This window comes from Streptomyces sp. NPDC093252 (assembly GCF_040683675.1).
Lineage (GTDB): Bacteria > Actinomycetota > Actinomycetes > Streptomycetales > Streptomycetaceae > Streptomyces.
This window is the reverse complement of record NZ_JBFBEM010000009.1, coordinates 324,909-382,579: the sequence shown is the minus strand read 5'-3', so window position 1 is coordinate 382,579 and position 57,671 is coordinate 324,909. Positions and strand designations below refer to the sequence as shown.

Sequence of the window (57,671 nt, the reverse complement as noted above, 5' to 3'; positions counted from 1 at the left end):
TTCGACTCCTGCGGCGGCGACTGCGGCCCCTGCGCGGAGGGCACCCCCTCCTACTGCGACGAGTTCATGGTCCGCAATCTGTCCGGCGCCCGTACGGACGGTACGACCGGTGCCCTGGACGCGCGGGGCGCGCCGGTCGGGGCCCGCTGGTTCGGGCAGTCGTCCTTCGCCACCCACGCGCTGGCCACCGAGCACAACGTCGTCGTGGTGGACCCCGAGCTGCCCCTCGAACTCCTCGGCCCCCTCGGCTGCGGTCTCCAGACCGGCGCCGGAGCGGTCCTCACCTCCCTTCCGGTCCGGGCGGGCGAGTCGTTCGCCGTGTTCGGGACGGGAGCCGTCGGGCTCGCGGCGGTCATGGCCGCCAGGGTCGCCGGGGCCTCCGACATCGTCGCCGTCGATCTGCACCCCGGCCGCCGCGTCCTGGCCGCCGAACTGGGCGCCACCCGCGTACTGGACGGCGCCGATCCCGAGCTGGCCGCCGCGCTCGGCCGGGTCCACCACTGCCTCGACACCACCGGCGTCACCTCGGTCATGGCCACGGCGGTCGCGGCGCTGCACACCGGCGGAAGCTGCGGTCTGGTCGCCGCGGGCGGCGGCGATCTCGTACTGCGCCCGGAGGCGCTGGTCGGGCGCAGCGTCCGGTTCATCCTCGAAGGCGACGCGATTCCCCGGCGGTTCATCCCCCGCCTGATCGCGCTCTGGCAGCAGGACCGCTTCCCCTTCGACCGGCTGATCCGCACCTACCCGCTCACCGACATCGCCGCCGCCGAACGCGCCACCACCGACGGCTCCACCGTCAAGCCCGTCCTGATCCCCTAGGAGGAACGATGCACCGCATACCCCAGATGACCGTCGGCGGCTCGGCGCTCCCCACCACCGCCGCCTTCGACGTCATCGACCCCGCCACCGGCGAACCCTTCGCCCAGGCCCCCGACTGCACCCCCGACCAGCTCGACCGGGCGATGACCGCCGCCGCCGAGGCGTTCCGCACCTGGCGGCGCGACGACGACGCCCGGCGCGACTGCCTGCGCAAGGCGGCCGACGCGCTGGAGGGCGCCGTCGACACCCTCGCCCCGCTCCTCACCGCCGAGCAGGGCAAGCCGCTCAAGGACGCCCGCGAGGAGGTCGGCAACTCCGTCGCCTGGCTGCGCTACTACGCCGATCTCGACCTGCCCCGCGAGATCGTCCAGGACGACGAGCGGGGCTACGCCGAGGTACTCCACCGCCCGCTGGGCGTGGTCGCCGCCATCACCCCCTGGAACTACCCCCTCATCCTCGCGATGTGGAAGATCGCCCCGGCGCTGCGGGCCGGGAACACGATGGTGCTCAAGCCCTCCCCCCACACCCCGCTCGCCACCCTCGCCCTGGGCGAGCTGTTCCAGCAGGTGCTGCCGCCCGGTGTCCTGAACGTCGTCAGCGGCCGTGACCCGCTCGGCGCCCTCATGACCGCCCACCCCGTCCCCCGCAAGATCAGCTTCACCGGCTCCACGGCCACCGGCAGACAGGTCGCCAGGTCCGCCGCCGACGACATCAAGCGCCTCACCCTCGAACTCGGCGGCAACGACCCCGCCGTCGTCCTCGACGACGCCGACCCCCAGGAGATCGCCGACCTCCTCTTCTGGGGCGCCTTCACCAACAACGGCCAGCTCTGCCTGGCCGTCAAGCGCGTCTACGCCCCCGAGAGCCTCTACGACGACCTGGTCGAGGCCCTCGCCGAGCGCGCCCGCACGGTCCGCGTCGACACCGGCACCGCCGAGGGTGCCCTGCTCGGCCCCCTCAACAACCGCGCCCAGTTCGACCGGGTGTCCGAGCTGGTCGCCGACGCCCTCCACCACGGCGCCACCGCCGCCGCCGGCGGGGCCCCGCTCGACCGGCCCGGCTACTTCTACGCCCCCACCATCCTCTCCGGCCTCTCCGACGGCACCCGTATCGTCGACGAGGAGCAGTTCGGCCCCGCCCTGCCCGTCATCGCCTACCGCGACCTCGACGACGCCGTCGAACGGGCCAACTCCGGCGACCACGGCCTCACCGCCTCCGTCTGGTCCCCCGACCTGGACCGCGCCGCCGAGGTCGCCACGCGACTGGACGCCGGGCAGGTCGCCGTCAACGTCCACGGCCTCGGCGTCCGCCCCGACCTCCCCTTCGGCGGCCACAAGCAGAGCGGTCTCGGCGTCGAGAACGGCACCTGGGGCCTGCACGGCTACACCGACCTCCAGGTCCTCACACGCCTCGCGAAGTCATAGGGGATCCGGCCCCCCGGGGGGGGGGTCTTGACAGGCCGCCGCCCTCGCTGGATTACTGGGGACCATATCTCTCACCGAACGTTCGGTCGGCATGCATCCCGGTATACATCCCGATATACGTCCCGGTGTACGTCCCGGTAGGCGGCGACCACCCGCCCGTGAAGGCGACGGAGGAGGCGGCCATGGACGACGACGACGAACGTTTCGAGCGGCTCGCCTCCGAAGCATTCGCCCCGCTCCGCATCCGCCCCGACCGCCGGCTCCCGGCCCCGCCCGGGGCCCGCGGCACCCTGCGCAGCGCCCGGCCGGGCAAAGTGCTCGTCACCCGGATCACCGGCGGACCGTGCACCGTCCGGCGGCCACCGTCCCTGATCGGCTCCGGCGACCCCGAACTGGTCAAGGTGGCGCTGTACGGGACCGGGCGGGCCGGGGTCGAGCAGGACGGCCGCCAGTGTCTGACCGCCCCCGGCGACCTCGTCGTCTACGAGACCGTACGCCCCTACGAGCTGCGCTTCTGGGATCCGTTCGACCTCGTCGTGCTCGCCATCCCGCGCTCGCTGCTCGGCCCGCACACCGATCCCCTGCCCTCGCGCACCGCCTCCGCCGTGCCCACCGACGGCGGCGGACGGCGACTGGCCGCCGCGCTGCTGCGGGACACCGCGAGCGACCTCGACGCCTGCGCGGGCGGCGGCGGCCCGCATCTCGCCGACGCCCTGGTCTCCGTGGTCCTCTCCGCCCTCGCCGAACAGCGGCCCGCCGCCCGCCCGGCGGAGGATCTCGCCGACCGGATCCTCACCCACTGCCTGGGCCGGCTCTCCGACCCGGGGCTGACACCGGAGTCCGTGGCCCGCGCCCACCACATCTCGGTGCGCTATCTGCACAAGCTGCTCCAGCGGCGCGGCATCTCCTTCGCCGCCTGGGTCAGGAGCCGCAGGCTGGAGCGGATCCGCCGGGATCTGGCGGACCCCGCCCTCGCGGACCGCGGGGTCCCGGTGATCGCCGCCGGATGGGGCGTCCTGGACGCCACCCACCTCAGCCGCGCCCTGCGCGCCGCGTACGGGCAGAGCGCGGCCGAGATCCGGCGGGAGGCACAGCGCCCCTGAGGGGGTGGGTCAGGGCCGGGTGGTGTCGGGGTCGTAGGCGGGGTCGGCCAGCATCGTGTGGAGCTGGCGGCGCCGGACGCCCATGTTCCCGCCGTCGAAGAGGGGATAGGCGAGGGTGTCCTGGAGGATGCCCGCCAGCGGGTTCTCATGGGTGTAGCTCTCCATGCCGACCACCCGCATCAGATCGGTCACCACCCGCACCGCCGTCTCCGAGCCGAACACCTTGGCGTGCAGGGCGAGTTCGGCGGCGGCGGGACTGCCGGAGTCCAGGGCGTGGCAGGCCCGCCAGGACAGCGACCGCACCGCCTCCATCGCCGACTTGGCGTCCGCCAGCGCGTATCCGACGGCCTGGTGGTCGATGATCGGCACCGCCCCGGCCCGCCGCTCCCGCCGGGCGAAGGCGAGGGCGTACGCGAAGGCCGCGCGCATCCTGGCCAGCGCGAACACCCCCACCAGCGCGGCCGTGGGGAGGAAACTCCCCGCCACGATCGCCCGCCCCGAGCCCGGGGCGCCCAGCAGATGGCGTGCGGGCACCCGGACGTCCCGCAGGGTGATCTCGGGGGTCTGGTGGGCGCGGTGGCCGAGCAGATCGAGGCTGGCGTCCAGGGTGAGGCCGGGGACCGGGCCGGGGACCAGGATGACGGACAGTGCCTCGTCCGGCGGCGCGGACGGACTCGTACGGCAGACCACGGCGAGCAGGTCGGGGCCCTCGCCGTGCCAGCCGCCCGCGCTGGACACCCACCGCTTGCGGCCGTTGATGACCCACTCGCCGCGCGCCTCGTCCAGGACGGCGGTGGTGCGGACGCCGTCGGCGGGGGCGGGGGCGTCGTAGTTGGCGCTGCCGCCGGGCTCGCTGAAGGCGAACGCGGCGAGCGGGGCTCCGGTGGGGTCGAGGAAGCGGCCGAAGTGCTCCGCCAACTGCTCCGGGGTGCCGGCGGCCATCAGCGGGGTCAGTCCGAGGGTGACCGCGAAGAGGGTCAGTGACACATTGGCGTCGACCGCGATGAACTCCTCCGCGACCAGGGCGAAGTCCACCATGCCCCGGCTCTCCCCGCCGAGCGGCTCGGGCAGGATCCGGCGCAGCCAGCCCTCGGCGACGGCCTGCTCGTAGATCGGCCGAGTGGCCCGCCAGCGCTCCTCGGGATCGCTCAACGCGTGGGTGGCGGGGCCGACGCCGGTCAGCCACCGCTGGGCGAAGTCCCGTGCCTCGGTGCGGAGTTCCCGCTGCTCGGGCGTGAGGGTGAAATCTATGGCCATGGGACGCGCGCTCCTCGCTGCTGCCGGTGCCGGTGCTGCCGCTGATATCGCTGGTATCGGTGGTGGGCCGTGATCAGAGGTGTCAGAAGTGTCAGAAGTGTCAGAGGTGGCTGGTCCAGATGCTCTTGGTCTCGGTGTACGCCTCGATGGCCTCCCAGCCCATCTCGCGGCCGATGCCCGAGGACTTGGTGCCGCCCCAGGCCGCCGCCGCGTCGAGCCCCTGCATCATGTTGATCCAGACCGTGCCCGCCTTGATCTGCCGGGCGAGCCGGTTGGCGGTGCCGATGTCCCGTGACCAGACGGCCGCGGCGAGCCCGTACTCCGAGTCGTTCGCCAGGCCCGCCAGCTCCTCCGGGTCGTCGTACGGCAGGACGGCGAGGACCGGGCCGAAGATCTCCTCGCGGGCGATCCGCATGTCCTGGCCGACGCCCGCGAAGACGGTCGGCGCGTAGAAGAAGCCGCCGGGGGGTGTGGTGTCGGGTCGGTGGCCGCCGGTGAGGAGTTCGGCGCCCTCGTCCCGGCCGACGGCGACATAGCGGGCGGTCTGCTCGACCTGCTCGGCCGAGACCAGCGGGCCGAGCTGGGTCGCCGGGTCCAGCCCGGCGCCGAGCCGCAGCGACGCCGCCGCCCCGGCCAGCTTCTCGGCGAACTCGTCGTGCCGCGCCCGGTCCACGTAGAAGCGGGTGTACGCGGCGCAGACCTGACCGGAGTTGAGGAGCCCGCCCAGCAGGTTGCCCCGCACGGCGGCGTCGAGGTCGGCGTCGGCGGCGATCACGCTGGGCGCCTTGCCGCCCAGCTCCAGCGAGACCTTCTTCAGCGCCCGGCCGCACTCGGCGCCGATCTCCCGTCCGACGGCGGTGGACCCGGTGAAGGAGATCTTCTTGACGAGGGGGTGCCGGACCAGGGCCCTGCCCGTCTCCGGTCCGCCGGTCACCACGTTCACCACCCCGGCCGGGACCCCGGCCCGCTCGATCAGCTCGGCCAGCTTCAGGGTGGACAGCGGGGTCTGCTCGGCGGGCTTGATGACCACGGTGTTGCCGGTGGCGAGGGCGGGGGCCAGCTTCCACACCAGGATCATCAGCGGGAAGTTCCACGGGGTGATCAGCCCGCAGACGCCGAGCGGCTCGCGGACGGTCCGGTGATCGGCGTCGGGGATCGAGAGCGGGGACGAGACCCCCGTGATCTTGGTGACCCAGCCGGCGTAGTAGCGGAAGTGCTCGATCGCGTTCGGCACCGAGAACCCGGCGCTGACGCCGAGCGGCTGCCCCTGGTCGAGGGTCTCCAGCCGGGCCAGTTCCCCGGCGTGCTCCTCCAGCAGATCGGCCACCTTCAGCAGCAGCCGCGCCCTGGCCGCGGGCAGCAGCCCGGCCCAGTCGGGCGAGGCGAACGCCGCCGCGGCGGCCCGCACCGCGGCGTCCACGTCCGTGGCGGACGCGTCCGGGAGGTCGGCGAGGACCTCGCCGGTCGCGGGGTCGAGGGTGGGGAAGGTGGTGGTCGTGGTGCCGGTGGTCCAGTCGCCGCCGATGAGCATCTCGGCGCGGATGCCTGCGGTGACGGTGGGCGCGGGGGCGGGGGTGCGCATGGCTGGTCGTCCTCCGGGGGTGCGTGGGCGGGCGGGAGCGGTGGCGGAAATCTAGGCGGGGGAGGGGCGCGGGAGGTCACCACTGGGCGCACGGGGAGTCGCCATCGCGCGCACCTTCGGGGCCGCCCGGTCACCTGGGGAGTCGTCATCGCGCGCACCCCCGGGCCCGCCCCGCCACCCGGTGAGCCCTTCGGCCCCACCCCGTCACCCGGCGCGACCCTCGGCCCCGCCCACTCCCCCGGGGAGCGCCGGATAGTCGGTGTAGCCCTCCGCGCCGCCGCCGTAGAACCCGGTCGGCCGGACCTCGTTCAGCGGTGCCCCGGCGCGGCAGCGGGTGACCAGGTCGGGGTTGGCGAGGAAGTCCCGGCCGAAGGAGACCAGGTCGGCGCCGTGCGCGAGGGCGTGCGCGGCGGCCCGCGGCCTGTCCCGGCCGCAGGACAGCGGGGTGACCACGAGGGCCGACGGCCACAACTCCCGCAGTGCGCCGTCCAGTTCGGTCCCGGTCGGGCTGTGGTGGAGGTACGCGAGCCCCAGCGGCGCGAGCGCGCGGGCCAGGGTCGTGTAGGTGCCGTACGGGTCGCTCTCGGTGAGGTCGCCGAAGGGGTTGGACGGCGAGATCCGCACCCCCACCCGGTGCGGGCCGACCGTCGCGGCGACGGCCCGGGCGACCTCGACGGTGAGCCGGACGCGGCCCTCGGTGTCACCGCCCCAGCGGTCGGTGCGGAGATTGGCGTTCCCGGCGAGGAACTGGTGCAGCAGATAGCCGTTGGCCGCGTGGATCTCGACGCCGTCCGTCCCGGCGGCCACCGCCCGGCCCGCCGCCCGCGCGAAGGCGTCGATCAGGGCGTGGAGGGCCGGTTCGGTGAGCGCGTCCGGGGTGACGGCCGGTACCCGCCCGCCGGGGGTGTGGACGAGGGTACGGGCGGCGGCGACGGCCGAGGGGGCGACGGGGCGGACGCCCCCGGGGAGGAAGGCGGGGTGGGCCAGTCGGCCCGCGTGCATGAGCTGGAGGAAGATCCGCCCGCCCGCGCCGTGCACGGCGTCCGCGATCCGCGCCCACCCCTCCTGGTGGGCGTCGGTGAACAGACCGGGCGCGGCCGGGCCGAGGGCACCGCCGGGGACGGGGTGGGTGCCCTCGGCGACGATCAGTCCGGCCGTGGCGCGCTGGGCGTAGTGGGCGGCCATCAGCGCGCTCGGGGTGCCGTCGGGGTGCGCGCGGGCCCTGCTCATCGGGGCCATGACCATCCGGTTGGGCAGGGTGAGCGCGCCGAGCCGGACCGGTTCGAAGAGGGCGCCGGGCGCGCTCACCGGGCGCTCCCCGCACCCCCGGTGGTGCCCCACGCGCGGGCCAGCAGCTCGTACGACCGCAGCCGGGCGTCGAAGTCCCATGCCTCGCTGAGGATCATCAGCTCGTCGGCGCCGGTCCGGGCGGCGAGGTCCGCGAGCCCGCGCCGGACGGTCTCCGGCGTCCCGACATGGGACTCGGCGAGCATGGCGCCGACGATCCCCGCCTCCTGCGGCGTCCACAGGCTGTGGATGTCGTCGACCGGCGGCCGGAACTCCATACCGCCCCGCAGATGGGTCAGGAACTTCTGCTGCAACGAGGAGAAGATCCGCACCGCCTCGCGCTCGCTCTCCGCGACGACCGCGTTGGCCGCGACCATCGCGTACGGCCTCGCCAGCACGGCCGACGGCCGGAACGCGGACCGGTACAGCGCCAGGGCGGCGCGGAGCTGGTCGGGCGCGAAGTGCGAGGCGAAGACGAACGGCAGTCCCTCACGGGCGGCGAGCGCCGCGCCGAAGGTGCTGGAGCCGAGGACGTACACGGGTACGCCGGACCCCTCCCCCGGAATGGCCCGCACCCGGCGGGCGGGGGAGCCGGAACCGGGCGCGAGATAGCCCCGCACCTCCGCGACCTGCCCGGGAAAGTCACCCCCCGCGCCCTGCTCGCGGCGCAGCGCCCGCGCGGTCCAGGGGTCGGCGCCGGGGGCCCGGCCGAGACCGAGGTCGATCCGGCCGGGGTGGTAGGCGGCGAGCGTCCCGAACTGCTCGGCGACGACGTAGGGGGCGTGGTTGGGAAGCATGACGCCCCCCGCGCCGACCGTGATCCGCTCGGTGGCGGCGGCGACCTGCCCGATGATGACCGAGGTCGCGGAGCTGGCCATGGCGGGGGTGTTGTGGTGCTCGGAGATCCAGAAGCGCCGGTAGCCGTACGACTCGGCGGCACGGGCGAGCGCGACGGTGTTCTCCAGCGCCTCGGCGGGCGAGTGTCCGGCCCGGACGGGGGCGAGATCGAGGACGGAGAGGGGGATGGGGTGCGTGCGATCGGGGGTGCGGCTCATATCTTCCTGCTCCTGGCTCCTGGTCTTGGCTCCTGGCTCTGGTCCTGGCTGCTGGCCTGGCTGCTGGCTCCTGGCTCTCCTCGCTCTCCTGGTCACTGGCTCACGTCGAGCACGGCCTTGCCGCCGAGGCGGCCGTCGCGTACGGCGGCGAGGATGTCCCCGGTGGTCCGGGGGTCGTCCCAGTCGCCGCGTGCGGCGAGGTGCGGGCGGAGCCGTCCCGCGGCCACCTCGGACGCCAGCCAGGTGAGATCGCGGTCGACGCCGTCGCCGGACAGCTCGAAGAAGGTGACGATCGAACGGCGGTGGCGGGCCGGGTCGGCCAGCAGGGCACCGGGCGGAAACTGGGCCGGGGAGCCGGAGGCGGCGCCGGTCAGGACGAGGGTGCCGCCCTCGCCCAGTCGGTCGAAGGACGCGGCGAGGCCGGGACCGCCGACCTGGTCGAGCACCCCGTCGACCGGCACGGTGATCTCCTCGGCCCCGGTGACGACCTCGGCGGCGCCGAGGGCCCGCAGTGCGTCGCCCGCCCCGGGGTTCCGGGCCGCCGCGATCACCTGCGCGCCCGCACGGACGGCGAGCTGGACGGCGTACCGTCCGACCGCGCCCGTCGCCCCGGTGATCAGCACCCGGCGTCCGAGGACCGGGCCGAGGGCGCGCAGCGCGCGCAGGGCGGTCCCGGCGGAGACGGGGAGGGTGCTCATCGCGCCGAGGTCGGCGCCCTCGGGGACGGTGCCGATGAGGGCGGTGTCGACGGCCCGCAGTTCGGCCCAGCCGTCGGCGAGACCGAGGGTGGTGACGGGGGTGCCGGCCGGTGGCCCGGAGCCGTTGGCGGCGGCCCGTTCGACGATCCCGGCGGCGTCCCAGCCGATCACCGCCCCGTCCGGGGCGCCGGGCAGGACGTAGCGGAACTCGGCCGGGTTGGGCGAGATCGCGGTGACCCGGACGAGGGCCTGATGGGGGGCGGGTACGGGGTCGGGGGCGGTGCCGAGCCGCAGGGGGAGGAGGGAGGACGGGAGGGAGTGGTCGACGACGAGGGCGCGCATGGGAGGTGGGTTCCTTGCTCTGTGGGGGCCCGCCGGTCGGTCGGCTGTACGGGGCGCGGCCGGCCGACCGGCGGGCCCGGACGGGTGGGGTGGGTCAGATCTGCGGGGCGGGGTGCGGCGGGGAGACGTCGAAGGACGAGTGCGCGCCGCCGAGGGCCCGGGACTCCGGCAGCCAGGAGGAGATGATCAGGCCCGTGCGGTCCATGAGCCGCTCGGTGCCCAGCGCGGCGGGCAGGAGGCGGCCGAAGGGGGCGAGCCGCTCCAGGCGCTCCAGGCCGAGGGAGACGGCGGCGGCCGGGTCGGCGGCATCGGCGTCGGCGGCCTTCTCGGCGACGGTGAGGATGCCGATCTGCCGCTCGTCAGGCTGGAACATCAGCCAGACGCTCGACAGGCCCTGCCGCTCGGCCTCGTCGCGGACCGCGGGCCACACCCGCGCGAGCAGGGCCTCCACGTCGTCGCCGGAGGCGGAGGCGAAGGAGTAGCGCTCGAAGCGGTTGATGTGGTGGGCGGTGGCCATCGGCTTGAAGTCGTGGGCGCCGGTGACCCGCCAGTAGTGCTTGTCCACACCCGGGAAGCGGGACCAGAACTTCACACCGGGCTCGGGGAACAGCTCCTCGTTGGTGAAGTGGTCGTAGTCGAGGACGTTCTCCCAGGTGTCGAAGAGATAGCGCCCGCCGATGTACTTGACGCCGGTGGCCGGGTCGAAGCGCAGCGGCGTGTACTTGTGCCGCATGCCGGGGCGGATGTCCATGTTCGGGCGCTCGCGCTCCAGCATGTCGACGAGGTCCTGGGTGGAGTAGCGGTCGTCCAGGGGGAAGTCGGAGGTGAAGGCGGCCTCCGCCTTGATCGGGCCGGTCTCGTAACCGCGGATGTCCATGGTGATTCCTCTGGTAGGGCAGGGGGCGGCCCGCTAAACGGACCGCTCGGTCATGTTCTAGAACGTAACACACAACATGACCGTGCGGTCCGCTTAGGTAGAGTGGGGGTATGACGAGAGCCGACGCCGTGCGCAACAGACGCCTGCTGATGGACGCCGCGACCGCCGAATTCGCCGAGAACGGCATGGACGCGTCGATCACGCGTATCGCGGCGCGCGCCGGGGTCGCCAAGGGGACCGTCTTCCGGCACTTCGACACCAAGGAGCAACTGCTCTCCGAGATCTTCAGCGACCGCCTGGAGGAACTGGTCGCCGCCGGGGAACGCCTCGCCGACGCCGCCGACCCGGGGGCCGCCCTGCTGGAGTTCATGGAGATCGGTACGGAGATCCAGGCCCGCGACCGCTCCTTCTGCCAGGCCGCCGCCGCCCTCTCCCGCTCCGAGCCCGGCGTCCGGACCTCGCGCGAGCGCCTCGCCGACGTGGCCGAGACCCTCGCCGCCCGTGCCCGGCGGGCGGGTGCGATCCGGGACGATGTCACGGGCCTGGACATCGTGCTCCTGCTGAGCGCGGCGTCCCAGGCGGTGCTGAGCCTGGGCCGGGAGATGCCGGACCTGTGGCGCCGCTATCTGGCCCTCATCTTCGACGGCCTCACCCCGAGGACCGCCACCCCCCTGCCCGAACCGGCCCCGACGTGGGAGCAGTTCACGGGGTGAGGGGCGGGCCGTCCGGCCGGGCCCGCGCCCCCGGGGAGTCCGCTGAGCCCATGGGCAGCCGCTTGCGGTTCTCCAGGCGCTCCGGGCCCCCGGAATAGTCCCCGCCGCACCCCGCGTTGCCCCGGTCATGACGACGAACCCGCCCCGCCCCGAGGTGCTGCGCTACACCGCGTTCTCCGGCACCCCCGGCGGCGGCAACCCGGCGGGCGTCGTCCTGGACGCCACCGGCCTCGGCGACGCCGACATGCTGGCCGTCGCCGCGGGTCTCGGATACTCGGAGTCCGCCTTTTTGACCGCGCCTCCGGCGGGGTGAGGGCCTGTCGTTTGGATCATCCGGGCGATGAGGCTCGGTGCCCCTCCTGCCGACGCGCCTGGATGATCCAAACGACAGGCCCTAGGGCGGCGCGGAGGGGCGGGCGTACCGCATCCGGTACTTCAGCCCGCGGGCCGAGGTCCCCTTCTGCGGGCACGCGACCATCGCCACCGCCATCGCCCTCGCCGAGCGCACCGGCCCCGGGAGCCTGGTGTTCGCGACCCGCGCCGGTACGGTGCCGGTCGAGGTGACCGAGGAGAACGGGACCCTCCGGGCCACGCTCACCAGCGTCGCACCGCGTATCGAGGAGATCGCCGCCCCCGACCTCGCGGAGGCGCTCGCCGCGCTGGACTGGCCGGCCGCCGATCTCGACCCCGCCCTCCCGCCCCGGATCGCGTTCGCCGGTGCCCGCCATCTCGTGCTCGCCGCGGCCACCCGCGCCCGTCTCGCGGATCTCGCCTACGACTTCACCCGCCTCGAAGCGCTGATGCACCGACTCGACCTGACCACGCTCCAGTTGGTGTGGCGGGAGTCGGCCACCGTCTTCCGGGTCCGCGATTCCTTCCCCGTCGGCGGGGTCGTCGAGGATCCGGCGACGGGTGCGGCGGCTGCCGCGTTCGGGGCGTACGCCCGTGAACTGGGCCTGGTCCCCGAGGAGACCGTCCTCACCCTGCACCAGGGCGAGGACCTGGGCCGCCCCGGCACGCTCACGGTGACCCTGCGCGCGGGGGACTCGCGGGTGCGGGTCAGCGGCACGGGAGCCAGGATCCCGGCCACCGACTGACCCACCCCGCACCCTTCAACCCCTTCAGCGAGCCCCGCTGCTTTCAGCACTCTCAACACCTTGAGCGCGTCCCGCTGCTTTCACCACTTTCAACATTTTCAACATCCACCACCGAAACCGGCTTCCGCTCGCCCGACTTGCTCATGGCCACGGCCCGACGCCGCCGCCGAGGGTGCGATTCGAGCCGCACCGCCCCCTGCGGGGTCCGCGTCGATGCCGCCCCGGCGAACCGCCCCGCGCGAGCCACCCCTCACCCCCCCACCCCCACCCCGATCGGCCCAACTGCCCTCCGACCAGGGCGTTCTCCCCCACACCCCCGGCCGCAGCCGCCCCCGCAACCCACCACCCCCCGGCCGACCCCGCCCCCACGATCCTGTGAAGAAACTATGAATCCGATCCTGCGTGGCTGAGAATGCGCTCCCTGTCGTGATACTAGGGCGCCACCGGGTCACTTGGTGGCGTAGTGGAACGAACAGGGAGGAATGGCATGGGCAGAGAGACGGAAGGCGGGGCCGCATGGGCGGGGCCCGGACGGCGGACAGTCGTGTGGGCCGGGGTCGGGGTGGGCACCGCTGCGGCGGTCGGGGCGGGGCGGGACGCCGAGGCGGCGACGGCGCAGGGCGGGGGGAGTGACGGGGTGAAGGTGATCCCGGTGCCGCAGCAGGCGCCGGTGGTCGAGGGGGTGGTGCGGGTGGACGGCGTCGGGCTCGGCTACTGGGACACCGGCGGCAAGGGGGAGCCCGTGGTGCTGATGCACCCGGCGAGCGGGAGCCGGGAGAGCTGGCCGTATCAGCAGCCGGTGCTGGCGCGGGCCGGATACCGGGTGATCGGCTACTCGCGGCGCGGCTACCACGGCTCCGAGACCGGTGACCCCGCCCAGGGCGGGACCGGCGCGGCCGACCTGCACCAACTCGTCCGGACCCTCGGGCTCGGACGGTTCCACATCGCCGGAGTCGCCGGGGGCGGCGGGGTCGCCCTGGACTACGCCCTGCTCCACCCCGGCCGGATCCGCTCCCTCACCATCGCGGGCAGCTCCACCGGAGTGGCGGAACCCGCGTACCGGGCCCTGCTGGACCGCCTGGAGCACAGCGGCTGGGACGGCCTGCCCGAGGAGTTCCGGGAACTGGGGCCCGCGTACCGGGCCGCCGACCCCGAGGGCGGGGCCCGCTGGCGGGAGATCCATCTCCGCGCGGTCGCCAACCGGGTCCGCCAGGAGTACGAACTCACCCCCGACTGGGCCGCGTTGGAGTCCCTCAACCTGCCCGTCCTGCTGTTCTGGGGCGACGCCGACCTCTACTCCCCGCCCCCGGTCCAGCGGGTGCTGGCCTCCCACTTCCGCCGGGCCCGCACGGTGGTGGCCGACGAGTGCGGACACAATCCGCAATGGGAACGGTCCGATCTCTTCAACTCCGCGCTGCTGCGTTTCCTCCGCCAGAACGCGCGATGACGCGAGCCGACGACCAGGTGAGACCGCACTCCCTCCCCCCCCATGACGACCGGGTGAGACCGCACTGCCTCCCTCCCCCCTATGAGGAGACCGGCCCGCGCACATTCCGCACGAAGAGCGGTACCGCGAGCAGCAGCAGAAGGGCTTCGACGGCGAGGCTGACCAGGCCGAGGGGCTCCGTCCAGTTGCCGATGTCGTCGCGGTAGTCGGGCAGTCCGGGGCCTCTGGAGAGGAGGTAGCCCAGGAGGGGGCCGACGGCGACCCCGATCGCCAGCAGCCAGCCCGGCCGCGCGAGGCCGAGGAGCAGCAGCAGGGCCGCGACCAGGGCGGCGATCTCCAGTACGTGGTAGGCGACGCCGATGTAGGAGGGGTCGCGTGTCGCGGTGATGCCGCCCTGGTCGATGACATGGATGACGGCCACCGCCAGGCACAGCACCGCTCCCGCCCACCGGGCCGCCCGGTGGGACTGCCGACGGGACTCCCGGCGCGCCGTGGCATTCCCTGCCATGTCGAAGCCACCTTCACCCTTCACCCGTCCACAACGGCGGACACCCCTCCCCCTCCGCCCCGGGTCTCACGATCACCCGGCGAGGGTCCGGTGTCGCGCCGGAGGGGGCGGACGAGTGACGAGGCAGGCTCACCCGTCGGCGTCGGCCACGCGGACAACCCGCCCGGTCTCTCCCCCCCCCGCCTACATCGCGGCGGACAGGGTCACCGCCGTGGCGACGGCCAGTACGGCGAGGGCGACGGGGGCCAGGGCGTTGCCCCGGAGCGCGGGGTCGGCGTAGTCACCCGCCCTGGCGTGGAACCCGATCGCCCCGAGCATGACGAGGGCGAATCCGGCCGCGGCGGCGATGCCCAGGGGCTGCCAGAACAGCCCGGCGACCAGGCCCCCGGCGGCGGCGACCTCGGCCGCTCCGACGAACCGGACCAGTCCGGCGCTGAGCCCCATGTGGGACTGGAGGGCGGCGGGAACATCCCCCTTGAGCAGGGCCTTCGGCCCGCCCGCGGCGGCGGACGCCAGGGCCAGGATCACGCTGAGCGTGGCAGCGGCGATGTACACGAGAGGTGTCCTTCCGAAGTGTTCGGTGCGTCCCGCGCGTGCGCCGGCCGACCCTTCACCCGTATTGGTTGATGATTCAACAGAAGACGTTAGATCCGTCTGGTTGATGTGTCAACAAGGGGCTCGCGGCGGGTAAGCTGTGGCTATATGGTTGATGTATCAACTAAAAGGAGTGGTCGCCATGCAGCTCGGCATCTTCACCGTCGGTGATGTCGCCGTCGACCCGCACACCGGCCGTGCGCCCACCGAGCACGAGCGGATCAAGGCGCTGGTGACGATCGCCCGGAAGGCGGAGGAGGTCGGACTCGACGTCTTCGCCACCGGCGAGCACCACAACCGCCCCTTCGTGCCCTCGTCGCCGACCACGCTGCTGGGCTGGATCGCCGCCCGCACCGAACGCATCATCCTGTCCACGTCGACGACGCTGATCACCACCAATGACCCGGTGAAGATCGCCGAGGACTACGCGATGCTCCAGCACCTGGCCGACGGGCGGGTGGACCTGATGCTGGGGCGCGGGAACACCGGGCCGGTCTATCCGTGGTTCGGGCAGGACATCCGGGAGGGCATCAACCTCGCCGTCGAGAACTACGCCCTGCTGCGGCGGCTGTGGCGCGAGGACGTCGTCGACTGGGAGGGGAAGTTCCGTACACCTCTCCAGGGCTTCACCTCGACACCGCGTCCGCTGGACGGGGTGGCGCCGTTCGTCTGGCACGGGTCGATCCGGTCGCCGGAGATCGCCGAGCAGGCCGCCTACTACGGAGACGGCTTCTTCCACAACAACATCCTCTGGCCCCCCGAGCACACCCGGCGGATGGTCGAGCTGTACCGCCGCCGCTACGCGCACTACGGGCACGGGACGCCCGAGCAGGCGATCGTCGGGCTCGGCGGGCATGTCTTCATGCGGAGGACGTCGCAGGACGCGGTCCGGGAGTACCGCCCGTACTTCGACAACTCGCCCGTGATGGGCGGCGGGCCGTCCCTGGAGGAGTACATGGCGGCGACCCCGCTCACCGTCGGCACCCCGCAGCAGGTCATCGAGAAGACGCTGGCCTTCCGGGAGTACGCGGGCGACTACCAGCGTCAGCTCTTCAGCGTGGACTCCTCGGGCGTGCCGCTGAAGACCGTCCTGGAGCAGCTCGACCTGCTCGGGGAGGAGGTCGTCCCGGTGCTGCGCGCGGAGTTCGCCCGCACCCGCCCGCCGGAGATGCCCGACGCGCCGACCCACAGCTCCCTGCTCGCCACCCGGCACGACCGGCCCTAGGCATCGGGCGCGGCCCCTCAGTCCGGCAGCTTCTCCAGGTGGTCGAGGACGCGCCGCGAGATATGGGCGACCGAGGCGAGTTCCTCGGGGGTGAGGGCGTCGATGAAGTAGCGGCGTACCGCGTCGACATGCCGGGGCGCCGCCTCGGCGATGGCGGCGCGCCCCGCCGCGGTGATGACCGTCAGCGCGCCGCGCCCGTCCTCCGGGCACTCCTCCCGGGCCACCAGCCCCCGCTTCACCATCCGGGTGATCTGGTGGGACATCCGGCTCTTCTCCCACTCGACGGCCCTGACCAGATCCATGAACCGCAGCCTGCCGTCCGGTACATCGGTCAGCTCGACGAGCACCGTGTAGTCGGCGGCCGACAGACTGGACTCGGCCTGCACCTGCCGGGCGAGCCGGCCGACCAGCTTCTCCTGCATACGGATGAACTGGCGCCAGGCGGCGTATTCCTTCTGGTCGAGCCAGTGCGGGGTGCTGTCCATGGCGCCAGGGTACGCCGGGGTTGATGTGTCACCTTCGTGGGATGTTCCGGGGGTGGCCGATGCCGCGGCACATCACCGGCACCAGCACCGCCCCGTGCCCCGGCCTCAGGCGCCCGGCTGCGCCCAGGTGTCGAGGCGGCGCCGCAAGTGCCGGCGTTCGGTGTCATTGCGGGCTGTCCGGATCGCCCCGTGCATCAGCCGGCGGGCCTCGGCGGTCCGGCCGAGGGCGGCGGTGAGTTCGGCGCGCAGGGCGAGCAGGCGGCGAGCCTGCCGACGGCGAGCCGGTCGCGGCGCAGCCGGTCGAGGACCTTGCGGCGGGCGGTGGTGTGCAGCCAGGCGCCGGGCCGGGCGGGGATCCCGTCGCGGGGCCAGGTCTCGAAGGCCGCCGCGAACGCCTCGGCGGCGGCGTCCTCGGCCCGGTCGAGATCCCCGGTCCACCGGGCCAGGGTGGCCACCAGCGCCGGCCACTCCTTTCGGTAGACCTCTTCGACGGCGGTCCCGACCGGGCCGGAGACCGGGTTCAGCCCAGCTCGGTCAGGGGATGGACCTCGACCGAGCCGAAGTCGGCGGCCGGGCAGTCGGCCGCGTACTTCAGCACGCCGTCCAGGTCGGGCGTCTCGACGATCCAGAACCCGCCGAAGGACTCGGTCAGCTCGGCATGGGGGCCGTCGGTGAGCAGGACCTCACCCTGCCGGTTGCGTACGGTGGTCGCGGTGTCGGCGGGCTGGAGCTGCTCCGCGCCCCGCAGCACCCCGGAATCGGCCAGTGCCCGGGTGAAGGACACGAACCGCTCCATCGTCGCCCGGACCGCCTCCGGCGCCATCCCCGCCAGGGTGGAATCGTCGACGTGGGACATGAGGATGTAGCGCATGACATCACCTTTCGGCTGCGGCGGCCGTTCCGCCTCTCACCGGGTCGACGCGCACGCCGGTGGGATTTCGACAGGGTAGGGCAGGTGATTTTCCGCGGCGGGCGGGGCGGGCGCGGCGGGCGGGGCGGGGGGATGTCCCTGGTGGTCCGCGGGGCTGCGCGGTGGCGTGCGCGGCCCTGGCCCGGTGTCCTGCTTCCCTTCCCGCGCGAGGCGTCGTCCCGCACCGCGCCCGGCCCGTCGTTCATCCGGACGGCGGCGGCCCGGACGCCGCGCGGCCCCCCGCCGCCCGGACGGCGTCGGCCACGGTCGGGTGGATGCGGTCCGGGCCGAGGGCGCGGCCGAGGGCGTGCGCGTCCACATGTCCGGCGGTGGTGGTGTGCACGCGGGCGAGCCGCAGGGCGATGTCCCGCTGGGCGAGTTCGGTGCGCAGGTCGTCGAGGGTGTCCAGGACGGGGACGCCGAGGCGGTAGCTGGCGACGAGGCTGAGGACGACGGTGTGCGGACGCGGCTCGGTGCGGCGGACCTGGTCGCGCACGGCGTCCTTGAGGCGCTCGGCGTTGCCGAAGAAGAGCTGGCCGTCGGGCCGGACGACGAGCACCCCGGGTGTGGTGACCGCGTCGGGCTGGTCCTCGACGCTCCCCCAGGTGGACGTGGCCGGGAGATGACCGAGGACGGCGATGCGCGGCCGGGAGGAGTAGGCGATGAAGAGGATCAGCGACAGCGCGGCGGCGAGGAGCAGCCCCGGCAGCAGATCGAAGACCAGGACACCGACGAGCGCCGTCACCGCGATGGCGAGGCCCGCCCGGTCGAGCCGCCAGTAGCGGCGCAGCTCGCCGACGCGGAGGAACCCCCGTACGGCGACGACGACGATGGCGCCCAGGACGGCCTCGGGCAGGTCGGTGAAGACGGGGGTCAGAAAGGCCCCGGTGACGAGGATGAGCGCGGCGGCGATCACCGAGACCAACTGGCTGGTCCCGCCGGAGGCTTCGGCCGCCGCGGTGCGGGACGCGCTGCCGGAGACGGCGAAACCCTTGAACAGGCCCGCCGCGAGGTTGGCGGCGCCGGTGGCGGCCATCTCCCGGTTCGCGTCGACGGTGTCGCCGTGGTCGCGGGCGAAGCGCCCGGCGATGGAGTAGCTCTCCGCGAAGACGACGAGGGCGAGGCCGAACGCCCCCGCCGTCAGGGCGAGCCAGTCACTCGCGGGCAGCTCCGGCCAGCCCGGGACCGGCACGGCGGCGGGGATCTCGCCGACCGTGTCGACGCCGTGGCGGTCGAGGGCGAAGGCGGCGGACACGGCGGTGCCCGCGGCCAGCACCAGCAGCGCGGCGGGCAGCCGGGGCAGCCACCGCTCCAGCGCGAGGAGCGCGACCAGCGCGGCGGCGCCGACGGCGATCGTCGCGGCGCTCCAGTCACCCGCGTGCGCGAGCAGATGCCACAGCCGGGCGAAGAAGTCCCCGTCCCCGCCGGGGATCCCGAGGATCTTGGCGGCCTGCCGGACGATGATGGTCAGCGCCATCCCGAACAGGAAACCCACGAGGGCGGGTTCGGCGAGGAACGCGGCCAGGAACCCCAGCCGGGCGACGCCCGCCACCACCAGTACCCCGCCGGTGAGCATCGCCAGCGCCGCCGACAGGGCGACGGCCCGCCCCGGGTCCGACGACACCTCGGCCACGGTCGCCGCCGACAGCACCGCGGCGGCGGAGGTGGCGCCGACGATCAGGAACCGCGAGGTGCCGAGCAGCGCGTAGGCGAGCAGGGCGACCGGCGCCGCGTAGAAGGCGTTCTGCGGCGGCACTCCGGCGATCTGCGCGTACGCCACGCACTCGGGCACGATCAGCGCCCAGGCGGTCAGCGCCCCGACGGTGTCCTTGCCGGGCCGCCGGGGCCGGTGGCCGGGCAGCCAGGACCACGATGAGCGGGGTCGGCCACCTCCTGATGGGCCATCAGAAATCACACTCAACCATGACAGAGAGACCCCCTCCGACGGCCTGCGGGCGGCACCGCGACACGTTCCGTCCATCAGGTCAGGTGAAGAAGGTCTCGTCGGCCCCGTTCCCGGCGACCGCCGACCCGATCACCCAGCCCTGCTCGGCGACCGTCGGCACGATCACCGGCCCCTGCTCGGGGACCGCCGGTCCGATCACCCGTCCCTGCTCGGGGACCGCCGAACCGATCACCCGTCCCTGAGGGCGGCCTCCGCACGCTCCCCACCGGGCGGGCACAGCCCCACCAGAACCAGCGCGGCGTCATCGTCGGCGGCACCGTGGCTGAACGCCGCCACCGCCCGCCCGATCCCGTCCAGCGCGGCGGTGGGATGGCTGCCGTCCAGGAGGTGGGCGTGGTCGGCGAGGGGAAAGAACCGTCCCTCGGCGTCGCGGGCCTCGACGGTGCCGTCGGTGTACAGCAGCATCCGGTCGCCCTGCCGCAGATGGACCGTACGGCGTCCGGGCCGGTGGTCCCGGGTCAGATCACCGAGGCCCATCGGGACCCCGGGCAGCGCGGACTCGATGAAGACGGTCCGCCGGTCCGCGGTGCGGAGCAGCGGGGGAAGGTGCCCGAAGTTCAGGATCCGGGCCTCGCCGTCGTATCCGCACTCCGCGAGGACCACCGTGACGAAGCGCTCGTTCGCCCGGTCGCGGCCCAGGGCCAGCTCCATGCGCTCCGCGACCCGGCCGAGGCTCTCCACATAGGGCGCCGCCTCGCGGAACGCCGCCAGCACGCGCGAGGCGGCCCAGGCGGCCTCCAGACCCTTGCCCTGCACATCGCCGACGGCGATCCGGACCCCGGTCGGCATGGTCACCACACCGTAGAAGTCGCCCCCCATCGGCACGACCCGGCCCGCGGTCGTGTACGAGGCGGCCAGCTCCAGACTGCCGATCCGGGTGGGCACCGGCTCGAACGCCACCTGCCGCGCCACCAGCGCGACCGGCGCCAGCTCCGCCAGCTCCCGCCGGGCACGCGCCCGGTCCCGTTCCAGCCGCTGCCGCAGCACCGCGCCGTACGCCGCCGCCAGCGTCACACTCACCACGGTGACATAGGCGACCACGGAGCGCGACGCACCCGTCACCCCTCCCAGCCCCGCCGTCGCGAGACAGACCCCCAGCGCGACGGCGCCCACCCACAGCACCCGACGAGGCCGGTCGTTCGCCGCCGCCAGGGCCGGGGCGATGGAGTAGGCGGCCAGGAAGTTCAGCACCGGACCGAGCCCGAGATCGACGGCCACCACGACCACGAGCCCCACGTACGGGTACACCGCCACCAGCCGTCGCATGGTCGGCGACACAGCCATACCGGCCTCCACGGGGCCCGCGAACAACCCTGGTCGAGCCGCTCCCGGCGGAGCGGGGAACGGGGTGAACACTCCCGACCCACCCATGGTGGCACCTGGACGGCGTCCCGGTCGGCGGACCACCGGCGACCGGGCCCGAACGGCGACCGGGCCCGAACGGCGACCGAGCTTGAGCGGCGGGGCGGCGGGGGCGGCGCCCGTACGGTACTGGCTGCGGCCCGGTCCGCTCAGCGGCCGTCGGCGCCCCCACCCCCACCCTCGCCCCGGTCCCCACCCCGGCCCCCACCCTCGCCCCGGTCCCCGCCCCCGTGCGCCCGGTCGTAGCGGCTGCGGCTGTCACGGACGTAGTCCTGGTGTTCGAGCACCCAGCCGATGAGCTGGGCGAGCTGGAGATGCAGCGACATGCCGACGGCGGACAGGGCGTAGTCGACGCGGGGCGGTGTGGAGGGGGTGACGGTCCGCACCACCAGGCCGTCCCGCTCCAGCTTGCGCAGGCTGAGCGTGAGCATCCGGTCGGAGGTGTCCGGCAGCAGCCGGGTGAGTTCCGCGTAGCGCCGGGGGCCGTCGCTGAGCACACCGAGGATCAGGACGCCCCACTTGTCGTTCACCCGGGCGAGGATGTCGCGCATCCAGGCGTTGATCTGCTCCGGCCCCCTGGAGAGAACCTGCTCCGGGCCTCCGGAGGAAACCTGTTTCGGGCCCGGGGAAGGAGTCCGGTCCCGGCCCCCGGAGGGAACATCGATGTTCGTTCCCCACATTGAAGTGCCTTCTTCCGGCATGGGAGCACACCCTTCAGACTCATCACTACGGCGGCTGACACCGTGGTCCCGTCACCAGGTGACCTGGTGAACTGGTGAACTGCTGACCACGTGACCTGGTGACCACGTGGCCGAGGGCCCCGCGGGACCGGAGGCGTCCGGCTGCCGGCGCTTCGTTCCGACGCGTCTCCCGCCGTGTGGCGCCGCCCCGGGACCATCCGCACATCAATGACGCAACGCTACCCACGGAGGAGCCGTGCAGAGCAACACGTCCACAGGTCTGCTGACGCAGCTCGCGCTCGACCCGAAGGCGCAGGACCTCCTCTTCCGCGAAGCCCGCACCCCCAACACCTTCACCGACGAGCCGGTGACCGACGCCCGGCTGGAGGCGATCCACGACCTGCTGCGATTCGCCCCCACCTCGATGAACCAGCAGCCGCTGCGGATGGTGGTCCTGCGCTCGCCCGGGGCCAGGGAACGGCTGCTCGCGCACATGGACGGCAGGAACCGGGAGAAGACGGCCGCCGCGCCCACTGTACTGATCCTGGCGGCCGACCTGCGCTTCGACGAACTGCTGCCCGCGCTGTTCCCGCACGCCCCGAACGCGCGCGAGGTGTTCGCCGAGCCGGTGGGGCGCAGGGAGTCGGCGCGGTTCAACGCGACACTCCAGATCGGCTACTTCATCCTGGCCGCGCGGGCCGCGGGCCTGTCGGTCGGGCCGATGCTGGGATTCGACGCCGCCGGGGTCGACCGCGCGTTCTTCCCCGACGGCCGGGACGAGTCGCTGCTGGTGGTGAATCTGGGGCAGCCGGGCCCCGACGCGTTCTTCCCCCGGCTGCCGCGGCTCACGTTCGAGCAGTTCACGACCTTTGTCTGACCGATCCGCGGGGAGTCACCGTGATCCGTGATGAGTTGTACGAGCGCGGTCTTCGGATGCGGCGGAGCATGTTCGGCCCGCCGGGTGCCGACGACCAGATCGCGTCGGCCACCGAGTTCACCGAGAAGCTCCAGGACATCGTGACCAGGTACTGCTACGGGGACGTCTGGTCCCGGGACGGTCTGGGGCCGCGGGACCGCAGCCTGGTCACCCTGGCGTTCCTGGTCGCCCTGGGCCGCCCGCACGAACTGGAGTTCCATCTCGAAGGCGCGCGGGCCAACGGCGTGACCACCGAGGAGATCCGTGAACTCCTCATCCAGGCCACGCTCTACTGCGGGCTCCCGGCCGCGGTCGACGGCTTCCGCGTGGCCGGACGCGTCCTCCAGAACGACACCTGACCCGCCCCGACGCCCCCGCCGTCCCCCTCCCCCCCCCACCTCTTCACACCTCCTCACACCTCCCGACACCTCCCCGCAACAGGGCATCCCTCACCCTCCCCGGTTCACCTCCATGCAAAGGAGCATGTCGTGGCGACCCTCTCCACCCCCTCGACCCCCTCAACCCCCTCGACCGCCTCAACCCCCACAGCCCCCGCAAAGCTCTCGCACGTCGTCCTCCAGACCAACCGCCTCCCGCAGATGCGGGACTGGTACTGCGACGTACTCGGCGCGCATCCCGCCTACGACAACGGACGGCTCGCCTTCCTCGCGTACGACGACGAGCACCACCGCGTGGGGATCATCTCCCTGGACGACTACGCCGAGCGCGACACCCCCGTTGTCGGCCTCCAGCACTTCTCCTTCACCTACGACACCCTGGAAGTGCTGCTGGCCACCTACGAACGGCTCAAGGCCGACGGGATCCGGCCCGTGTGGACGGTCAACCATGGGCCGACGGTCTCCTTCTACTACGCGGACCCGGACGGCAATCACGTCGAACTCCAGGTCGATGTCTTCGCGACCACCGAGGAGACCGACGCCTATATGAACAGCGCGGCCTACCAGACGAACCCGCGCGGCGTCGACATCGACCCCGAGGACCTGCTCGCCCGGCTGCGGGCCGGCGAGTCCGTGGCGTCGCTGACCGCACGGGGGAACTGAACGATGGGGGCCGCGGACGCGGACATCGAGGTGCCCGTCCTCGTCATCGGCGCGGGCCCGGCCGGAATGTCCACCGCGCTCGTGCTGGGGCGGCTGGGCACCCGCTGCCTCCTGGCCGAGCGCCGCGCCGAGGTGGGAACGCTGCCGCGGGCCACCGGCGTCCGGGTGCGCACCATGGAACTCTTCCGCGCCTGGGGCATCCACGAGGAGATCGCCGGGCGTGCCGTCCCCGTCCGGGACGGCGGCGAGTTCACCTGGGTGAGCACCGTCGCCGGGGAGCGGTTCGGCACCACCAGCCTCGCCCGTCTGGAGGATCCCGCGGCCCGCCGTGCCGCCACCCCGATGGAGGTCCTGTTCTGCCCGCAGGACCGGGTCGAGCCGGTGCTGCTGGCGGAACTGCGCACCAGCCCCCCTGTCGACGTCCGGTTCTCCAGCGAGGTCACCTCGCTGCGGGACGACGGCGACGGGGTCCTCGCGGTCGTCGAGAACCGGGTCACCGGGGCGGTGACCCGCGTCCGCGCCCGATACGTGGTCGCCGCGGACGGTGCCGCGAGTCCCACCCGGGCCGCGCTCGGGATCGGGCTGGAGGGCCACGACGCGCGCGCCGAGTTCGTCAACATCGACTTCCGCGCCGATCTGCGCCCCTACGTCGGGGACCGCCCCTCGGTTCTGTACTGGGTCCTGAACAGCCGGGCGAGCGGCACCCTGGCCGCCCGCGACGGCCGGCACCGCTGGTACTTCGGTGTCCTGGCGGGCGGGGCCACCCCGGCCGACCCCGCCGACCCGGAGAGCTGCCTGAGGATCGTGCGCGACGCGATCGGGGTGCCCGGTCTGCCGGTGGAGATCGAGGGGGCCCGCCGCTGGCGGATGGACGCGAAGGTGGCGTCGTCATGGCGGTCGGGGAACGTGTTCCTGGTGGGGGACGCGGCGCACCGCTTCCCGCCGACCGGCGGCTTCGGCCTCAACTCCAGCATCCAGGACGGCCACAACCTGGCCTGGAAGCTGCACTGGGTGCACTCCGGCTGGGCGGGCGAGGGGCTGCTGAATTCGTACGAGGCCGAGCGCCGCCCGATCGCCGAGTTCAACGCGGCGCAGTCGTGGCGGAACATGGACCTGATGGCGGCGACGGGCTTCACCCCGGACGTCCATGACTTCGCGGCCCAACTGGAGGCGGAGGCGGAGACCGGAGCCGGGCAGCAGCCCCTGCGTGAGCGCATCCGCCGGGGAATCCCGTTGCAGGCGCCCCAGTTCCACGCGCTCGGCCAGGACATCGGCTTCGGCTACGGCGACGGCTCCTCGGCGGTCGTCGCGGACGGCACGGCCGTCCCCCTGGGCCGGGATCCCGAGTTCGAGCCGTCGGGCGCTCCGGGGCGGCGCGTCCCGCACCATGTGCTCCGGCGGGGCGGGAGCGAGGTGTCCACCCTCGATCTGGTCGAGGGCCGCCTCACCCTGTTCGCCGCCCGGGACGCCGGAGCCTGGACGGTGGCGGCCCGGGCCGCCGCCCGCTCCCGGCAACTGCCGCTGCACACCCAGCGCGTGGCCCCCACCCCCGACGCCGACCTGTACGACCCCACCGGCGACTGGGAGCACCACGCCGGGGTCGGCGGCACGGGCGCGGTCCTCGTCAGGCCCGACGGACATGTGGCCTGGCGGACCTCGACGCCCGCCGGACCACACGCCGAAGCCGAACTGGGTGACGTACTCGACACGATCCTGAGCCGCCGCCCCCGCTGACCGGCCCCGCCCCGGCCGCCGTACCACCCCACCCCACTCCACTCCCCCCACTCCCCCCCACTCCCTCACCCCATCCCCGCACACGACGAGGTGATCGCCCATGAGACTGGTCAGTTTCGGCGCCCCCGGGTCCGAGCAGCCGGGTGTGCTGCGCGACGACGGGCGCGTCAGCCCGCTCGGCCCGCTGCTGCCCGGCGCACCCGCCCTGCCGGGGCCGTCCGGCATGAACGAGATCCTGGCGCACCTGCCCGCACTGCGGGACCCGATCGAGGCACTCGCCGCGGGGCCCGACCCGGCGGCCGTCCCCGTCGAAGCGGTGCGGCTCGGCCCCCCGGTGCCCGCGCCCGGCGCGATCGTCGCGGTCGGCGCGAACTACCGGGCGCACATCGAGGAGATCACCGGATCCGCGGACAACCTCCCCTCCCTCCCGGTGCTCTTCATCAAACCGGCGACCTCGCTCGGCGGGCCGAACGATCCGGTCGTCCGGCCCGCCGAGTCCGCCGAGCTGGACTACGAGTGCGAGCTGGCCGTCGTGATCGGCCGCGGCGGACGCCGTATCGAGGCGTCGGACGCGCTCGGCCATGTCGCCGGATACATGATCGCGAACGATGTCTCCGCCCGGGACGTGATGCTCCGCGACATCGCCAGGGGCCCCGCCTTCTTCCAGGTCGCCCGGGGTAAGGGGTACGACACCTTCTGCCCGACCGGCCCCTGGCTGCTGACCGCGGACGAGGTGCCCGACCCGCAGGCACTGACCCTGCGGACCTGGGTCAACGGCGCCCCGCGGCAGCACGGCACGAGCGCCGACATGGTGTTCGGCGTCGCCGAGATCATCGCCTCGGTCAGTGAGTTCATGACGCTCCGCCCCGGCGATGTGATCCTCACCGGCACCCCGGCCGGGGTGGGCATCAGCCAGAACCCGCCCGCCTATCTGGAACCCGGTGACGTCCTGCGGCTCACCGTCACCGGGCTCGGCACGATGGAGACGAAGATCGCCTCCGATGCCTGACCCCTCCCCTCCGCGGACCGTTCTGCCCGACGCCACCACCAGGACAGGAGACGCACATGAACACCGCCGTTCCGACCGAGGGCCCCGACGCGCCCGGCGCCCCCGTCCCCGCGCCCGAGAGCGCCGAGGTCCCCGTCCTCGTCATCGGCGCGGGCCCGGCCGGGCTCGCCCTGGCACTGCAACTCGGCCGGCTGGGCACCCGATGCCTCCTGGTCGAGCGGCGGCCCGCCGTGGGGACGCACCCCCGCGCGATCGGCTTCCGCATCCGCACCATGGAGCTGTTCCGGACCTGGGGGATCAGTGACCTGATCCGCCCCGACTGCATCCCCTCCCCGGACGGCGGCCACCTGGCCTGGGCCCACTCACTCGCCGGGAAGGAGTACGGCAGGCTGACCATGGACGCCGTACGGGACTGGCCGGCCCACCGCAGCGCCACCCCCGCGCACGAGGCGTTCATCTGCCAGGGCGAGGTCGAACCGGTCCTGCTCGACGCGCTCAAGCGGTACCCCGGCGTCGAGACCCGGCTGTCCACCGAGGTCCTCGGCCTCGACCAGGGTCCCGCCGGAGTCACCGCCACGCTCCGCGACCGCACCACCGGCGAGGTCACCCGGTTACGGGCGGCACACGTGGCCGCCTGCGACGGCGCCGGCAGCCCCACCCGCACCGCCCTGGGCATCCCCCTCGACGGACCCGACGCGCGGGCGGCGTTCGTCAACGTCGAGTTCACCGCGGACCTCGCCGACACCGTGGGCGACACCCCCGCCGTGGTCACCTGGATTCTCAACCCGAGGGCCAGCGGCACCCTGCTCACCCAGGACAAGCACTTCAACCGGTGGCTCTTCAGCGCCTTCCACCAGCCGGGACTGCCCGATCCCGCCGACCGCGCCGCCTTCGCCCCGCTGATCCGGGAAGCCGTCGGCATCCCCGGTCTCGCGCTGGAGGTCGTCCATGCCCAGGAGTGGCGGATGGACGCGAAGGTGGCGTCGTCATGGCGGTCGGGGAACGTGTTCCTGGTGGGGGACGCGGCGCACCGCTTCCCGCCGACCGGCGGCTTCGGCCTCAACTCCAGCATCCAGGACAGCCACAACCTGGCCTGGAAACTGCACGCCGTGCACGCGGGCTGGGCCGGCGACGGCCTCCTGGACACCTACGAGGCCGAGCGCCGCCCGATCGCCGAGTTCAACGCGGCCCAGTCGTGGCGGAACATGGACCTGATGGCGGCGACGGGCTTCACCCCGGACGTCCACGACTTCGCGGCCCAACTGGAGGCGGAGGCGGAGCCCGGGGCCGGGGGCGGGGCCGCGACCGAGCCCGGGGCCGACCCCGACCTCGGCCCCGACCACCGCCCCCTCCCCGACCACCGCCCCCTCCACGACCAGGTCCGCCGAGGCATCGACCTCCAGGGCCCGCATCTCAACCCCCTGGGCCAGGACATCGGTTTCGGCTACAACGCGGGTGCGCTGGTCCGTTCCCCCGGGGACCCCGACCACCTCCCCGCACTCGACTTCCGGCCGTCCGCCGCACCCGGCCGCCGCGCCCCCCACTACCTGCTCCACGGCGATGACGGCGAGGTGTCCACCCTCGACCTCTTCGAGGAGGTCCCCGTCCTGCTCTGCGCGGAGCGCGCGGCCCGCTGGGCGGACGCGGCCCGCGCGGCGGCGGGTGCCGCCGGAGTCCCCCTGCGAACCGTGCGCATCGGCCCCGGCGGCGAGCTGCGGGACCCCTCGGGCGCCTGGACCGAGGTCGCGGAGGTGGGCGAGGAGGGCGCGCTCCTCGTCCGGCCCGACGGCCATGTCGCCTGGCGCACGACGGCACCGGCGGGCCGTGACGCCGCCACCGTCCTCACCGGCGTACTGACCCGGGTCCTGGCGCTCGGCCACCCCTGACCCACCCGCGTCGGCGACGCCACGCTCCTCACCGACAAGCCCCTGCCGCCCTGGACGGACGGCAGGGGCTCTCGGCTGTCAGCGCGAGGAGGACTGCTCCGCAGCCCCGCCACCGCCGCCCCCCTGGACGGACTCGAGGACGTGGGACAGTGCCCGCGCCAGCTCAGCCGCCGGGTCGGCGGGGAGCAGCGCCCAGCGGGCGAGTACATGACCGTCGGGACGGATCAGGACCGCCCCGCCCGGGGAGAGCTCGTAGAGCGACTGCCAGTGTCCCGGTTCCACGGCGTCGGTGAACCCGCCCGGCAGCCCCTCGGCACCGCCGATCCCGTGAACCCGCACATCGAGCGCGGAGACCGCGTCGGCCGCGGCCCGCTCCCACCCACCCGGGTCACCGGCGACCAGGAGCGACCAGCACCCCGTCACCAGCTCGACGGTGGACGTGGCGGCCCGGTCGGTCTCACCCCCGGACCGCAGCCGGGCGTGGGGCGCGCGGGCGCCCGGACGGGCCGACGGCCGGTACTCCGTGATGGTGGACACCGGCACCGGCGAGCCGTCGTCGTGCACGGCCCCGTCCCGGTAGATGTGGCCGAACTGCTGCCCCAGGGAATGGAACTGCTCGCGCAGCCCCGCCACGTTCCGCGCGATCTCGTCGCGCAGCGCCGTGCCCTCCGGGGCGCCGAGCAGGGCGAGGGTCTGCGGGCTGTTGAGGAAGGCGTCGGCCTTGATCTGCTCCTCGGCGTTGGCGGTGCACTGGATCGCGTTGAACTCGGCGACCGGGCGGCGCTCCGCCTCGTAGCTGTCGAGCAGCGCGTCCCCGGCGAGGCCGCGCAGGACGAGATCGAGTTTCCAGGCCAGGTTGTGGCTGTCCTGGATGCCGCTGTTCATCCCGAACCCGCCGGTGGGCGGGAAGCGGTGGGCGGCGTCCCCGACGAGGAACAGCGGCCCGGACCGGAACCGCTCGGCCACACCCATGTCCATCTTCCAGGTCATCCGGGTCCGCTGGTCGACATCGAGCCCGGGATCGCCGACCGCGGCCCGGATCAGGGCGAGGCAGCGCTCCTCGTCGTAGTCGTCGAGGGTCTCGCCGGGGTCCAGATCGGTCGAGTAGACCCAGCGGGCGCGCGGGTCGAGGGGGATGAGCACGCCCTGGGTGGCGGGGTTGTGGACGAACCACAGGATGTGCGGGCGGTCCCGGGTGTACGGCGTCAGATCGGCGTGGAAGTACACATTGATCCGGCGCCCCAGCGGCACCGAGCGCTCCATCGCCACCCCCGCCAGCCGGCGCAGCGGACTGGAGGCGCCGTCCGCGGCGACGGCGTACCGGGCCCGCAGCGGCGAGACCGTGCCGTCCGGGCCGCGCACCGCCACCTCCGCGAGGGTCCGTCCGTTCTTCTCGACGGCCCGGTAGCCGACGACCTCGTGCCCGTACTCGACGGTCGTGCCGGTGGCCTCCAGGGCGTCGCGCAGCGCCTGCTCCACATGATCCTGCGGGCAACTGCACAGGGTCTCCGGCGAGTACCGCTCGGCGGTGTCGCGGTCGATGTAGTCGATCTGCGCGAACTCCTCGGCGCGGGCCTCGGTGACCCAGGCGAAGGAGCGCGCGAGGTCGAGCGGCAGCCCGGCGCGGCGTACCGCGTCGGCGATGCCCCAGGAACGGAAGAGTTCCATGGTGCGGCCGTTCACCACATGCGCCCGCGGCTGGTACACCGGACCGGGCTGCCGCTCCAGAATCCGCACCGCGGCACCGGACCGGGCGAGTTGGAGCGCGGTCGCCAGGCCGACGGGCCCGGCTCCCACGACGATGACATCGGGACGACGACTGATCTGTTCGGACATGCCGTTTCCTCCTACCAGAGCAAATGGAACTGCTGTAACTGCTGGAACTGTTGGAACTTTTCAGGTGATTCCGGACCGGCGGAACCGGCCCGTGGGGTCGTAGGCGTCCCGGACCGCGCGCACTCTCGGCAGGTCGACGGCGACCGGCTGACCGCCCGACGCGAACGCCGGGACCGCGCCGCCGCCGCCCAGGCGCCGGCCGGGGTCGGTGGACGAGAGCCAGTCCAGGACGGGTGGGGCGTGGCCGTCCTCCGGCCACATCCCCATCAGGTTGACGAGGAAGCGGGCCGTGCGTCCGGGGGCGGCCGAGGGCAGCGGTGGTGTGGCCACCGCCCCGCCGAGCAGCCCGACCTCGACCATCGACAGCCCGGCGGGCAGGCCGTCGGCGGCCTCCACCAGCGCTTCGATCGCGGGGCCGGTGAGGTCCCCGAGCCATCCGGAGCGGGTCCGCACCCCGAACCGGCGGTGCGGGAAGGCGGGGTGGGCCCGGGACGGCGGTATGCGGGCGCGGTCCTGGTGCAGTGCTCCCGCCAGGGCGCCCAGGGGCGCGAGGGCGTCGCCGCCGGGCCGGGTGGACACCGCGGACACCACGACGCCGACGCGGTCCCGGTACCGCCGCGGGATCGCGGGGTGGCGGGGGAGGGTCCGGGCCATCACGACCACCGTCACCTCCGGCGCGAGTCCCGGCCCCCACGCGCTCAGGAACTCCAGCACCGCCCGGAACCCGCTGAGCGGATAGACGCAGCGCAGGCTGTCCAGCACGGGCACCGGCCAGGTCCGCAGGGTCACCCCGGTGACGGCGCCGAAGCCGCCGCCACCGCCGCGCAGCGCCCACATCAGCTCCGGATGCCCGCCGTCGTCGGCCTCCAGGACCCGGCCGTCGGCGGTGACGACGGTCGCGGCGAGCAGGGCGTCGCAGGTGTATCCCAGCGCTCGCGCGGTGAGCCCGACCCCGCCGAGCAGGACGCTGCCGACGACGGAGGGTTCACCCGGAGAGGGCAGCCCCAGCGTCCGCCCGTACGGGGCCAGCGCCAGGTCCAGTTCACCGGCCGTGACCCCCGCGCCGACCCGTACCGTCGTGCCGTCCGGGTCCAGTTCGATGCCGCGCAGGCCGGTGAGGGTGAGCACCAGGCCGCCGTCCAGGGTGGAGCGTCCGGCGGGTGACCAGCCGCTGCCGCGGACGGCCACGGGGAGATCGCCGGTGGCGGCCAGGACGGAGGCGACGGCGCCGGGGTCCGCGCAGTCGACGACGGCCGCCGGACGAGCCTCGACATCGAGGTTGACCGTCCGCGCCGCCGCCCGGAACCCGGGGTCGGCCGGGGTGCGCAGCACGACACCCGGCTGTCCCCCCGGCCCCGCCCCCGTGCCCGGAGCCGTCCCGGGCGGCGGGCCGCTGTCGTTCAGGCTCAAGGCAGTCTCCAGGGAGCAGGGCCGCTCGAACCGACACGGCGGCGGCACACACCATTAAAACCAGACCGTAGATCTGTTTTTAGCAAAGGTCCAGTCGACAAGAGCACTTCCGGCCACCGCCGACGCCCCCCGCGACCCACTCGTTCACCGCACAGAACCCGCCCCCCTGCCCCCGCCCCCTCCCGGCCGTAGGGTGCGGGAATGACGGATCCGCGAGAAGCCGCCGCCGCAACCGACGCCGCCGCGGCCGATGCCCCCGTACGCCGCCGCCGACGGTCCACGGGCAGCTACGCCGCCGCCGACGCCCGCCGCGCGGCCATCATCGAGACGGCCACCGGACTCTTCGCGGACCAGGGCTTCCACCGGACCACCCTGGGTGAGGTGGCCCGCGCCACCGGGGTGTCACAGACCGGACTGCTCCACCACTTCAAGACCAAGGACAGCCTGCTCCTGGCCGTCCTCTCGGCCCGCGACCGGCAGGAGATGCGGCACTTCGGCCCGCCGACGAACGGACTGCGCGCCCACCTGGCCCACATCCTCGACGTGCTGACCGAGGAGGCCGCGACACCGGCACTGACCCGGCTGTTCCTCACGACCGCCGGCGAGGCCACCGCGCCGGAGCATCCCGCGCACGACTACTTCCGGCGCCGCTACACCCTCATGTGCGAGAACAACGCCCGGGCGGTGACGGCGTCGATGACGGCGGGCGAGGTACGGCAGGACACCGACCCCCAAGCCGTCGGACGCACCCTGGTCGCGGTGACCGACGGCCTGAAACTCCAGTGGCTGCTCTCCCCGACCTTCGACCTGGTCACCGAGACCCGACTCCACTTCGACGCCCTGCTGCGCGGCCTCGCGACCGAGCGGGGCGCACGATGACAGCCACGACTGACCCCACTCTCACGCACCACCCATGAAGCACCGGAAACCCGGCTGACGGGAGGCGCCACGAGCGCGGGAGCGGTCGCGTGAGCGTCGAGGCCGTGACTCAAGCCGTCGCGCAATCCGCTGCCACCTTGCTGCGGGCAGCGGGGCTCCACGGCCACAAGTACGCCATCGACGCCGTGCTGTGCGCGACCGCGTTGCAGCACCCCGGCCGGATTACGATTCCGACCTCGGACGTGGGGGACATCGGGCTGCTCACCGCGGAGCATCCGCGCCTGAGTGCCGAGAAGGTCTGAGCCGTGACGCCTTGCAGAAGCGCTGCCCGCCGTGCGGACGCGGCTCTGGCCCAGTGACCTCCCGACCAGGCGGCAGGCCGACGCCTGGGGGGCCACTCTCTCGACCTGCCCGGATCGGGCTGAACGACAGCCGGGCCGGCATCGGGCAGGCGCGGGTCACGCCCCAGTAGCCGGGCCTCCACTGCTGCGAACCCTCTGACAGGGCATGGACTCGGGCTCCGGCACGCGCCAGACGATGCTCACCTGCTCGTCGAGCGGAAGCGAGGGGCCACCGATGGAGATGCAGTGGATGAAGTAGAGAGCGGCCAGTCTGAATGCCTCCGGTTCGATATCGGTCGACGTCGTCACCGTGGCCCGGCTCAGCTTGTTCACCTGGCGCACGACGCCTGAATCGGCTTCGAGCGGACCGAGTTCGCTGAGGATCCCCGGATCGAGTTCGGCTTCCTCACGCATGGCCTGGATCGACCGACTGAGCAGGTCGGGCTCCGATTCGACCCGGTCGATGATGCGAGCGAGGACATAGTCGTGGAGCACCTCCGCCTCGATGGTGCCGTGCTCCACCGGTTCCTCGCCCGTGCAACTCGGGCACCCCTCGCACTCAGTGGGTTCGTCGGCTTCCTCAGAGGAGACGAAGCACGAGACCACCCACATGATCTCGGCACGGTTCAGATCCAGTTCCTCGGCGGTAGGCAGCTCGGGGTCGCCCCCTTGACCACCGGGATCACCGCCATCTCCGTCGCCGCCCCCCGGCGGCGTCATCTCGGAGCGCATGATGGACTCCAGACTGACGAGGCGCGGCTCCCAGCCGTGCGCGCTCATCAGCAGCGTCGCCAGCGCGTCCCCCAGCGCTTCCAGAAGATGAGGTCTTCGTCGAAGCCGTTGACGAAGTGCAGGACGTGGTCTGCCGAGTCGAACTCCACTCCGGACATCTCACCCAGATGGGTCAGCACCGCCTGACGACCTCGATAGCGTCCGACGTAGCGGCGGGCCTGGGCGACGAAGAACGGCACCGTGCTGTCGTCCAGCACCGCGTTGGGGCTGACGCCGATGAAACGCGGAGGGTTCAGCGGACCGGACCGGCGGAGCTGTTGGGTGGCGTTGGACCAGTGCAGTCGTCTGGTGTCCGGGTCGTACACCACGCAGTAGACAGGAATGTTCCCGTCCGCCCAGGTATCACCGTGCTGATCGACAGGCACCGCGTAGCCATTGCCTCGGCGCCAACTGGTCCCACCCTTGACCTGGACCTTGATCGTGTCACTCGTGAGATGCCCGTCATCGGCGAAGGTGACGTAGAAATCCTCTCCGAAGTCGTTCTGCCCGGATATCTCTTGAACGATGTGGTCGTGGTCCTCCAGCAGGGTGCGCAACGCGTTCACGGCAGCCTGCCCCACCCGCCGCCCCTTCGAGACCTTCGGCATGCCGTACCCCTCCCAAGTCCCCAGCCGCCCCCTGCGGACGAGGGGCCGGTGCCCGCCTGGCTCAGCCTGCCCCACACCCATGACACCGGGGCCAGAACGAGGGAGGTCACCTGCCACCTGCTGACCGGCCAGTCCCGACCCGCCCCGAAAGCGACTGAGGGCCAGGAGAGGGTCGGCGGGCGGACGAGCACGGGAAGCGTGCGTCGGCCGGAAGGACGCCTTTGCGGAAGCACACCGAGGGCAGGGATTGTCGAGCACGGAGCATGGGCGCGATCCCTGCCGCCATGACTCAGATGCGGTAGGCGCCCGCCGGTACGCCGTGGACGACACCGTACGGAGTCAGGGCTATGACGCCGGTGCCGCGTGACGGTGTGTCGGCAGTGATGTCGAGCGGGCTTGGGGCGCCCAGGGAGCGGGCGATGTCAGGGGCGAGGTCGTGAGCGGTGCACCGCCACTCGTCCTCGTCGCCCTCGCTCTCCTGCGCAGGGTCCCAGTCGGGGTGCAGACCCAGTTCCGTGCGGCGTGCTCGTTCGTACGGTAGCGGCTCGCCGAGCGTCAGCGACTCGTCCTCCGCCTCGCCGGTTTCGCCGTAACGCCGGATCACTGTGCCGTGCTCGGCAACAAGCCAGGCGGAGCCGTCGCCTTGGCCGCCGTAGTAGTACGCCTGGGCCCGTCCGTAACGGGCACTGAGGTCGATGCACAGACTCAGCACGGCCTCACGGCGCTCCAGGCCGTGCGGGTCGCACCAGGGGCCGAGGACGAGGGTCCAGCCATCGAGTTCCGGCGTGACGAAGACCCGTTCGTAGCCGGTGTGATCGTCCGTGTCGCAGCCGTGGCCGTCTGCGTCAACGATGTCGTTGCCGAGCGCGAAGGTCACGGGCCGTGCGGCGGTCAGGCCGAGGATGCGGATGATCCCGGCCTGGTCGCCGCTGGGGACAGCCATCCAGTAGTTCCAGCAGGCCCAGAGCGGTTCGGGGCGATCGTCTCGGAGTTTGATGCGGATGAGTCGCTCGATCGCGGCCATGTCGGCGCGCGACAGCGCCGACTCGCCACCGAGTTCGGCGAGTACGGTCAACGCCCGCGCCCGCTGCCGGCCCGGCCCCCGCTCCCGGACATGCCGGAGCAGCGGAAGCACGTGCTCGCCAGTTCGGATCAGAGTGCCCTGGGCCTGCCGCGCGACCTGTTGGTCCGGGTCGCCGAGCAGCGGCAGCAGGACGGCGGCCGACTGGCCTGCCCCGCCGCAGTGCTCGATCCCCCGGATGGCCTGACGGCGCACGAGCGGCGCGGGGTGGGCGAGGGCTGAGGTGTAACGGTCGAGAACGGCCACGCCGAGCCGGGAGAACGCGAAGCCGACTCGCTTGCGGGACTCCTCGGTGGACGCGGAGAGGAGCCCCTGGAGCAGACCGTCGAACCCTGCCTCCCCGATCCGCCCGAGTACGGCGGTGATCGGCCGCCAGTCCACCGGGGACTCCGCGTCCATCACCTCCCGCACCAACTGCTCCACCCCGTCGGCGCCGAACGTGACCAACGCGTCTGCTGCTGCCTCGTACCGGTCTGACCTGCCGAGGTCGCGTATCAGGCCAGCATTCACCACGTGCCCCTCCAGCAAGGTCGACCAGGCTTCCGACCATCATGATTCCGCAGGGGACTGACACTGGCTGAGCGGTCCCGCTACTCGTACATGCCCCGGGCAGACCGTTCGTCCAGGAATGCCGCTCCGTGATGCGGTCGTGGTGTGCCAGCTACCGGACTGGACAACGAACAAGGCCCAGGTCTCGGACCTGGGCCTATTTTGGAGCGGGTGACGAGAATCGAACTCGTGCTCTCAGCTTGGGAAGCTGCGGGCATCGAGGGCCTGTTGTAGGCGCTGACCTGCCCGAACGGTAGGTTCGCCCGTCCTGCTGGCTCGGCTGAGTTTACCGTGATTCCCCGCTTGATCTGGTGCGCTTGTGGTGCGGTAGCCGTCGGCACGGGGCTCTAGACCGGCGCGTCTGTAGGTGGTCGTCCTGGCCGCTGTCGAGCGACCGCGGACGGCATGCAGACGGCCCAGACAACGCCTGCCTCAAAGCAGCACGCTAGCGGACAGTTCGCCACTTTCCCGAGTCGCACCCGCCCAGTGCACGGCAGTGGGAAGCTGCGGCTATGCAGAAGGTGACTGAGGCGCTCGCAGAGTGGGTATCGACGGCTGTACCTGCCTACGATCAGAACCTGTATCCCCATCAGTACGCGATGGACTTCCTCACCGGTGCCGGCCGCACGGTCATTCCACAAGAGATCCGCCATCGAGTCGATCGTATGGTCATGACCACACCCAATGCCCAGGGTCAGCAACGGAGGAGGAGGCACCCGGACCACTTCATGGCACGTCTGATGTTGAATGCCTGGCTGGAAGAGACCGGGGAGGACGAGGAGGCTGTGTACCGGGCGCTGGCGGACAAGTATCTGGACGCTCATGGCATGTCCCGCCCGTAGCGCTTCGCTGGCCCCGCCGTCCGCTCGGCCGCGCATTCGGGGCCAGTGAACTTGGCGTTCCCAGGCGGAGCCAAGAGCTTGACGAAAGATCCCCTGGCGTAGTGAGGTTGTCAGATGACTCAGCGTGAAGAGGTAGACGTGCAGTTGGAAAGCCAAATTGCAGCTAGAGCGAAAGAGATCCACACCGATGGATACCCCATGTCGATCGGGGAAGTTCTCTCGCTGTATAGGGACGGAGATATCGACATCCACCCCGAGTTTCAGCGTATTTTCAGGTGGAACAGTGCCCAGAAATCACGATTGATTGAGTCAATCCTGCTCGGCATTCCAATTCCTCCAATTTTCGTTTCACAGCGAGCGGATGGAGTCTGGGATGTTATTGACGGGGTGCAGCGACTCTCGACAATCTTTGAGTTCGTTGGTGTTTACCGAGATCAGGCAGACCACCTCATCTCTCCCTTTACCCTAAAGGCGACGGAATACCTTCCGGCTCTAGATAACTATTCCTGGGAAGTTTCTTCGGGTGGAAGCAAGGTGTTCACTGATGCCATGAGAAGGGATGTTAAGCGGGCGAAGCTTGAGTTTCGAATTATCAGAAAAGAGTCTGACGAGAACGCTAAGTACGACCTGTTTCAACGCCTAAACTCTGGAGCCCAACTCTCCCTGCAGGAGGCAAGGAATTGCCTCCTCGTCATGCTAAATTCGGAGATGTATACCGAAATTGCCAAGCTCTCGGATAGTTCTGAATTTGTAAATGCAATCCCGCTCTCGGATCGGCAGGAAAATCAGGCCTACAGGCAAGAGCTAGTCTTGCGGTTCTTCTGTCAGGCTGATTTCTCTGGATCGCGAACTGATCTTACGATTGAATATGGAGAGTACCTCACTCGCTGGATGAGGGAGGCTGCGGCGAAGCACAGAACCGATGCGTCCCCAATCCAGGCTGACCTGTTCGACAGGACTTTTCGACTGCTTAACGAGACCCTGGGCGAAGACGCCTTTCGTCGTTTCAATGGCACAAAGAGCCTGGGGCCCTTCTCGATTGCATGCTTCGAGTTCGTAACCTCGGGAGTCTCTGCGAATATTGACTTGTGGGAGCGCAACAAGGGCGCTCTGGCGGAGCGCATCCATTCGGTTTGGTCCGCCCCTGAGTTCCGGGACAATTCAGGTACTGGCATCAGTCCGCGGACACGGGTTCCAAGGATGGTTCTGAACTCGCGCCGCTACTTTTCTACGGCTGGCTAGTCGTGGCTGTCAGAACGGTAAGCGAGCTCGAAGATCGCTTGGATGCAGCTTTGGCCTGGCGTCGCATTGAGCTCCAGACGCTAAAGTCCCAAATCAGGACGGCTTACAAGGGTTCCACCCACTCCCCTCTAACACGGGCGTTATCCAGGAGCGGCATAGCGCTCCTCTACGCCCATTGGGAAGGGTATGTCAAAGAGGCATGCCAAGCGTACGTCGACTTTGTTGCAAAGAGGCGCCTAAAAGTGACCGAGCTGAATGACGGCTTTCTAAAAGTGGTACTCAATCAGCTCAACAAGAGATCAGCGGCGGGAGATGAGGCGGCCGTGGTTGCGCTGATGGAAGCCGTTCGTACGCCGGATAGCGCTAGAGCGCGCATCCCAAAAGACAGCATCGTCGATACAAAGTCGAACCTTCGCTCGTCCGTTCTGGGCGAAATCCTGAGCTGTATCGGGTTCGATGCTGATGGGTTCAGCACGAAGAGTAATCTAATCGACAAGACCTTGTGTGACGGACGGAATGCAATTGCCCACGGCAGGGACTACTATCCAAACCCCGATGAATTCGACTCCTTGCATGATGAAGTGATGGCCATGCTGGAAGAGATTCGGGACACAATCCTCTTGCATGCCAGAGACCAGATGTACAGGAGAGTCAGCTAGCGCGAAATCCGCAAGGAAGCCATGGGTGTCAGCGTCAATACACGGTCGGTGGAGCGGCTTTGGGATGGCGCTGCTTTGGCGCGAATTGATCATGGCCCCGTAAGCTTCCGGCGCGTCGGGCAGTCTGTGGACCTGCCCGGTAAAGCACGACGTTGGGGCCGTGATCTTCGAGGCTCGCGCCAAAGTGGCTCCGTAAAGCCGCGGAGCCGACCGCCCCAGCCACGACGTACCCCCCTCTCTGACATCAGGTGGCTGATTGCTGCGCGTGGGGAGCGGAGCGAGCCGCCTTGAACCAGTAGAGAAGGTTGTAACTCACCTGGGCGTGTGGGGCTTGAAGGCGTCTGTGCAGGGTGGGAGGTCGGCGTCTTGGCGGTGTGCGAGGGGCAGGAACGTGACGAGGCGGATAGTCCAGGTGATGCGTGTGGTGGCGTTGGTGACTGTGACTGTGCAGGGTTCTTCGAGGAGCAGGGCTGTGCGTGTGTCTATGCGGCCGTGGTAGAGCCACTCCCACACCTCGTAAGGGGCGTCCGGGTCCAGGGCCGGTGAGATCGTGCGCAGCGCGACCGCTACCCACCTGTCCGCCTCGGGCGCGGTGTACGCGTCGAAGGATGCCCGGAGTGCGGGACGTGCGTCCGTCGTGAAGTCCTCGGTCCAGCACTCGCACCAGAAGCCGCGCTCCGGTTTCGTGATCAGCACAGGAACTCCCCTGCTCCGGGCTGGGTGAAGAGTTCCGCGGTGACGGTGTGGCCGTGTTCGCTGTGGTGGACGACCACCCGGTGGGGGAGTGCGCTGACCATGTCCGGGCCCCGGCCGTGCTCCGCATCGTCGTCTTGGTGCTCGACCTTGGAGGCCGTTCTCGTCCCGCCGTCGTCCGTCACCGACACCGCGACGATCTGCCTCGACACCGCAACGGCCAGGTGGAAGCCGCCGTGCTCCTGGCCGCTGGCCGTGTGGAGGATGGCGTTCGCGCTCAGCTCGCTCACGATCAGTTCGGCGTCGTCGGCCAGGGGCGAGCCGCGCAGGATGTCCCGGGTCCAGCGGCGGGCCCGGCTGACCTCTTCGGGGAATCCTGGGCAACTGAGCCCCCAGACCCTCGCACTACTCATATACTCGTGCATACAAGTTTCTTCGTGCTGGTAGGCCGCCATGTGCAGCGGGTTCGGGCTAGACGAGTTTCACGCCGTCGTGGGCGCGAACGGCTGGCGGGGATGTCGCGTCCAGCGCGTCTGTCACGCGGACCGCGTACGCCTCGTCGGCGAGTTCGGTGACTTCCTCGCGGGTGACCCAGCGCAGTGCGCGGGTCTCGTCACCGGTGGTGGGCGTGCCGTCGGCGGCCTCGCAGCGGAAGACCAGGGAGACGACCAGGCCCGTCATGTTCTTGTAGATGCCGGTCAGGGTCGCCGGAAGGGCGATCTTGATACCGGTCTCTTCGAGGACTTCGCGTTGCAGGGCTTCCGGGATGGTCTCCTCGCGTTCGAGGACACCGCCCGGCGGCTCCCACTTGCCGTTGTCCCGGCGCTGGATCACGAGGGCACGGCCCTGGTCGTCGATGACGACGCCGGCGACGCTCACGGAGTGCGGGCGTTCAGTGCTCACGCTCCTCGGCCCTCTCATATGGCTAGGCTCTCCACCGTAGCAACAACACTCGCCCACTCGTCTAGATACCTAAAGGAGTACACACGTGAGTCCTTCCCTTCCCTCCGGCCTGCTCGGTGATCTCGACCCCACGAGTGATCGTGCGGTCTTCCGGCAGATCGCCGACCAACTGCGGGAGGCCATCGACCGCGGACGGTTCCGTGAGGGCGAGAAGCTGCCTTCTGAGGCTGAGCTGGTCGACCATTACGGGGTGTCCCGGATGACGGTCCGGAACTCGTTCTCCGTCCTCCAGGGGGAGGGGCTCGTGCACGCCGAGCACGGGAAGGGTGTCTTCGTGCGGCCCCGTCCGCCCGTCCGGCGGCTGGCCTCGGACCGGTTCGCACGGCGGCACCGGGAACAGGGCAAGCCCGCGTTCATCGTGGAGGCGGACGCCGCTGGCAGTCATCCCCAGGTCGACAGTCTTGAGGTCAAGGAAGAGAAGGCCAGCCAGGACATCTCCACCCGTCTCGGGTCCGTGCGTCGGGTGCTCGCCCGGCGGCGCCGGTACCTCCTCGACGGACGGCCGGTCGAATTCGCCGCCTCCTACCTCCCGCTCGACATCGCACGCGGCACGCAGATCGCCGAACCCAACCCCGGCCCTGGCGGCATCTACGCCCGACTTGAGGAACTGGGTCACCGCCTCGACCACTTCGAGGAGGAGATCCGTGCCCGGATGCCCTCGCCGGCCGAGGTGAAGACACTCCGCCTGGCCTCCGGCGTGCCGGTCATCCACCTGGTCCGGACCGCCTTCGACACCGAGGGGCGGGCCGTGGAGGTCTGCGACACGGTCATGGCTGCGGACGCCTACGTACTGTCGTATCAGCTCCCGGCGACGTGAGCGGGTGATCGGGGTGCTGCGCGGGGGAGTTGCTCCGGAACTCGTACAGCCCAACAGGCATGCTCGTATAGACGAGTGGGCAAGTTGTGTGGCAAGGTGGTCCGCGTGATCCCGGGCTCCGGGTTCGCAGACCGCATCTTGTCTAGACGAGTAGATAGGAAAACTTCCTTGCGCACCATCCGCGTTGAGACCTCCGCCGCGACGATCCTCCTCACCGAGGCACCCGAACCGAAGATCCGCGACCGGCAGACGGGCGAGATCGCCAAGGACGCCGTCAGCGGCGAAGCGCTCATGACGATCGGTGTCGTCTACATCGAGGACGGAGAGTCGTCCCTGATCAAGGTCACCGTGCCCGAGAGCGGTGTTTCCGAGGGGCTCGCTCTCGGGGCTCCGGTCTCCTTGCCGGGGCTCGCCGCCCGGCCGTGGGAGTCGGTGTTCAACGGGCAGCAGCGGCACGGCATCGCCTACCGCGCCGCCGCCGTCACCCCGGCCGCGTTCCCGGCCGCTGCCTGATGACCGACATAGTGACGATTCTGGAGGCGGGTGGTCCTGCCGTCGCCGTACCCGGGCGTAGGCGGGGCCGCCTACGCCCGGGTCAAGCACCCGGCTGTGTACTGGGTGACGGTCGGACTCCTGATTTCCACCGCCCGCCTGCTCGCCTCGTACGGCTCCGTCATGGAGGCGCGCGGCCTGGGTGGCGCCCTCCCGGCTCCGCATCGTCGCCTCGAAGCGATACGCGTCACCGAACCTGAGTTTATGAATGGTCGCTGTGCCCCGTGACACCATGCCCGAGCCAGGCACACGGACTGCCCATTTTCCCGGTATTCCTCTGCCCGGAGCTTCGCATCCACATGGAACTGTGCAGAGGCATGGAGCCTGGCAGGCCCGTCTTCCTCGGTGAGAAGGCCGCGCTCCCTTCCATCGCAGTGCCTTCAGCCAGAAAGACACAAGGTCCGAGCTGTCGTCGGTGTCCCGAGGGCTTCCGTCTCCACGACCTTCGTCGCACCGGACACCACTTGTCGATGCGCTCCGGCGCCACCTCTGTGACACGATGGTGTCCGCCGACCAGTTCTCCGAGAAGGCCGCGCTGATCTACCAGCACTCCGACGACGACCGACAGCAGGAAGCCGTTGAAGTCGCTGCCGCGTTCGACGCCAGCGTTCGCAAGGCACGCCAGGAAGCAGCAAGGGCGGCGTCAGAAACAGGTCGGCATTGGAAGTTGCTGCGGCTGTGTCAGATGGTGGCACCGCTGATACAGACGATCAGCGTTCCGGCACGAATCTGACACTCGACCGCTGATAGGCCCAGCCTGTAGGGGCCTGAGTCTCTGGCCTGGGGTTTCTGCGCGGACCGGTGACGAGAGCCGAACTCGCGCTCCCAACTTGGGAAGCGACTGCGACCGAGTTGTCCCTATGACTGACTGGTGGGCAGGGTGCGTTCTCGGACGGGTGTGGTACCGAGCCGGACTGGGTCGGACATCCGGTCGGGCGGCGCCTTGGCGGGTGCGAAGAGACTGCTGCCGCGTGGTTGTCAGTGGTCGCCCCTAGTGTGTCCGCGTGACGACATTTCGATCCGGGTTCACCCTCTGGCAACTGGTCAAGGCAGCACGGGAACTGACAGAAGACGCGCGTGTCCGGGAACGTGTCGACGCGGTGCTGCACATCATGGGCAGCTACGGCGGGACGTACGGCAAGGGCAGGCCGCTGGTGAACGCCTTGGAGGACGTGGCTCAAGAGGCCATCCTCCAAGGAGACTTCGCACTCGCTCTGCGCTTCCAGCGCTTCGCCGCCTATGCCGGAGGCGAACTGTTCCTTGACATCATCGAGAACTACTACGACGACGAAGCCCGAGAGCGCAGCGAGGAACACATGCGCAGGATGGCCGCGCTGGGTGCGGACAGGGCGGTCGCCATCCTGGACGCCCTGTGCCGCGACAAGCCCGCCGCGAGCGCCGCCGACGCCCGTGACCTCTTTCGCGGCATCGCCAAGTCCGTCGACTACCTGAGCCTCGGGGACGGGGAAGGCGAGATCCGGCTCTCCCCCAAGCAGGTGAGGCGACTCCAAGAATACGGACATATGGAAATGGTCCTCCGTAACCTGCCCCGGCCCGCCTCCGCCGAGGCCGCCCGGATGATGAGCGACGTCCTGGCCGATGTCGACGCCGGTGTGCTTGCCCAGTTGCTCGAACTACGGGCCAGACAGGTCGGCCTGGCGGCCCTGCGTACGGCGGTGGAGGACCCGGACAGCTCCGAGAGTGCCCTCCACGGCTGTCTGAAGAACCAGGAATGGATCTTCGGCGGAGCCTTCGTGGCGGAGCTGGCACGCCGGCAGTACACCCCGGACACCATCCTCGACATCCCGCTCCTGCGTGGCGACGGCTCCCTGCACGTGGTGGAACTCAAGCGCGCCAACATCAAGGACCTGGTCATACGACGCTCTGGTCACCTGATGCTGGGTGCCCCGGCGCACCACGCGGTTTCCCAGGCGCAGAACTACCTCCGGATCATGGACGAGAACCGTCCGAGCATCCTGGCCGAGCACGGAGTCGACACCCGCCGGGCGTCGGCAACGATCGTGATCGGACACCCGCGGTATGTGATGGGGAACATCACCTCCCAGGAGATCGCGGAGACGCTGAGAACCTACAACACGCACCAGGCACGCATAGAAGTGATCACATACGAGACCCTGCTGGATTCAGCCTCCCGCATGCTGGCCCTGTCGTCGGTACGGCAGGACGCAGACCCCGACCAGGACGAGGAGTCCGCCGCATGACCGACCCACGACCCGAGATCGAACCGCTCCTGGCCCGCTTGTGCGGCGGTGAGATCACCGACAAGGACTACGTTGGATACTTCATGAACGAGTACGGGGAGGAACTCGTGTTCGCCCAGCGTCGGGGCGAGAAGACCGCTCGGCTCTGGCACAGCGACACGGACTGGGAGATGTTCCTCGTCGGGGACCACTCGATTCGGCTCGACGGCCCGATGGACGGGATGATCACCGTTGCGGACCTGATCATCAACCACGAGGAGGCGACATGGCTGTCCTCCTGCCTCGCCGCGTCCCGTCATCTACGGCAGGGGCGGACCTGACCACGTACCGTGCTGAGGCCTCAACGGACGGGCCTGGGCACGGGGAGGCGGTGAGGCCCCGGCACATGAGTCCCGCTCTGCCGTCCGTGACTTGGTGGTCCGTGACCAGGGCGGCCGTCGTCCGCGCGTACGGCATCGCAGATCACGTCGGAAAGCTCAGTCACGCTGCGCCGAACGGCGTGGGGCCGTCAGTGTCGTAGCTGCAGCCGCCATGAGGCCGACAAACGAAGCGGGCGGGAGGCCGCAAGAAGATTCGCATCCGCCCACGACGGGGTCCGGTGTGGGGGGTGTCCGGTGTTGTGGAACGGCGGGCTGAGGACTCGGATCATGCGAACCTCTCGCTCAGCCACGTCAAAGAGCGGGTCAGCGCCGTGCTGCGATGCGGGCGACTGCCCGCCTCAACAAACTCGTGCCCTCCGTGTGCCCAATCGTTGACGGCGGAAGGCCCGCCAAACGCAGCGACGGCTCATCAAAAACAAGCCTCAGGCCGCTGACCTGGGTATTTCAGAAAAGCGGGTGACGAGAATCGAACTCGCGCTCTCAGCTTGGGAAGCAACGGCGCTTTGCGAGCTGCATCGCTCAGACGTGCGCGGACGGCGCTGCTCGGATGGTCGCAAGGTCCGGACGACACCACCACTCACCGTGGCTGCCCGCCCCTATGGGCACGCTACGGGCACATGGGAAGAAGCCGAGAGGCCAGAACGCGTGCCCCGGGGGCACGGTGTCGCAGTGGGCCCGGTCGGACTCCAGCCCGGGAACTCCTTTACGCCTGCGCAGACTCGGGCGGAGCCTGCCTCTCGGCATCGAGCCCCTGGCACTGGTTGTGGCGGGAGGTCACAGGCCAGTCCTTGCAACCTACTCCGCAGGGTGCCTTAGCAGGACGCCCGCCAACGCGGCGATCGCTCGTAGCACGTCAGGGATCGCAGCCGAATCAGCGCGGCCAATTGCCACGACCGCGATGAGCGTGAAGCTGACGACGATGCCGAAAGGGATGGCTGCCGCGCAGACCAGGAGATAGGCGGGACGGCTCAGCACATGGGGAATCCGACTACGGGTTCCCGTTCGGCGTACGGCATCTCCTGGAGGCCTCCCATTTCCCGCGAAGAACACACCTTCAGTGAAACTCGTATTTTCATTTCCCATTCGATGCTCCTGTCGCACAGGGGTGCGGTCCGGGGATGAGCGGCGACCTGCTCTTGCGCAGAGCGACCGTACCGCACTGCGCGGGTGACAAGTGAGGCGAAACGCCTAGGAACACATAACGCTTCCCAAGTTCCTGAAGGGGAAGGATTGCAGGGAATGGGAACGTAATCCCCGCAGGCGCGGGGAGCGGATGTCACGTCGGATGTCACGTGACGCTTCCCAAGGGGACATCCGGAGATATCCGGAACGATAAACCCAATTTTCGCACCGCGCCATCATCCGCACTCGTCATCTCTTGACGGCATGCATGGATTCCCGCCCGGGCGAAGTGTCCCGCAAGTGCGGGAAGCAATACGCCGTGGCATCTTACGCAGATTCCCCCGGAACTGTGCTGCCACCATGGAGCGCCTTGATCATGGTCGAGCGGGCCGGCAACCCGTTCCGAGACTCCACGGCATCGCCGCAACCGCCGCATGGCTCAGATCGCGAGCGTGACAACCAACCGTGATCTACCGCACGGCGTCAAGGCGCACTGCCCCGGCGACCGCGAAGAGTTCGACCCGCTTTCGCATCATGACAGAAATTGATTGAGATGGATAAATATCGATCGATCACTTCACATCGAGTCTGTCGAACACTCTTGTTCCTGTTGAATAACTGCCGTGCGTGACGGAGAGAACCAGCCCGAAAACCTAGGTGGCCTTGTGGTCGGCGCGGCCCGCACCGTCTGGGCCAAGCACGACCGGGACACCGAGAAGTGGCTTCCCTTGTGGCGGCATATGGGGGACAGTGCCGCTGTCGCCGGGCTGCTGTGGGACCACTGGATTCCGCGCAACGTAAAGGAGTTGATCGGAGACCCGCTCCCCGAGGGCGAATGCGACGGGCGGCGGCTGTGCGTATGGCTCGCGGGAACCCACGACATCGGCAAAGCCACCCCCGCCTTCGCCTGCCAAGTAGATGATCTGGCACATGCGATGAGCGGTGCCGGTCTCGGCATGCGTACCCGCAAGCAGTTCGGCGACGACCGCCGGATGGCCCCGCACGGGCTGGCCGGACAGTTTCTTCTTCAGGAGTGGCTGGAGGAACGGCACGGCTGGACCCGCCGCGCCTCCGCGCAGTTCGCCGTGGTGGCCGGCGGTCATCACGGCGTACCTCCGGATCACGTGCAGCTCCACAATCTCGACGCGCATCCCGAACTGCTGCGGACCCCGGGACCGGCGGCGGCCGTCTGGCAGCGGGTGCAGAACGAACTGCTGGACGCGTGCGCCCGCGCCTTCGAGGTCGAGGACAGGCTCGCCCACTGGCGCGGAGTGAGACTGCCGCAGCCGGTCCAGGTGCTGCTGACCGCGGTCGTCATCGTGTGCGACTGGATCGCCAGCAACTCGGATCTGTTCCCGTACTTCCCCGAGGAGCGTCCCCGCAGCGACGCCGAGCGGGTGTCCGCGGCGTGGCAGGGACTGCGCCTGCCCTCACCGTGGGCACCGGCGGAGCCGACCGCACCCGCGGCAGAACTGTTCGCCGCGCGCTTCGAGCTGCCGCCCGGTGCCGTGGTCCGGCCGGTGCAGAAGCAGGCCCTCGCCCTAGCCCGGAACATGGCTCAGCCCGGGATGCTGATCATCGAGGCCCCCATGGGGGAGGGAAAGACCGAGGCCGCCCTCGCGGTGGCGGAGGTGTTCGCGGCACGATCGGGAGCGGGCGGCTGCTACGTGGCCCTGCCGACGATGGCGACCAGCAACGCCATGTTCCCGAGGCTGCTGCACTGGCTCGACCGGCTGCTGCTCACCGGCCCGAGCGTGACACCGGCCGTCCCATCGGTCACCCCGGGCGGCACCCCGCCCGTCACCTCGCCGACAGCGCCGGACATCCCGCCGCAGCAGCATTCGGTCCTCCTCGCCCACGCGAAGGCAGCGCTCCAGGACGACTACGCCGCCCTGATGCGCGACAGCCGCCGGACGATCGCCGCCGTGGACGCGTACGGCGACGACGAACGCCCCGCGGGCGCCGCCCAAGCCGCCTCCGCCGAACTCGTCGCGCACCAGTGGCTGCGGGGACGCAAGAAGGGGCTGCTCGCCTCCTTCGCCGTCGGGACGATCGACCAGTTGCTGATGACCGGTCTCAAGAGCAGGCACCTTGCGCTGCGGCACCTGGCCATGGCGGGCAAGGTCGTCGTCATCGACGAGGTGCACGCCTACGACGCCTACATGAACACCTATCTCGACCGGGTGCTGTCGTGGCTGGGGTCGTACCGCGTTCCCGTCGTGGTGCTGTCGGCGACACTTCCGGCAGGCCGGCGGCAGGAACTGGCGGAGGCGTACACGGGAGCGAGCGCCGATGCGCCCGGCGGTGTCCAGGAGTACCCACTCCTGACCGCCGTCACTCATGGCACGGAGCCGGTGACGGTCTCGCCCGCTGCCTCCGGACGCCGGACGGACGTGGTGGTGGAGCGTCTGGCGGACGACGACACCGTACTGGCGGATCGTCTGGTACAGGATCTGACTGACGGCGGATGCGCGTTGGTCGTACGGAATACGGTTGACCGGGTGACCGACACGGCCGCCGCACTCAGGGCGAGGTTCGGCGCCGAGCACGTCACCGTCGCGCACGCCCGTTTCGTCGATGTCGACCGGGCCCGCAAGGACGCCTCCCTGCTCGACCGATTCGGGCCACCGGGTCGCGACGGCACATCACGACACCGTCCCCGGGGCACCCACATCGTGGTCGCGAGCCAGGTGGCCGAGCAGTCCCTGGACGTCGATTTCGACCTCCTGGTCACCGACCTGTGCCCCGTCGACCTGCTGCTCCAGCGCATGGGACGACTGCACCGCCACCCTCGCGAACGCCCGCCACGCCTGCGGCAGCCCCGCTGCCTGGTGACCGGAGTCGACTGGCGGACGGAACCCGCCCCCACGCCCGTCAAGGGCTCGCGCACGGTCTACGGTCCGTACCCCCTGCTGCGGACCCTGGCTGTCCTCGCCCCACACCTCGGGGAGAACGGGGAACCGGGCCGACCGGTACGGCTCCCGGAGGACATCAGCCCGCTCGTCCAGCGGGCGTACGGGGACGACGAGCCCTGCCCGCCGCACTGGGAGCGGACCGTCGCCCCCGCGCGGGCCGGCCACGACGACGCCCGTGCCGGGCAGCGACAGAAGGCGGAGGTCTTCCGGCTGGACGAGGTGCGCAAGGCCGGCCGGCCTCTCATCGGCTGGATCGGCGCGGGGGTCGGGGACGCGGATGACAGCAGGGCCGGACGGGCTCAGGTCCGGGACAGCCGGGAGAGCCTGGAGGTCCTGGTCGTGATGCGCCGGAGCGACGGCACCCTGTGCACCCTGCCGTGGCTCGACAGGGGGCTCGGCGGTCTCGAACTGCCCACCGACGCCGTACCGTCCGCGCGCGCCGCCCGTGCCGCTGCCGCGAGCGGACTGCGGCTGCCCTACCACTTCTCCTTCCCTGACACCGAATGCCGGGCCCTCGCCGAGCTGGAGGAGCTGTGCATCCCGGCCTGGCAGGAGAAGGAGAGCCACTGGCTCGCCGGGGAGTTGATCCTCGCACTCGACGAGGACGGCCGGACCAGTCTGGCGGGGTGGCATCTGACCTACGACCCGGACGACGGCTTGCTGGTGACCCGCGAGGGACCGGGCAAGGCGGACGGTAAGGGGATCGAGGCGCAGGCCAGGACGGAGAACAGCACGGAGAACAGCACGGAGAACGGGGAGGACGTCGGGAAGGCAATCAGAGAGGAGAGGAGATCGCTGCCTTCGGTGCCGTCCTTCGACCTCACCCACCGCCCCTGGTTGCCCGTACAGCTCGACAACGGCTCGCAGCGCGAGCTGTCCCTGGTGGAGGTGTTCGACCAGGCGCGCGACATCCGCCGGCTCCTCGGCGATCTGCCTACCCAGGACTTCGCCCTGACACGGCTGCTCCTGGCGATCCTGCACGACGCCCTCGCCGGTGCCGGGAAGGGCGCGGCGCCCTCCGACACCGACGCGTGGGAGGAACTGTGGCTGTCCGAGACGCCGTACGCCGGTCCCGTGGCCGACTATCTGCATCGGCACCGCGACCGCTTCGACCTGATGCACCCCGAGCATCCGTTCTTCCAGGTCGCCGCGTTGCGCACGGCCAAGGACGAGGTCTTCTCCCTCAACCGCATCGTGGGCGACGTACCCAACGGGGAGCCGTTCTTCAGCATGCGCAGGCCCGGTGTCGGCCGGCTCGGGTTCGCGGAGGCGGCACGCTGGCTGGTGCATGCCCAGGCATTCGACCCGTCGGGCATCAAATCCGGCGCGGTGGGCGACCCCCGGGTGAAGGCCGGCAAGGGCTACCCGCAGGGCGTGGCGTGGGCGGGCAACCTGGGCGGCGTCCTCATCGAAGGGGACAACCTCCACGAGACGCTGCTGCTCAATCTGATGGCCGCCGACACCACCGGCCTGCACGCGGACGAGGCCGACCGGCCGACCTGGCGCGCCGAGCCGTGCGGACCGGCCGAGGACCCGGACCTCGCCCGGCGCCCCTACGGACTGCGCGACCTCTACACCTGGCAGTCGCGTCGCATCCGGCTGCACCATGACGCCGAGGGCGTGCACGGCGTGGTGCTCGCGTACGGCGACCGCCTCGAACCGCACAACAAACACCCGCGCGAACCGATGACCGGCTGGCGACGCAGTCCGGCGCAGGAGAAGAAGCGCGGGGAAGCGCTCGTCTATCTGCCGAAGGAGCACGAACCGTCGCTCATGGCCTGGCGCGGGATGGAGGGCCTGCTGGCCGGCCGGGAGCCGGGGACGGGGCAGGGCCCCGACGGAGCCCGGCGCCTGCGGCCCGGCATCGTGGAGTGGATCGCCCGGCTGACCACCGAGGGATTCCTCCAGCGCGGCCATCTGATCCGCACCCGTGTCATCGGCGCACGCTACGGCACCCAGCAGTCGGTGATCGACGAGGTGGTGGATGACGGGGTCCTGATGCCCGTGGTGCTCCTGCACCGGGACGACCGGCGGTACGGGGAGAAGGCCGTGGACGCGCTGCACGACGCGGAGCAGGCCGTCACCGCGCTCGCCGACCTCGCCGTCGACCTCGCCCAGGCTTCCGGGCTCGACCCCGAACCCCGCCGGAACACCGTCCGAGACCAGGCGTTCGGCACCCTTGACACCCACTACCGCCGCTGGCTGCGGCACTTGGGGGACGCAGCCGACCCGGAGGAGCACCGGGACCGCTGGAAGAGGGAGGTGCACCGCATCATCGGAAACCTGGGAGCCGGTCTGCTGGACGACGCCGGACCGACCGCCTGGGAAGGCCGCGTCGTACCGGCCCGGGGCGCTACGCGATGGCTGAACGACGCCGCGGCCGACCTCCGCTTCCGCACCCGGCTCCGCGAACTCCTGGCCACCCACGACGACGGCCCACCGGCTCCCACTCCAACTACTGGCCACGAATGACGACGGCCCACCGACCCCACGCCACCCCACCCGACCGCCCCCTTCCCGCGGAGTCACCGGTATGACCCTCGTCGCTTCCGCCTCTCCCGTCCCGCCCGACCCCGCGACGCCCGCCCCGCGGCAGGTACCGCTCGGTCCGGTCGGCAGAGCCGTCCACCAACGCGTCACGTACCTGCAACGGGGCTACCTGGATCACCGCAGCGACGCCGTCGGCGCCCTGGCCCGACTGCGACGCGGCATCGGCCGACCGGCCGGTGAGGTCGCCGACCTCTGGGGTCTCATCGGCACCGAGCCCCTTTACGAGCAGTACGAGCGGCGGGAGTTGACCGAGGAGGCCATGCTCCGGGCCGAGGAGGCGGCGCACGCGGCCGTCACCCTGTGGTCGTTGCACCAGCAAGCCCATCACACCGTGCGGATGCACCGCAGGCCCGGCCCCGAACTCGGCGCGGCTGTGCGGCGCCTGGCCCCCGGGTCCGACATCGACGAGCCCACGCGCAAGCGTTTCGTCCGGGCGGGTACGGCGGCCACACCCGTGGTGCTCGCCGGGCGGCTGCGCGAACTCGTCCTCCTGCTGCGCCGCGAGGCCGTTCCGCTCGACTACGGCCTGCTCGCCGATCAGCTCCACACCTGGCAGTCCCCCGGCGGACCCCCGTCGGTACGCCGCTCCTGGGGCCGTTCCTACCTCGCCGTCCACCCATCGGCGCCGGGCAACGGCCCATCACCGACAGCGGAACCGAATGGGCCCGCCATCGCCCCCGACACCGACGACCCACAGCTCCCCCACCCGACCCTCCCGGAGGACGACACCCCGTGAGCCGCACCATCATCGACGTGCACGTACTTCAGACGGTGCCGCCGAGCAACCTCAACCGCGACGACACCGGCACCCCGAAGACCGCGGTCTACGGTGGTGTCCGACGCGCCCGCGTCTCCAGCCAGGCATGGAAGAGGGCGACCCGACGAGCGTTCGAGGACCTCCTCGACCCGGACGAACTCGGCTTCCGCACCCGCCGGGTGGCCGAGCTGCTGGCCGAGCGGATCACCGCGGCGGAAGCCTCGCTGGACGGCGGCAAGGCCCTGGAACTGGCCGCCGAGACGCTCCACGCCGCGACCGGCTCCAAGATCGAGGTTCCCCGCAGGAAGGCCGAGAGCGCGAAGCGCAACGGCGATCCGGAGCCCGCGCCAGAGTCCTCGTACCTGATGTTCCTCAGCTCGCGCCAGTTCGACGGCCTGGCCCGCCTTGCAGTCGAGGGCGCCGCTGACATCAAGGCGTTCCTGAAGGCCAAGGAGAACAGGGAGAGGGCCCGACGGATCGCCGACACCCGGCACTCGGTGGACATCGCCCTGTTCGGCCGGATGGTCGCCGACTCCGCCGACTTCAACGTCGAGGCGGCAGCCCAGGTCGCGCACGCCATCAGCGTCCACCAGGTCGAGAACGAGTCCGACTACTACACCGCGGTGGACGACAAGAACGAGAAGGAGGAGGAGTCCGGCGCGGGCATGATCGGCACCGTCGACTTCAACTCCGCGACTCTCTACCGCTACGCGGCTCTCGACGTGGACCGGCTGCGCGACAACCTCGGCGACGGCCGGCGCTCCGACCAGCCCCCGCACGAGCCGGTACGCAGGGCGGTCAGCGCCTTCCTGCGGGGCTTCATCGCGTCCATGCCCACCGGAAAGATCAACACCTTCGGCAATCACACCCTCCCCGAGGCCGTGATCGTCACCCTCCGCTCCGCACGGCCCATCAGCTTCGTCGCCGCCTTCGAGGAGCCCGTTCTCACGCCCCTGGGCTCCGGCGGCCATCTGCGCGGCGCCTGCGCCCAACTGCTCGCCCATATCTCCGACATCGAGAAGGCGTACGAGGTCACCGGCGATCCGAGCTGGGTACTCAGGGCAGGAACGGCCACCGAGCCGCTGCTGGCCCTCGGCACCGAGGTCACCATCGGCGGTCTGCTCGACGCAGTGGGCGACGCGGTCACCGCCCGACTGACGGACCGCACGCCTCAGACCACAGACCAACCACATCCCCCCCAGAACCAGGACCGTCCCGCATGAGCGAACGCACCGGCGTCCTGACACTGCGCCTCGCGGGCCCGCTCCAGTCCTGGGGCGCATCGTCCCGCTTCACACGCCGTGCGACGGAGCGTGCACCCACCAAGAGCGGAGTACTCGGACTGCTCGCCGCGGCTCAGGGCCGTGAGCGCGACGCGGACATCTCCGACCTCGCTGCGCTCACCTTCGCCGTCCGGCTCGACCAGCCCGGCACCCGGGTGCGCGACTACCAGACCGCGCAGCACGCCGACACGGGCAAGTCCATGCCGGTCTCCGAACGCTTCTACCTCTCCGACGCCGTCTTCGTAGCTGCCGTGGAAGGCGACGAAGCCTTGCTCAGTTCCCTCTACGCGGCCGTCCGGACCCCGGTGTTCCTCCCCTTCCTCGGCCGCCGCTCCTGCCCGCCGTCCCGGCCGATCGATCTGCGCCTGCACCGCGGCGCCTCCCGCGGCGACCTGCTGCGAACACTGAGGACCGAGCCCTGGCAGGCGTCCTCCACGGTCCAGCGCCGACGGGTCCGCGAGCGACGGATCGAACTCGAAGTGATCGCCGACCTCGTCGCCGGTGACGGACCCGGCGACGCGATCCGGGACCAGCCCCTCAGTTTCGACCCGCGCCACCGCCAGTACGGTCTGCGCGGCGTCCGCTCGACCGCGGTCACCGTCCCCAATCCGCTGAGCACGACCCGCGCCCAGAGCTTCGTACCGCCGAAACACGACCCGATGGAGCTGCTGGACGACCGGTGAAGCCCAGACGGCCCTGGCAGGGGCCGCACCACACCACACCAAGGATCGAAGGACTGATGGACCGATGGACCGAAGTACTGAGGAACTGAAGGAAGACCGACCATGTTCCTGACGCGATTCCGTCTCAACACCGCCCGCGTCGGCGCCCGTCGGCTGCTCAACTCACCGCAGAGCCTGCACGCCGCGGTCATGGCCTCCTTCGCCGAGCGGCCCGACCACCAGGGCGACGGCCCCCGGGTGCTGTGGCGCCTGGACCAGCACTCCCGCAGCGAAGTGGTGCTCTACGTCGTCAGCCCCGACCGTCCGGACCTCACCCACCTGGTGGAGCAGGCAGGCTGGCCGACCACGGGCGCCTGGCAGACGAAACCGTACGCCCCCTTCCTCGCCCGGATCGCTACCGACGACACCTGGGCCTTCCGGCTCACCGCGAACCCCGTGCACAGCATCCGCCGGCACGCCACCGAACCGACGAAACGCACCCCCCATGTCACCCCGCGCCATCAGCTCGACTGGCTGCTCAAACGGCAGACGGACGCGGGCTTCGCCGTCGTGGAACGCCCCGAGCCCCGCCCGGACGGCCTTGACGGGGCCTGGCACGAGGTCGTCGTCCACGACCGCAGGGACCTAGCCTTCCGCAAGCGGAACGAGTCCGACGAGCGGGCGCACAAGGTCTCCCTGACCCGCGTCACCTTCGACGGCCGCCTCCGCGTCCTCGATCCCGAGGCGTTTCGCCGCACCCTCACCTCCGGCCTCGGCAAGGCCAAGGCGTACGGCTGCGGACTCATGACCCTGGCCCCCGCGGAGTAGCCGGTGACCACGATCGGCCGACGCCCCGCTTCCGGCCCTCGACAGCTCACCCGCGTCGGTGACCGCTTGTCCTTCGTCTACCTCGAACGCTGCGTGGTGCATCGCGACGCCAACGCCATCACGGCCGAGGACTCGGAGGGTGTACGCCACATCCCCTCGGCGACGATCGGCACGCTGCTGCTCGGCCCGGGAACCCGGATCACCCACCAGGCCATGGCGGTTCTGGGCGAGAGCGGCGCCGTGGTGGTGTGGGTCGGCGAGAACGGCGTACGTTTCTACGCCGGCGGCCGGGCGCTCAGCCGCTCCGCCGCACTCGTGGAGGCCCAGGCCGTCGCCTGGGCGAACCAGCGGACCCGGCTCGACGTCGCCCGGTCCATGTACCGGCTCCGCTTCCCCGACGAGGACCCGGCATCATGCACCCGCCGCCAACTCCTCGGCCGTGAGGGCGACCGGGTCAAACGCTGCTACGCAGAGCAGGCCGCCCGTACCGGGGTGCCCTGGCACGGCCGCCGGTTCACCCCCGGCGACTTCAGCTCCGGTGACGCCCCGAACCAAGCCGTCACCGCCGCCGCGCAGTGCATGTACGGGATCGCCCAGGCCGTGGTCGCGGCGCTGGGCTGCAGCCCGGGACTCGGTTTCGTCCACTCGGGCCACGAACTCTCCTTCGTCCTTGACGTAGCCGACTTCTACAAGACAGACATCGGCATTCCGATCGCCTTCGAGGTCGCAGCGGAAGGCCCGGAGGACATCGGAGCCCGGACCCGCCGAGCGCTGCGCGACCGCATCAACAGCGCCGGGCTGCTCAACCGGTGCGTGCGCGACATCCAGGGACTCTTCGCACCTCCGGGCGCCGACCTGCCGGACGGCGATCACGTCACCCTCCTGTCCGACCGCGGCACCGGACTGACCGCCGGCCGCAACTACGCTGACGACAGGGGTTCAGCCTCCACCCGGGACATCGGGACACAGGACTCCCTCTCACGGGACGGCGTCATCTGGTGACGGTCATCGTCCTCACCCACTGCCCGGTCGGCCTGCGAGGCTTCCTCACCCGCTGGCTTCTGGAGATCTCCCCCGGCGTCTTCCTGGGCAACCCGTCCGCCCGCATTCGCGACGCCCTGTGGGACGAGGTCCGCCAGTACGCCGGTAACGGCCGTGCGCTGCTCGCCTACTCGACCGACTCCGAGCAGGGCTACGCCTTCCGTACCCACGACCACAGATGGCACCCCGTCGACCACGAGGGTCTCACTCTCATCTTCCGCCCTTCCGACCGCCCGCGCATGCCCTCCTCGTCTCCTCCATCAGGCTGGAGCAAGGCGTCTAAGCGCCGCCGCTTCGGCAACCGGGCGCCGTAGCCTCCGGTCCCGCCGACGAGAGCCCGAACCGAGAGCCGCAGGGCCCGAAGAGAGCACCACATGCTGCGGCTCCGGCAGAGCCGGGCTGCCGACCTGCGGTGTGTAGGCCACGGTGGTCTCATGCCGGGTAGTGCGGACGGCTGAACGGGGCCGCCCGTATCTGGCCGCCTGTCGACGTGCCACGAACAGTCGCCTGGTGCCTGCGCAGCTTCTCCCTGCCCTCCGAGGCAGAGTTCCCATACCAGAGGAGGAGCAACGCCTGCGAGCCAGAGACCGCTTCGGCAGCCTCACTCCGGGAACCACTCGCTGTCAGCCCGTACTCTTTGGTGCGGAGACTTGCCTGGCCGATCGGGGTGCGGTTTTCCCGCTATGCCCGTTTCTCTCATCCTTGCTGAAACAAGCCTTGCCCCTTGATAAAAGTGCAGCTCACGGAGTCCGCTCCCCGCGTGTGCGGGGCTGAGCCCTGATCGACCTGATCGGCAAGGATGCGGACACGCCGCTCCCCGCGTGTGCGGGGCTGAGCCCAGACTTCGTGACGTCACAGGCCCATGGGCCCACCGCTCCCCGCGTGTGCGGGGCTGAGCCCCGCGCTTCATACCGGCGATCGGTCGGGACCCGCCGCTCCCCGCGTGTGCGGGGCTGAGCCCTACGACGTCCGCCAATGGGAACGCATTACAGGCCGCTCCCCGCGTGTGCGGGGCTGAGCCCAGGACAGATGATCACGGCTACTGCTGGCCGGGCCGCTCCCCGCGTGTGCGGGGCTGAGCCCCCATCACGAACCTCACGCGGGTCAACGTGCAGCCCGCTCCCCGCGTGTGCGGGGCTGAGCCAACCTCCCGGCGCACCGGCCGCCGCCGCTCCTACCGCTCCCCGCGTGTGCGGGGCTGAGCCCCCGGGCGTGAAGCTCGCGATCCGCGTAGGTCTCCGCTCCCCGCGTGTGCGGGGCTGAGCCCCAGTCGACCGAGGTATGGAGTAGCGCGACTTCCCGCTCCCCGCGTGTGCGGGGCTGAGCCCCGGAGGCGCCCCCCGACGACCAGCCGGCCCCGCCGCTCCCCGCGTGTGCGGGGCTGAGCCCGAGTTCCAGATCTGACATGTGGCCGGGCAGACCCGCTCCCCGCGTGTGCGGGGCTGAGCCCAAGAGGAGCGAGCAGGGCCGGGGCGGTGGTCACCGCTCCCCGCGTGTGCGGGGCTGAGCCCGGATTGGCGTTGCATTCGGCACAGATGATGGTCCGCTCCCCGCGTGTGCGGGGCTGAGCCCAACGACAAGCCGGTCAACAGCCAGGAGAACCCCCGCTCCCCGCGTGTGCGGGGCTGAGCCCGGCCTGAACGTCGGCCTCGGAGGGGCCACGCACCGCTCCCCGCGTGTGCGGGGCTGAGCCCGACTGCCCTCGTCGCCTGCCCGGGGACAGGTTCCGCTCCCCGCGTGTGCGGGGCTGAGCCTACATCGCTGCGGCGATCGACCGGGAGTTCCCCCCGCTCCCCGCGTGTGCGGGGCTGAGCCCACCGCCGTCGGCCGGGGCTCTCCCCTTTCATTCCGCTCCCCGCGTGTGCGGGGCTGAGCCCGCGGTGGTCGCCGTCCAGCCTGTACATCGTGACCGCTCCCCGCGTGTGCGGGGCTGAGCCCCGTCCGGCAAGGACAAGACCATGACGACCCTGCCGCTCCCCGCGTGTGCGGGGCTGAGCCCGGTTCGAACACGATGCCGTCGGGCGGGCAGGACCGCTCCCCGCGTGTGCGGGGCTGAGCCCGCCGAGACGATCATCCGGACCCTGGTGAACGACCGCTCCCCGCGTGTGCGGGGCTGAGCCCGCGTTCGACCCGTCGGAGGAGTCGGTCGCGCACCGCTCCCCGCGTGTGCGGGGCTGAGCCCACCCCCTTCCGCTGGGGATACACGGCCGGGTCCCGCTCCCCGCGTGTGCGGGGCTGAGCCCCCGACTCGCGAGCGACCATATCCCGAATTCATCCGCTCCCCGCGTGTGCGGGGCTGAGCCCGACGAGCGTCACGCGTTCGCTCGGATCATCCGCCGCTCCCCGCGTGTGCGGGGCTGAGCCCGGACCGTTACGCCCGGAAGTGGGTGGAGCGGACCGCTCCCCGCGTGTGCGGGGCTGAGCCCGTCACCTTCACCCTCTGACCCTCCCCCCCCCGCCCGCTCCCCGCGTGTGCGGGGCTGAGCCCCACTCAGCCTCATGGCGCGCGGCGGCGTCGTCCCGCTCCCCGCGTGTGCGGGGCTGAGCCCACGGCTAAGACGATCGAGCAGGCCACGGCCGACCGCTCCCCGCGTGTGCGGGGCTGAGCCCAGCATCACCGGGGCGGCCGGG

Annotated in this window: 51 protein-coding genes, 3 pseudogenes and 1 CRISPR repeat array (2 of these 55 cut by a window edge); of the genes and pseudogenes, 31 read left to right on the top strand and 23 right to left on the bottom strand. The window is 71.1% G+C overall.

Annotation, left to right across the window (positions count from 1 at the left end):
• The 3 genes from AB0O01_RS21400 to AB0O01_RS21390 form a co-directional block, all read left to right on the top strand.
• Positions 1–819: the 3' portion of an NAD(P)-dependent alcohol dehydrogenase gene (locus AB0O01_RS21400; protein ID WP_365315442.1), read on the top strand. It extends 255 nt beyond the left edge of the window; 819 of the gene's 1,074 nt are visible here — the last part of the coding sequence; its start codon lies beyond the left edge, outside the window; it ends in the stop codon at positions 817–819.
• 8 nt (positions 820–827) lie between these two features.
• Positions 828–2,243, top strand: a complete 1,416-nt coding sequence (locus AB0O01_RS21395) for an aldehyde dehydrogenase family protein (protein ID WP_365315440.1) — start codon at positions 828–830, stop codon at positions 2,241–2,243.
• A gap of 182 nt (positions 2,244–2,425) precedes the next feature.
• Positions 2,426–3,346: a helix-turn-helix domain-containing protein gene (locus AB0O01_RS21390; RefSeq protein WP_365315438.1), complete on the top strand. Its 921-nt coding sequence runs from the start codon at positions 2,426–2,428 to the stop codon at positions 3,344–3,346.
• Between the two features lie 9 nt (positions 3,347–3,355).
• Here the strand turns inward: AB0O01_RS21390 and AB0O01_RS21385 are convergent, their stop codons facing one another.
• The 6 genes from AB0O01_RS21385 to AB0O01_RS21360 all read right to left on the bottom strand — a co-directional run bounded on the left by AB0O01_RS21385 (position 3,356) and on the right by AB0O01_RS21360 (position 10,444).
• Positions 3,356–4,603 carry an acyl-CoA dehydrogenase family protein gene (locus AB0O01_RS21385; RefSeq protein WP_365315436.1) on the bottom strand — a complete coding sequence of 416 codons (1,248 nt, stop codon included), beginning with the start codon at positions 4,601–4,603 and terminating at the stop codon, positions 3,356–3,358.
• A 100-nt stretch (positions 4,604–4,703) separates the two neighbouring features.
• Positions 4,704–6,185, bottom strand: a complete 1,482-nt coding sequence (locus AB0O01_RS21380; protein WP_365315435.1) for an aldehyde dehydrogenase family protein — start codon at positions 6,183–6,185, stop codon at positions 4,704–4,706.
• Positions 6,186–6,389: 204 nt separating this feature from the next.
• On the bottom strand, positions 6,390–7,493 hold the full coding sequence (locus tag AB0O01_RS21375) for an alkene reductase (protein WP_365315434.1): 1,104 nt from the start codon (positions 7,491–7,493) through the stop codon (positions 6,390–6,392).
• Positions 7,490–8,527, bottom strand: coding sequence for an LLM class flavin-dependent oxidoreductase (locus tag AB0O01_RS21370; protein WP_365315432.1), 1,038 nt, complete (start codon positions 8,525–8,527; stop codon positions 7,490–7,492). Before AB0O01_RS21370 ends, AB0O01_RS21375 begins: the two co-directional genes overlap by 4 nt.
• 92 nt (positions 8,528–8,619) lie before the next feature.
• Complete coding sequence (locus AB0O01_RS21365; RefSeq protein ID WP_365315430.1) at positions 8,620–9,567, bottom strand: zinc-binding dehydrogenase; 948 nt, start codon at positions 9,565–9,567, stop codon at positions 8,620–8,622.
• Positions 9,568–9,661: 94 nt separating this feature from the next.
• Entirely contained in the window at positions 9,662–10,444 is a 783-nt protein-coding gene (locus AB0O01_RS21360) for a hypothetical protein (RefSeq protein ID WP_365315428.1), read from the bottom strand.
• Between the two features lie 110 nt (positions 10,445–10,554).
• On the opposite strand from AB0O01_RS21360, the gene AB0O01_RS21355 reads away from it, so the two are divergent.
• From AB0O01_RS21355 to AB0O01_RS21345, 3 genes and pseudogenes are all read left to right on the top strand, one after another.
• Positions 10,555–11,157, top strand: coding sequence for a helix-turn-helix domain-containing protein (locus AB0O01_RS21355; RefSeq protein ID WP_365315426.1), 603 nt, complete (start codon positions 10,555–10,557; stop codon positions 11,155–11,157).
• A 127-nt stretch (positions 11,158–11,284) separates the two neighbouring features.
• A pseudogene (locus tag AB0O01_RS21350) lies at positions 11,285–12,254 on the top strand (PhzF family phenazine biosynthesis isomerase).
• Between the two features lie 487 nt (positions 12,255–12,741).
• Entirely contained in the window at positions 12,742–13,701 is a 960-nt protein-coding gene (locus tag AB0O01_RS21345) for an alpha/beta hydrolase (RefSeq protein WP_365315424.1), read from the top strand.
• A 79-nt stretch (positions 13,702–13,780) separates the two neighbouring features.
• On the opposite strand, the gene AB0O01_RS21340 is transcribed toward AB0O01_RS21345, so the two are convergent.
• Positions 13,781–14,209 (bottom strand): hypothetical protein, encoded by a 429-nt coding sequence (locus tag AB0O01_RS21340; protein ID WP_365315423.1) that lies wholly within the window; start codon positions 14,207–14,209, stop codon positions 13,781–13,783.
• A gap of 183 nt (positions 14,210–14,392) precedes the next feature.
• A complete protein-coding gene (locus AB0O01_RS21335; RefSeq protein WP_365315421.1) occupies positions 14,393–14,764 on the bottom strand; it encodes a DoxX family protein in 372 nt (123 codons plus the stop codon).
• Positions 14,765–14,945: 181 nt separating this feature from the next.
• Between AB0O01_RS21335 and AB0O01_RS21330 the strand changes: the two genes are divergently transcribed.
• Positions 14,946–16,028 carry an LLM class flavin-dependent oxidoreductase gene (locus AB0O01_RS21330; RefSeq protein WP_365315420.1) on the top strand — a complete coding sequence of 361 codons (1,083 nt, stop codon included), beginning with the start codon at positions 14,946–14,948 and terminating at the stop codon, positions 16,026–16,028.
• Positions 16,029–16,045: 17 nt separating this feature from the next.
• Here the strand turns inward: AB0O01_RS21330 and AB0O01_RS21325 are convergent, their stop codons facing one another.
• The 7 genes from AB0O01_RS21325 to AB0O01_RS21295 form a co-directional block, all read right to left on the bottom strand.
• On the bottom strand, positions 16,046–16,513 hold the full coding sequence (locus AB0O01_RS21325) for a helix-turn-helix domain-containing protein (RefSeq protein ID WP_365315418.1): 468 nt from the start codon (positions 16,511–16,513) through the stop codon (positions 16,046–16,048).
• Positions 16,514–16,707: 194 nt separating this feature from the next.
• Complete coding sequence (locus AB0O01_RS21320) at positions 16,708–17,037, bottom strand: sigma factor (RefSeq protein WP_365315489.1); 330 nt, start codon at positions 17,035–17,037, stop codon at positions 16,708–16,710.
• Positions 17,034–17,384, bottom strand: a complete 351-nt coding sequence (locus AB0O01_RS21315; protein WP_365315416.1) for a YciI family protein — start codon at positions 17,382–17,384, stop codon at positions 17,034–17,036. The genes AB0O01_RS21320 and AB0O01_RS21315 overlap by 4 nt, the downstream gene beginning before the upstream one ends.
• A 241-nt stretch (positions 17,385–17,625) precedes the next feature.
• The gene (locus tag AB0O01_RS21310) at positions 17,626–19,338 is read right to left on the bottom strand and encodes a SulP family inorganic anion transporter (protein ID WP_365315415.1); all 1,713 of its coding nucleotides are present in this window, start codon (positions 19,336–19,338) and stop codon (positions 17,626–17,628) included.
• 70 nt (positions 19,339–19,408) lie between these two features.
• Complete coding sequence (locus AB0O01_RS21305; RefSeq protein ID WP_365315413.1) at positions 19,409–19,561, bottom strand: hypothetical protein; 153 nt, start codon at positions 19,559–19,561, stop codon at positions 19,409–19,411.
• Positions 19,558–20,673, bottom strand: coding sequence for a PP2C family protein-serine/threonine phosphatase (locus AB0O01_RS21300; protein WP_365315411.1), 1,116 nt, complete (start codon positions 20,671–20,673; stop codon positions 19,558–19,560). Before AB0O01_RS21300 ends, AB0O01_RS21305 begins: the two co-directional genes overlap by 4 nt.
• A gap of 227 nt (positions 20,674–20,900) precedes the next feature.
• A complete protein-coding gene (locus AB0O01_RS21295; protein WP_365315409.1) occupies positions 20,901–21,302 on the bottom strand; it encodes a helix-turn-helix domain-containing protein in 402 nt (133 codons plus the stop codon).
• Between the two features lie 385 nt (positions 21,303–21,687).
• On the opposite strand from AB0O01_RS21295, the gene AB0O01_RS21290 reads away from it, so the two are divergent.
• From AB0O01_RS21290 to AB0O01_RS21265, 6 genes are all read left to right on the top strand, one after another.
• Positions 21,688–22,308: a malonic semialdehyde reductase gene (locus AB0O01_RS21290; RefSeq protein ID WP_365315407.1), complete on the top strand. Its 621-nt coding sequence runs from the start codon at positions 21,688–21,690 to the stop codon at positions 22,306–22,308.
• Between the two features lie 20 nt (positions 22,309–22,328).
• Positions 22,329–22,706, top strand: coding sequence for a carboxymuconolactone decarboxylase family protein (locus AB0O01_RS21285; RefSeq protein ID WP_365315406.1), 378 nt, complete (start codon positions 22,329–22,331; stop codon positions 22,704–22,706).
• Between the two features lie 129 nt (positions 22,707–22,835).
• Entirely contained in the window at positions 22,836–23,408 is a 573-nt protein-coding gene (locus AB0O01_RS21280) for a VOC family protein (protein ID WP_365315404.1), read from the top strand.
• 3 nt (positions 23,409–23,411) lie between these two features.
• Entirely contained in the window at positions 23,412–25,142 is a 1,731-nt protein-coding gene (locus tag AB0O01_RS21275; RefSeq protein WP_365315403.1) for an FAD-dependent monooxygenase, read from the top strand.
• 100 nt (positions 25,143–25,242) lie between these two features.
• Entirely contained in the window at positions 25,243–26,151 is a 909-nt protein-coding gene (locus AB0O01_RS21270) for a fumarylacetoacetate hydrolase family protein (protein ID WP_365315402.1), read from the top strand.
• Between the two features lie 56 nt (positions 26,152–26,207).
• On the top strand, positions 26,208–28,037 hold the full coding sequence (locus AB0O01_RS21265; RefSeq protein WP_365315401.1) for an FAD-dependent monooxygenase: 1,830 nt from the start codon (positions 26,208–26,210) through the stop codon (positions 28,035–28,037).
• Positions 28,038–28,115: 78 nt separating this feature from the next.
• On the opposite strand, the gene AB0O01_RS21260 is transcribed toward AB0O01_RS21265, so the two are convergent.
• The gene (locus tag AB0O01_RS21260) at positions 28,116–29,873 is read right to left on the bottom strand and encodes an FAD-dependent oxidoreductase (protein WP_365315400.1); all 1,758 of its coding nucleotides are present in this window, start codon (positions 29,871–29,873) and stop codon (positions 28,116–28,118) included.
• Positions 29,874–29,933: 60 nt separating this feature from the next.
• Complete coding sequence (locus tag AB0O01_RS21255) at positions 29,934–31,283, bottom strand: FAD-binding oxidoreductase (protein WP_365315398.1); 1,350 nt, start codon at positions 31,281–31,283, stop codon at positions 29,934–29,936.
• Positions 31,284–31,484: 201 nt separating this feature from the next.
• Between AB0O01_RS21255 and AB0O01_RS21250 the strand changes: the two genes are divergently transcribed.
• The gene (locus tag AB0O01_RS21250; protein ID WP_365315396.1) at positions 31,485–32,162 is read left to right on the top strand and encodes a TetR/AcrR family transcriptional regulator; all 678 of its coding nucleotides are present in this window, start codon (positions 31,485–31,487) and stop codon (positions 32,160–32,162) included.
• Between the two features lie 86 nt (positions 32,163–32,248).
• Positions 32,249–32,464, top strand: a pseudogene (locus tag AB0O01_RS21245) (DNA-binding protein); the annotation flags it as partial.
• A 156-nt stretch (positions 32,465–32,620) separates the two neighbouring features.
• Here the strand turns inward: AB0O01_RS21245 and AB0O01_RS21240 are convergent.
• The 3 genes from AB0O01_RS21240 to AB0O01_RS21230 form a co-directional block, all read right to left on the bottom strand.
• Entirely contained in the window at positions 32,621–33,283 is a 663-nt protein-coding gene (locus AB0O01_RS21240) for a hypothetical protein (protein ID WP_365315394.1), read from the bottom strand.
• Positions 33,283–33,882 (bottom strand): DUF4365 domain-containing protein, encoded by a 600-nt coding sequence (locus AB0O01_RS21235; protein WP_365315392.1) that lies wholly within the window; start codon positions 33,880–33,882, stop codon positions 33,283–33,285. The genes AB0O01_RS21240 and AB0O01_RS21235 overlap by 1 nt, the downstream gene beginning before the upstream one ends.
• A gap of 289 nt (positions 33,883–34,171) precedes the next feature.
• Positions 34,172–35,473 carry a HEAT repeat domain-containing protein gene (locus AB0O01_RS21230; RefSeq protein ID WP_365315390.1) on the bottom strand — a complete coding sequence of 434 codons (1,302 nt, stop codon included), beginning with the start codon at positions 35,471–35,473 and terminating at the stop codon, positions 34,172–34,174.
• A gap of 551 nt (positions 35,474–36,024) precedes the next feature.
• On the opposite strand from AB0O01_RS21230, the gene AB0O01_RS21225 reads away from it, so the two are divergent.
• The 3 genes from AB0O01_RS21225 (at position 36,025) to AB0O01_RS21215 (ending at position 38,255) form a co-directional block, all read left to right on the top strand.
• Positions 36,025–36,354 carry a hypothetical protein gene (locus AB0O01_RS21225; RefSeq protein WP_365315388.1) on the top strand — a complete coding sequence of 110 codons (330 nt, stop codon included), beginning with the start codon at positions 36,025–36,027 and terminating at the stop codon, positions 36,352–36,354.
• Positions 36,355–36,468: 114 nt separating this feature from the next.
• Positions 36,469–37,596: a DUF262 domain-containing protein gene (locus AB0O01_RS21220; protein ID WP_365315387.1), complete on the top strand. Its 1,128-nt coding sequence runs from the start codon at positions 36,469–36,471 to the stop codon at positions 37,594–37,596.
• A gap of 2 nt (positions 37,597–37,598) precedes the next feature.
• Positions 37,599–38,255 (top strand): MAE_28990/MAE_18760 family HEPN-like nuclease, encoded by a 657-nt coding sequence (locus AB0O01_RS21215; protein ID WP_365315386.1) that lies wholly within the window; start codon positions 37,599–37,601, stop codon positions 38,253–38,255.
• Between the two features lie 312 nt (positions 38,256–38,567).
• Here the strand turns inward: AB0O01_RS21215 and AB0O01_RS21210 are convergent, their stop codons facing one another.
• The 3 genes from AB0O01_RS21210 to AB0O01_RS21200 are packed head-to-tail and all read right to left on the bottom strand — an operon-like array spanning position 38,568 to position 39,827.
• Positions 38,568–38,951 carry a hypothetical protein gene (locus tag AB0O01_RS21210; RefSeq protein ID WP_365315384.1) on the bottom strand — a complete coding sequence of 128 codons (384 nt, stop codon included), beginning with the start codon at positions 38,949–38,951 and terminating at the stop codon, positions 38,568–38,570.
• A complete protein-coding gene (locus tag AB0O01_RS21205; RefSeq protein WP_365315382.1) occupies positions 38,945–39,373 on the bottom strand; it encodes an ATP-binding protein in 429 nt (142 codons plus the stop codon). The genes AB0O01_RS21210 and AB0O01_RS21205 overlap by 7 nt, the downstream gene beginning before the upstream one ends.
• A 46-nt stretch (positions 39,374–39,419) precedes the next feature.
• Positions 39,420–39,827, bottom strand: a complete 408-nt coding sequence (locus AB0O01_RS21200) for an NUDIX hydrolase (protein WP_365315488.1) — start codon at positions 39,825–39,827, stop codon at positions 39,420–39,422.
• A 109-nt stretch (positions 39,828–39,936) separates the two neighbouring features.
• Here AB0O01_RS21200 and AB0O01_RS21195 point away from each other — a divergent pair, with 109 nt between their 5' ends.
• The 13 genes and pseudogenes from AB0O01_RS21195 (at position 39,937) to cas2e (ending at position 55,354) form a co-directional block, all read left to right on the top strand.
• Entirely contained in the window at positions 39,937–40,728 is a 792-nt protein-coding gene (locus tag AB0O01_RS21195) for a GntR family transcriptional regulator (RefSeq protein WP_365315380.1), read from the top strand.
• Positions 40,729–40,896: 168 nt separating this feature from the next.
• Positions 40,897–41,241 carry a hypothetical protein gene (locus AB0O01_RS21190; RefSeq protein ID WP_365315378.1) on the top strand — a complete coding sequence of 115 codons (345 nt, stop codon included), beginning with the start codon at positions 40,897–40,899 and terminating at the stop codon, positions 41,239–41,241.
• Positions 41,241–41,458, top strand: a pseudogene (locus AB0O01_RS21185) (conjugal transfer protein TraS); the annotation flags it as partial. The gene AB0O01_RS21190 and the pseudogene AB0O01_RS21185, both read left to right, overlap by 1 nt.
• Positions 41,459–41,779: 321 nt before the next feature.
• Positions 41,780–42,013 carry a hypothetical protein gene (locus tag AB0O01_RS21180; protein WP_365315377.1) on the top strand — a complete coding sequence of 78 codons (234 nt, stop codon included), beginning with the start codon at positions 41,780–41,782 and terminating at the stop codon, positions 42,011–42,013.
• Positions 42,014–42,284: 271 nt separating this feature from the next.
• Positions 42,285–43,502, top strand: a complete 1,218-nt coding sequence (locus tag AB0O01_RS21175) for a Shedu anti-phage system protein SduA domain-containing protein (protein ID WP_365315375.1) — start codon at positions 42,285–42,287, stop codon at positions 43,500–43,502.
• Positions 43,499–43,822: a hypothetical protein gene (locus tag AB0O01_RS21170; RefSeq protein ID WP_365315373.1), complete on the top strand. Its 324-nt coding sequence runs from the start codon at positions 43,499–43,501 to the stop codon at positions 43,820–43,822. The genes AB0O01_RS21175 and AB0O01_RS21170 overlap by 4 nt, the downstream gene beginning before the upstream one ends.
• 1,805 nt (positions 43,823–45,627) lie before the next feature.
• Positions 45,628–50,391 (top strand): type I-E CRISPR-associated protein Cse1/CasA, encoded by a 4,764-nt coding sequence (gene casA / locus AB0O01_RS21165; RefSeq protein ID WP_365315372.1) that lies wholly within the window; start codon positions 45,628–45,630, stop codon positions 50,389–50,391.
• Positions 50,392–50,452: 61 nt separating this feature from the next.
• A complete protein-coding gene (gene casB, locus AB0O01_RS21160) occupies positions 50,453–51,205 on the top strand; it encodes a type I-E CRISPR-associated protein Cse2/CasB (RefSeq protein WP_365315370.1) in 753 nt (250 codons plus the stop codon).
• Positions 51,202–52,449 (top strand): type I-E CRISPR-associated protein Cas7/Cse4/CasC, encoded by a 1,248-nt coding sequence (gene cas7e, locus AB0O01_RS21155; protein ID WP_365315369.1) that lies wholly within the window; start codon positions 51,202–51,204, stop codon positions 52,447–52,449. Before casB ends, cas7e begins: the two co-directional genes overlap by 4 nt.
• The gene (gene cas5e / locus AB0O01_RS21150) at positions 52,446–53,192 is read left to right on the top strand and encodes a type I-E CRISPR-associated protein Cas5/CasD (RefSeq protein ID WP_365315367.1); all 747 of its coding nucleotides are present in this window, start codon (positions 52,446–52,448) and stop codon (positions 53,190–53,192) included. The genes cas7e and cas5e overlap by 4 nt, the downstream gene beginning before the upstream one ends.
• A 102-nt stretch (positions 53,193–53,294) precedes the next feature.
• The gene (gene cas6e / locus AB0O01_RS21145) at positions 53,295–53,999 is read left to right on the top strand and encodes a type I-E CRISPR-associated protein Cas6/Cse3/CasE (RefSeq protein WP_365315366.1); all 705 of its coding nucleotides are present in this window, start codon (positions 53,295–53,297) and stop codon (positions 53,997–53,999) included.
• Between the two features lie 3 nt (positions 54,000–54,002).
• Complete coding sequence (gene cas1e / locus AB0O01_RS21140; RefSeq protein WP_365315365.1) at positions 54,003–55,001, top strand: type I-E CRISPR-associated endonuclease Cas1e; 999 nt, start codon at positions 54,003–54,005, stop codon at positions 54,999–55,001.
• Positions 54,998–55,354 carry a type I-E CRISPR-associated endoribonuclease Cas2e gene (gene cas2e / locus AB0O01_RS21135; protein ID WP_365315363.1) on the top strand — a complete coding sequence of 119 codons (357 nt, stop codon included), beginning with the start codon at positions 54,998–55,000 and terminating at the stop codon, positions 55,352–55,354. The genes cas1e and cas2e overlap by 4 nt, the downstream gene beginning before the upstream one ends.
• Before the next feature lie 435 nt (positions 55,355–55,789).
• A CRISPR array of direct repeats spans positions 55,790–57,671; the repeat unit is 29 nt; unit sequence CCGCTCCCCGCGTGTGCGGGGCTGAGCCC (it continues 101 nt past the right edge of the window).

Coding starts and splice junctions, on each gene's coding strand:
- AB0O01_RS21395 (WP_365315440.1), top strand. CDS start 828: ATGCACCGCATACCCCAGATGACCGTCGGCGGCTCGGCGCTCCCCACC.
- AB0O01_RS21390 (WP_365315438.1), top strand. CDS start 2,426: ATGGACGACGACGACGAACGTTTCGAGCGGCTCGCCTCCGAAGCATTC.
- AB0O01_RS21385 (WP_365315436.1), bottom strand. CDS start 4,603: ATGGCCATAGATTTCACCCTCACGCCCGAGCAGCGGGAACTCCGCACC.
- AB0O01_RS21380 (WP_365315435.1), bottom strand. CDS start 6,185: ATGCGCACCCCCGCCCCCGCGCCCACCGTCACCGCAGGCATCCGCGCC.
- AB0O01_RS21370 (WP_365315432.1), bottom strand. CDS start 8,527: ATGAGCCGCACCCCCGATCGCACGCACCCCATCCCCCTCTCCGTCCTC.
- AB0O01_RS21365 (WP_365315430.1), bottom strand. CDS start 9,567: ATGCGCGCCCTCGTCGTCGACCACTCCCTCCCGTCCTCCCTCCTCCCC.
- AB0O01_RS21360 (WP_365315428.1), bottom strand. CDS start 10,444: ATGGACATCCGCGGTTACGAGACCGGCCCGATCAAGGCGGAGGCCGCC.
- AB0O01_RS21355 (WP_365315426.1), top strand. CDS start 10,555: ATGACGAGAGCCGACGCCGTGCGCAACAGACGCCTGCTGATGGACGCC.
- AB0O01_RS21345 (WP_365315424.1), top strand. CDS start 12,742: ATGGGCAGAGAGACGGAAGGCGGGGCCGCATGGGCGGGGCCCGGACGG.
- AB0O01_RS21340 (WP_365315423.1), bottom strand. CDS start 14,209: ATGGCAGGGAATGCCACGGCGCGCCGGGAGTCCCGTCGGCAGTCCCAC.
- AB0O01_RS21330 (WP_365315420.1), top strand. CDS start 14,946: ATGCAGCTCGGCATCTTCACCGTCGGTGATGTCGCCGTCGACCCGCAC.
- AB0O01_RS21325 (WP_365315418.1), bottom strand. CDS start 16,513: ATGGACAGCACCCCGCACTGGCTCGACCAGAAGGAATACGCCGCCTGG.
- AB0O01_RS21315 (WP_365315416.1), bottom strand. CDS start 17,384: ATGCGCTACATCCTCATGTCCCACGTCGACGATTCCACCCTGGCGGGG.
- AB0O01_RS21300 (WP_365315411.1), bottom strand. CDS start 20,673: ATGGCTGTGTCGCCGACCATGCGACGGCTGGTGGCGGTGTACCCGTAC.
- AB0O01_RS21295 (WP_365315409.1), bottom strand. CDS start 21,302: ATGCGCGACATCCTCGCCCGGGTGAACGACAAGTGGGGCGTCCTGATC.
- AB0O01_RS21275 (WP_365315403.1), top strand. CDS start 23,412: ATGGGGGCCGCGGACGCGGACATCGAGGTGCCCGTCCTCGTCATCGGC.
- AB0O01_RS21270 (WP_365315402.1), top strand. CDS start 25,243: ATGAGACTGGTCAGTTTCGGCGCCCCCGGGTCCGAGCAGCCGGGTGTG.
- AB0O01_RS21265 (WP_365315401.1), top strand. CDS start 26,208: ATGAACACCGCCGTTCCGACCGAGGGCCCCGACGCGCCCGGCGCCCCC.
- AB0O01_RS21260 (WP_365315400.1), bottom strand. CDS start 29,873: ATGTCCGAACAGATCAGTCGTCGTCCCGATGTCATCGTCGTGGGAGCC.
- AB0O01_RS21250 (WP_365315396.1), top strand. CDS start 31,485: ATGACGGATCCGCGAGAAGCCGCCGCCGCAACCGACGCCGCCGCGGCC.
- AB0O01_RS21240 (WP_365315394.1), bottom strand. CDS start 33,283: ATGAGCGCGCACGGCTGGGAGCCGCGCCTCGTCAGTCTGGAGTCCATC.
- AB0O01_RS21235 (WP_365315392.1), bottom strand. CDS start 33,882: ATGCCGAAGGTCTCGAAGGGGCGGCGGGTGGGGCAGGCTGCCGTGAAC.
- AB0O01_RS21225 (WP_365315388.1), top strand. CDS start 36,025: ATGCAGAAGGTGACTGAGGCGCTCGCAGAGTGGGTATCGACGGCTGTA.
- AB0O01_RS21220 (WP_365315387.1), top strand. CDS start 36,469: ATGACTCAGCGTGAAGAGGTAGACGTGCAGTTGGAAAGCCAAATTGCA.
- AB0O01_RS21205 (WP_365315382.1), bottom strand. CDS start 39,373: ATGCACGAGTATATGAGTAGTGCGAGGGTCTGGGGGCTCAGTTGCCCA.
- AB0O01_RS21180 (WP_365315377.1), top strand. CDS start 41,780: ATGGTGTCCGCCGACCAGTTCTCCGAGAAGGCCGCGCTGATCTACCAG.
- AB0O01_RS21170 (WP_365315373.1), top strand. CDS start 43,499: ATGACCGACCCACGACCCGAGATCGAACCGCTCCTGGCCCGCTTGTGC.
- casB (WP_365315370.1), top strand. CDS start 50,453: ATGACCCTCGTCGCTTCCGCCTCTCCCGTCCCGCCCGACCCCGCGACG.
- cas5e (WP_365315367.1), top strand. CDS start 52,446: ATGAGCGAACGCACCGGCGTCCTGACACTGCGCCTCGCGGGCCCGCTC.
- cas6e (WP_365315366.1), top strand. CDS start 53,295: ATGTTCCTGACGCGATTCCGTCTCAACACCGCCCGCGTCGGCGCCCGT.